The following is a 54,882-nucleotide window of genomic DNA, read 5'->3' as shown; positions in this document are numbered from 1 at the left end:
ATCGGCATTCTCGATAGCGTGCGCCTGACCTGGGCCTTTGTTTCGGCCGCCGGCATCAGTCAGGACTTCGGCGTGACCTGCTTCAATTTCAATGAAGTGGAGGTCAAGCAGAAGGTCCTGCGCCAGGCCCAGCAGCGTTTGCTGCTGGCCGATCACAGCAAGTTCGACACCGTACGCACAGCGCATTTCGCGGCGCTGGAAGACTTTCACTACGTGGTCAGTGACAAGAAAATCCCCAAGGCCTACCGCGACGCCATCGCCGCCAGCGGCGCGCAATTGATCATTTGACCAGGGCTTGTTGCTCCGTCGCGCTGAGGTAACCGGTGGTGACGCTGAACGCCGCCGTGTCCCCCGCCGCCAATGAGCGCACATGGCCCTTGGCGGACTCCGCCCGATAGCCTTCCGGCTCACAGGTAGCGGGCAATACGAACGCCGCCACCTGCTGATCGGCGTTGTGCAAGATCCAGCGTGCAGCATGCTGGAACTGGTCGGGTCGATAACCGGTGTAGAACGCCGCGCCATCCGGACGGCTCAGCAGAAAATGCGCATGACCGGATGCGTCGGCGCGCACGCCGTCGAAGAAGAACACGATTTCCGGATCGTAAAGCTCCGGCCGGTCCAGGCACTGAAACTGTTCAGGCTCCCGCGCCAACTGCTCCATGTAAGCGCTCCACGCCGGCGTCGGTTTTACATGCGCCGGAATACTGCTGCGCAAGCGCACATCGTCGAAACCCAGAGGCTCGATGAATCGACCGCCTTCGACGTAGGCGTAATTCATGTGCGCCATGTACATCAGGTCCATCGGTTTGGCCGCCAGGTTGGTCACCTGCATGTCGATATCGAACAACCCCGAATCGCCACGCAGCGTCACGCTCGGGCTCGCCCGATAGCGATCGCCAAAACCTTGCACATATTCGTACTCTCCACCCAGGCGCAGATAAGGTCCGGCGCTGTCCTCACCCACCTCCAGCCAGGCACGGTCCATGGCCTTGCAAGGCATCTCGCCGTGCAGCGGATGATCATCTTCCGGGCCCGGACAGCCATTGCGCAGCAGGCCGCTGTGAAACATGAAACAACCGTAGGTGCCGATCACCGTAGGGCTCGGTCGCGGCTGGCTGAACAGGTTTTTCATGGTCAGGTCGCAACCGTCGAACACGGCAGACCAGATCATCTGTCCCTGATACGGCAGCACCACCAGATGCCCGCGACTGTTGGCCAACTCCACGGCCAGCACACCACTGGGATAAACCCAGGCGCTGACCTTGAAGGCCTCGGATTCCAGCAAGGTTCTGCGCGCTTCGCCAAACAGCGACGGATAGATATTGATTCGCGTGTTCATGAGGCGACCACCGCACCTACCGGCGCCCGCTCGCTCTCGGAGTGTTTAAGGCAGCGCACCGCGTAGGCCACGATCACGATGAAACACAGCAGCGGCACGCTATAGGCCAGTTGCATGTTGCCGCCGCTGTAGTCGGAAAGCAGGCCCTGGAAGATCGGAATCACCCCGCCACCGACGATGCTCATCACCAGCAGCGAACCGCCGACACCGGTATCTTCGCCCAAACCGTCGATGGTCAGGCCGTAGATGGTTGGCCAGCACGGACCGAGGAACACGCTCACGCCCACCGCCGCATACACCGCCGTGATATTCGGCACCAGGATGGTGTAGGCCAGCAACAGGATGCACAGCACGCCGTACACCGCGAGTACCTTGGCCGGGTGCAGTTTGCGCATCAGTACGTTGGCGATCAGTTTGCCGACGAAGTACGCGGCGAATGTAGTCAGCAGGAACCACGAAGCGCTGCGCTCGTTCATACCACCCAATTGCATGGCCAGGCGAATGGTGAAACTCCACACACCGACCTGGGCACCGACATACAGAAACTGCGCCAGCACACCGAAAGTGAAACGCGGATTGCGCCGCAACCGCGACAGGCTTTCACCCAGGCTGGTGGTTTTCTTGCTGACGGGCTGGTTGCCCTTGCAGGCGGGGAAACGGGTGATGGCGATCAAAATGAACATCAGCACCAGCACCGCGATCATCCATTTGTAAGGCAGCAACGTGGACTGGATCATTTGCAGTTGCTGGATCGCTGCGTCCGAAGCGCTCATCTGAGTGAGTTGTTCGCGGGTCGCGTCGGTGTCCTTGAACATCACGAAGCTGCCGACATACACCCCGGCCATCGCACCAAACGGGTGGAACGTCTGGGAAATATTCAGGCGGCGGGTACCGGTTTCCCGTGGCCCCATCAATGTCGAATAGGTGTTGCAGGCGGTTTCCAGAAACGACAGCCCGGCCGCGATCACGAACAGCGCCAGCAGGAACATGCCGTACTTGGCGGTGGACGCCGCCGGGAAGAACAACAGGCAACCGAACATGTACAACATCAGGCCGATCAGGATGGTGGTCTTGTAGCTGAAACGGCGGACCACCAGTGCGGCCGGAATCGCCACGAAGAAATAGCCCAGGTAAAACGCCGACTGCACGAATGCCGTCTGGAAATCGCTGAGCAGGAACGCCTTCTTGAAATGCGCGATGAGCACGTCGTTCATGCTCGCGGCCGCCGCCCACAGCGCGAAAATGCTGCACAGCAGGATGAAGGCGAACCAGGGCGTGCGATTGAGGTAGAAACCGTCGGGCGTCTGTTGGAGCGGAGGCTTTGTCATTGTTGTTCTCCGTGGTGAGCTTGGGAAAAGTGCAGCCGTTGAATCACTCCGGCGTCGGGACGCCGAAGCTGCGCTGGAATTGCGCGAATGCGGGTGCGTCCGGGTAGGACGTCTGGGTGCCGAGGCCTGTGACCGAGCAGGCTGAATACGCCACGGCCTGGGTCATCGCGGCGCGGATATCGCGGTCGCGGCTCCAGTGATGGACGAAGCAACCGATGAAAGCATCTCCTGCGCCGGTGGTGTCACGCGCGTCAACCCGCAGACCGGGAATCTGGAACTCGCCTTCCTCGCCGACATACAGCGCACCTTGCTGGCCGAGGGTCACGATGACATGGCGAATGCCGCTGCTGACCAAGGTCTGCGCGGCCTTGCGCGCTGACTCCGGCGAATCCACGACCTGGCCGGTGATCAGGGCCAGCTCGGATTCGTTGGGCACCAGGAAATCCAGCTGCGCCAGACGTTCACGGCTCAGGCCCGACAAGGCCGGTGCCGGATTGAGCAGCACCGGAATCTGGTGTTCGCGGCCGAATTCGATGGCGTAGTAAACCGTTTCGACATTGATCTCCAGTTGCAGGACGATCAGCGAGCATTCCCGCAACGCCTGTGCGGCGGCGTCGATGTCTGCCGGGGCGAGATGCGCGTTGGCGCCTTTGACGATGAGGATGCTGTTGTGGGAGTCGGCCTGGACGAAAATCGGCGCCACGCCACTGGACACACCGGGCACGCGCTGCACATGGCGGGTGTCGATGCCAAAGCGCTGGAAATTGGCCAGGGTGTTGTCGGCAAACATGTCGTCGCCGACCTTGGTCAGCATCAGCACATCCGCCCCGAGCTTGGCCGCCGCCACTGCCTGATTGGCGCCCTTGCCGCCACAACCGAGGGCAAAACCCGGCGCTTCGAGTGTCTCGCCCTGGGCCGGCATGCGGTCAATGTAGGTAATCAGGTCGACCATGTTGCTGCCGATGACTGCGATCTTGCTCATTGCATTCCCACCTTGATCCGGCTGGCCAGGCTTGGACCTGGCGTTTTTGTTTTGTTATTTAAATAACATTTTGTGTGAATATTCAATCTTTTTTATCGAGAGCCTGATACTCGCTGGACGAGCAGCCTCCCACAAGTCGAAATTATTCCCGCCCGCGCCACACATCTGCTAAAACGCGAACTTCATGTCTGTGCCCATGGATCACCCGATGCCCTCTGCCCTTCTCACTCGTCTGCGTCGACGCTGGCTGTCGCTGCTGTGCATGGCCGCGCTGGTCGTCGGCCTGCCTGTGAGTTGCGGCGCGCTCAAGTACAAGGAACGCGAGTTGCTGTTCCGCATCGAACCGGGCACGGCCGGCTGGTATCGCGGCTTGCCGCAGGATGTTCAGGAGTTCGACATCAAGCCTGCCGATTTCAAGGCCGGACAGAACCTGCATGCCTGGTGGTGGCCGGCGGCGCGTAAAGACGCGCCGTCGATTCTCTATCTGCACGGTGTGCGCTGGAACCTCACCGGCCAGGCCTTCCGCATCGAGCAGTTACGCGCCATGGGCTATTCGGTGTTGGCGATTGACTATCGCGGCTTCGGCCAGAGCAAAGGCGATCTGCCGTCGGAAGCCAGCGTCTACGAAGACGCCCGGGCGGCGTGGGAGCGTTTCACCGTGATGCAGCCGGACGCCGGCAAACGCTTGATCTACGGACACTCACTGGGTGGCGCGGTGGCCATCGATCTGGCGGCAGACCTGGCCGCGCAAGCGAAAAAGGAGCACGTCCCGGTGCCCGTACGCGGTCTGGTGATCGAGTCCACCTTCACCTCGCTGGGCGATGCCGTGGCGGAAGTGGCTGGCAACAACCTGCCAGTGAACTGGCTACCGGTGCGCTGGTTGCTTTCACAGAAATTCGATTCCATCGACAAGATCGTCGACATCGACATGCCGTTGCTGGTGGTCCATGGCCTGGCTGATCCGTTCATGCCATCGCGGTTCAGCCAGCAATTGTTCAATGCCGCCAACCAACCGAAACGCCTGTTGCTGATCCCCGGCGGGACGCACAACAACAGCATGAGCCTGGGCGGTAGCCAGTATCGACAGGCACTGGAGGGTTTGATGCGGGCAAAACCGCAGATCGCCGGTCCGGCGATCTCACAGGGTTCCCAGGAATCCTGAGGCCTAGCGATAACCCCGCGCCTGCAAGTCGAACAACTGCGCATAACGCCCACCGGCCGCGACCAGCGTGTCATGATCGCCGCGCTCAAGGATCGCGCCCTGATCCAGCACAATGATGTGATCGGCATTGCGCACGCTGGAAAAACGATGGGAGATCAGCAGGGTCATGCGGTCCCGCGTGTGCTGGCTGAAATGCTCGAACACGGCCGCTTCCGCCGCCGGGTCGAGCGCCGAGGTCGGTTCGTCGAGAATCAGGATATCGGCGTTGCGGCGCATATAGGCACGGGACAGTGCGATCTTCTGCCACTGCCCGCCGGACAGTTCCTGCCCGCCGGCAAACCAGCGCCCCAGCTGCGTGGCATATCCGCGATCCAGACGCTCGATGAAAGGCGCGGCCATGCCTTCGGCGGCCGCTTGCTGCCAGCGCTGCTCATCGTTGAACGCCAGCGTGTCGCCGACACCGATGTTTTCGCCAACGGAAAACTGGTAGCGAATGTAGTCCTGGAAAATCACGCCGATCCGCCGACGTAACGCGTCTTCGTCCCACGCCTGCAAATCGCTGCCGTCGAGCAGAATACGCCCCTGATCGGGACGGTATAACCGGGTCAGCAGCTTGATCAGCGTGGTCTTGCCCGAACCGTTTTCCCCCACCAGCGCCACACTGTGCCCCGGCACGAGGTGCAGATCGATACCTTCCAGCGCGGCGCGGCTGGCGCCCGGATAGCGGAAGCCGACATTCTCGAAACGCAGGCCATCGCCCGGAACCGCACCGACGGTGAGATGGCCAGTGTCGGCCACCACGGGTTCGGCCAGGTATTCATAGAGGCTGGACAGGTAGAGACCATCTTCATAAAGACCACTGATGGCGCTGAGGCTGCTGCTCACCGCCGTCTGACCCTGCTTGAACAGCACCAGGTACATGGTCATCTGGCCCAGGGTGATGTTGCCGTGCACCGTATCGACCACCACCCACGCATACGCCAGATAAAACGCCGCGGTGCCCAACAGACCCAGAACAAAACCCCAGCCATCGCGGCGCAAGGTCAGCCGCCGGTCCTCGGCATACAGTCGGGCAAACGTGTCGCGATAGCGCTGCAACAGCAGCGGCGCGAACCCGAACAGCTTGACCTCCTTGATGTAACCCTCATGGGAGAGCAGCGTCTCGATGTAAGTCTGCTGCCGGCTTTCCGGGGCGCGACGGGTGAACAGGCGAAAGGCATCCCCGGAAAAGTGCGCCTCGGCAAAAAACACCGGCAATGCGCCGACCACCAGCAACACCAACGCCCACGGCGAAAAATGCACCAGCAATACACCGAAGCTGATCAGCACGATCAGGTTCTGGATCAAGCCCAGCGACTTCATCACCAGCGCCAACGGCCGGGTCGAGGCTTCACGCCGTACCCGCACCAGCTTGTCGTAGAACTCGGAATTCTCGAACTGCACCAGCGATAGCGTCTGGGCCTTTTCCAGAATCATCGTGTTGACCTTCTGCCCCAGCTGCACCCGCAACAGTGACTGCTGGACCGACAGCGCACGCTGGGTGGCGGACAGCAACGCCAACACCCCCGCTTCAAACAACACGTAACGCACCACCGGCCACAACGGCGCACTGCCCTGCTGTGCATGCAACTGCATGGCGAAGACCACCGCGTCGACAATCCGCTGACCCAACCACGCTGCCAGCGCCGGCAGCACCCCGGCGATCAGGGTTGCCAGCACCAGGCCGAGGAACAACCCACGGGACGTGCCCCAGACCAGCAGCAAGGCTCGTCTTGCCTGATCGAGTAGCGTGGTGAAACGCTCAAAAACCAGGCTCACGCCTCAGACTCCGCCAAAGGCTCGACTCGCGCCCCCTGAAAACGCGCCCGATACCGCCCCGGACTTTCCCCCGTCCACTTCTTGAACGCGCGATGAAACGCACTCGGCTCCTGAAAGCCCAATTGCTCGGCGATGTCGCTGATGCTCGCGCGGCTTTCTCGTAATTGCTCGAAAGCCACCGCGCGGCGTACTTCGTCCTTGATCTCCTGGTAGGAACAACCTTCACGTTCCAGTTTGCGGCGGAAGGTGCTGGGGCTAAGGTGCTGTTCGAGGGCGAAGGCCTGCAAGGTCGGCCAATGGCTGTAATGGCTGTTGCGCAAGCGTTGATGCACCTGCGACGCCAGACCATGCTGGTTGCGGAAGCGGATCACCAGCCATTGCGGTGCGGTGCGCAGGAAGACTTTGAGCGAGGCCAAATCCTGGACCACCGGCAGTCGCAGGTAGTGACTGGCAAATTCGATTTCGGTGCGCTCGGCGCCGAAGGTCAGGTTCGGTCCCCACAACAAGCGGTCGTCGCTGAGGGACAGCCGTTCGTGGCGAAAGTCCGCGCGGTCGATGGGAATGCGCCGGCCACCGAGCCAGCACAACAGGCTGATCATCAACACCAGGAAGGTTTCTTCGCCGAAACGGCTGGCGTCATCGTTCGCCGCCTGACTGTCCAGGCTGATGACCGCTCGTTTACCACGCACGGTCAGCGTGCCGCGAAAGTCGCGCAGGAACAGGGCGAAGTTGACCAGGCACTGGCGCATCGCTTTGTGCAGATCGGGTTCCTGGATCAGCGCGCGGCAAATCAGCGCGAATGCGCCTGGCGGCATGCCATGGGAGTCGAGCCCGAAGAATTCGTCGTTCAGTTCACGGATCTGGATCAGCCACAACGCCGCAAAGGCATTGGCCGGCACCCGCGCCGTGGGCTGTTGCACCAGCGCCGGATCGATGCCGGCCTGCTCCAGCACAGCCCGCACGCGCTGCGGATCGTCGCCCATCCCGTGGATCATTGCCTGCACGAAGTAGGCGGCCACCGAGTCCTTTTCCCGCATGTGAACGCTACTCTCCCCGTCATTTGAAATGGCAAAAAACGCCAGTGCCGTTGAACAGTTTCGGCATAGGACAACCGCCCCGCCGGCTCTAGACTCGCGGCAATAGTACGCCTTCGGCCGCCAACTCGGCCAAGGTATCGCAGGGTTTGAGCGGAAGGACGGCAACATGAATCTGCAAAACATTGGCGTGATCGGCGCCGGCACCATGGGTAACGGAATTGCGCAGGTCTGCGCCCTGGCCGGTTTCAACGTGACCTTGCTCGACATCTCCGAGAGCGCGTTGCAAAAAGCCGTCGCCACCGTCGGCAAAAACCTCGATCGGCAGATCGCCAAGGACACCCTGACGCCCGAGCAGAAAAACGCCGCCCTCGACAAGATCCAGACCAGCACCGATTACAGCAGTTTGCACAACGCGCAACTGGTGATCGAAGCGGCCACCGAAAACCTCGAACTGAAGTTGCGGGTGCTGCAACAGATCGCCGCGCAGGTCAGCGCCGATTGCGTGATCGCTTCCAACACCTCGTCGCTATCGATCACCCAACTCGCCGCCAGCGTCAGCCAGCCCGAGCGTTTCATTGGCCTGCACTTTTTCAACCCGGTGCCGGTGATGGGTCTGATCGAAGTCATTCGCGGTCTGCAAACCAGCGATGCCACCCACGCGTTGGCGCTGGACATGGCGACCACACTGGGCAAGACCGCGATAACCGCCGGCAACCGTCCGGGGTTTGTGGTCAACCGGATTCTGGTGCCGATGATCAACGAAGCGATCCTGGTGTTTCAGGAAGGCCTGGCCAGCGCCGAAGACATCGACGCCGGCATGCGCCTGGGCTGCAACCAGCCGATCGGCCCGTTGGCATTGGCAGACCTGATCGGCCTCGACACCCTCCTGGCGATCATGCAAGCCTTTTACGACGGCTTCAACGACAGCAAATATCGCCCGGCGCCACTGCTCAAGGAAATGGTTGCCGCCGGTTACCTGGGTCGCAAATCGGGGCGCGGTTTCCATGCCTATGCCTGAGCGTTGTTCACGTTTCGCCGAGTACCGGGACAAGGTGCTGGAGTTGTTTGCCAGCAAGGGTTTCGGTCAGGTCGGCATGCGTGAACTCGCCACGTGCCTGGGGCTTTCCCCGGGCTCGCTGTATCACCACTACCCCAGCAAACAGCACTTGCTGCTCGACCTGATCGAAGAGTTCTACGAAGAGCTGTTGGCCACTTTGGGGCGTATCGAGAAAAAGGCCCCGGCCAAACGCGACCGGCTTAACAACCTGATCCGCGCACACCTGAACCTGCACCGCGACATGCCGTGGCATTTTCGCCTGGTGGAACGCGACAGCGGCTGCCTGAATGAAGAGCAGCAGGCTCGGGTCCGGCAATTGCGCGAGCAGTACGAACGCCGATTGCTGGTGATCCTCGGCGCACGCTCGCGCTTCAGTGATTCGGGGCAACTGGCGGCCGGCCATGCGATTGCGGCCCTGCTCAACAACGCACCCAGCTGGCTGACACCCCATGCTTTGGACGAACAAGAGCATGATGAACTGCTGGAAAATCTGGTGAGCGGTGCCATCGAACGCGTGCTGGCGCCGCGGCGCCCGAACGAAGCAATAAGCCTCGCCCGGTCTATCGAAAAAACATCTAAAAAAACCCAGGCTCCCATCGCGATTTAGCGCTTTGCTTGCCCAGTCAATGTCATCGGAATTCGCCCGTGAACGCGGCGTCCAATCCGGTGTGCCCTTTCAATGACCGGGAGCAAACCATGAAAATCAGTCCGTATCTCATCTTCAACGGCGACTGCCGCGCCGCCTTCACGTTTTATCAACAATGCCTGCAAGGCAATCTGGAAGCGATGATGACGTTCGGCGAAACACCCGCCGCCGAGCATGTGCCGAAGGAACATCACGACCTGATCATTCACACCTGCCTGAAAGTTGGCGATCAGATGCTGATGGCTTCGGACACCACGCCCGACCGCCCGACCCCGGACATGAGCGGCTGCTCGATTTCGCTGAATGTCGACAGCATCGCTGAAGCCGATCGAGTGTTTAACGCGCTGTCGGACGGAGGCAAAGTCGAGATGCCGCTGGAAGCCACTTTCTGGGCGGCACGCTTCGGCATGCTGGTCGACCGCTTCGGCGTCTCGTGGATGGTCAACTGTGAGAAGGATCTGTAAGAAGCCTTCCTGATCACCGATGTTAACCGCATGAAACAGCCAAACCTGCAAGGGTTGGGCTTTCTGGCAACTCCCGGGCTGTCTGCTACCGTCAACATGCCACCCGCCGCATAGCAGCGGATTGTCCGGAGGAATCCCAACATGCCAGTGTCCTGGTCTGCCCGTTTCAAATCATCGCTATTGGCTGGCGGGCTCACCGCCACCCTGCTCGCACTCAGTGGTTGCACGAGTATCGATGCTCAGACCACCGCCTACGTCGGCGTCGAACATCCGGCACCAACCCTGCCCAGTGAAGTCGTCGTGCTGCGCTCCGACCCCCTGCGCCCGCATGTTCGATTGGGTGAAGTGCTGATCGACGCCAGTGTCGACCCCGCCCCGCCCATCACTGAGGTGGAAGCGAAACTGCGGGATGAAGCGGCCAAGCTCGGCGGCGATGCCGTAGTGGTGGTCTATGACCATATCGGACCGGTGGGCGCCTACCTCAACGGACCGCTGTGGGCCCGGGACGTGCAGACCATCAACGGTCGCAAGCTCAAGGGGATTGTCATCAAGTACCGCTAGCTTTCTCGTAACCCGCAGTCATCCTCTACGGGGTTGAGTTTCACTGTCCTGGCGATTGCCCTCATCATTTTTCCTGTGATTGGGCCTGATCGCGACCACGCCAGCCCTGCCTCCACGCCAAATGCGCGCTCAATACGATAGGGCCTCAGCCCAGATCGAAATCAAGACATTTACAGTTTCGGAAGATACCCACCTATTTCCGAGAATCGCCCTACATACACTCCCTTTTCGACTAAAGCAAAGTGTCTTTTCTGAACTTTTCAGTTTTTCCGACACCGAATTTTGTCTAGCCATCTGACATTCATCGATTTGGCGTCATGAGTGGTTCTTGAATTAGACAGAAATAGGAAGCATATGAACCGTGTAATCTACAATACATTTATGGAGCCATGGCATATAGCCTTCACCAGCCTCTGGCTAATCCCGGCTTTTTCGTTTATCTGGTTGATTTCCCCAGAAAATCCGACCGTGCAACAGGCTGAACTCTGGTCAACTGTCGGCATGATCGGCACGTTGGCTTACTTGTTCATAACCAGCATTGCCGTTTATCGAACTATCGTACATACGTACGTTTTTTTCATCGCCTGCATATCGCTCTTCATTGGCGGCCGCTTCATCGCCTACGCCATGGGATTTGATCTCTCGATACTGGAAATGGAGAGTAATTTCTTTTCTGTCCAAAGACCAGACTTCGTAACCATTGAATTAACCGCAAATGAAGCACTTCGCCTAACTCTTTACATCGTTACCTGCCTTCTCGCCATACACGCGGGGTACATGTTTTCAATATGGAAAAATACAAACAAGACAGAGCACCCAATCGATCCAAAGTGGACCAAGACCCTGCAGATCCCCGCAATCATACTTGCCACAGTGTCCACCGCAGTCTTTCTACTTAGTTTCCCTGAAGCTCATCGAATAGTTCAAAGCAGTGGTTACACCTCGCTGTACACCTCAGCTTCGACCGATTTCACTATGCGTGGAAGCACAGCAGCGCAATACGGACTTTTACTCGCTCTCGGCCTGGCGTTCGCCTCAAGAACCAAATGGCTGGGATGGTGTGTCCTCGGCCTGCTGGCAATCTATTACGCCGCCAATCTGAAACTTGGAATTCGCGGCGGAATAATGGGATTTTCTTTACTCTGCGTGTGGTTATTTCATATAAAAATAAAGCACATTGACCGAATTGCACTGGTAGGCATTCCGATTGTACTTGCCAGCATACTCATGTTGGCCGCACTCGGACCGCGCAATCCTTACTTTGGTGAAAATACAGCGGTATTTTTGCCTTGGTTCATCGACAATCAAGGGTTAACAGCACTCTATATTCATGCCGCGACACAAGTTGAAAGCTATCCCACCCTTGCTTATCTCCATAGCGCTTTTCCGGCAACACCAACGATCGCTACATTTTTCGGCATGAACGTCCCGTTGGACCAACTGTATTTTGGGCAATTTCTTTCAAAGACATTACTTTCGGGTGATGCGTACCAAAAAGGATTTGGTATGGGTTGGTCGTTGTTTTCAGACTTCTATGCATACACCCTATGGATTCCAGGCATGTATTTGATTGCTGCGGCAGGGTTCGGGGTAGTTTTATCTAGACTGGTAAACTCCAGGAATCCACTCGTTTTCGGTGCGCATGTAATGATTTTCGTAAAAATCATGCTGCTTCCCAGGACCGGGTTATATAGCGTCGTACCATTCCTGATTGCTTACGCCGCTATCGTGGCAGCCTGCTATCTCCTCAACCGCGTTTCTCAGCGCAAGATGTTGACGGTCAAGAAGCGAAATTCAGAAACTAGAAGCTGATATTTACAAAACATTCAAACCCCGCATTCCGCTCGTGCGCGCTAGGGCTTCAAGACTGTCGAAATTCCGGGGATACCACTTGAGGTAATCCCCGGACTGCTATCCAGCTTTTCAAAGATCCGATTTTTGACGACTACCGCACAAATCACCATATAAAGCATAAAGACTGGCTGACGAAGCATGAAATGTGCACCGGAAAAAATCATCAGAACAATCAATGTTGTTAGCGAAAATGGATCTCGCGCCTTTATAGCTCCAGCTATCAACCAAAGATACAACACACCAAAAATTATCAATCCTGCAATACCCGCCTGAGTGAGCAGATCCAATAACAAATTGTGAGCCTCGTGCCTTGCTTGCGGATTATCCAGATAGGAGAACGCTCCAGGTCCATGACCAAACACCGGGGATAGCGTCCAAACCTCCAATGCATGAACCCATAATGTTTTGCGCACACCTGCTTTGTTTGGATCCATCCCGACTCCGAAGGTAGAGTCAGATTTCCCTAGCGCAAGTGGAACTTTAATTTCTTTAGTTATAGCATTATGTTCGAAAGACAGTGCAAAACCAGAAATTGCTTTCGTATTTTCTTTTTTTAGATCCCGTTCAGCTATGACGTCACTTTCACGTTCAGCGACAACCGCCCGAACCGATTCGAAAACTCGTTGACCAGGCCCATCAAAAATAAACTTAAACGAAATAAAAGCCAGAATAAATGCCGCAATCAACGCTCCAAAAAACCGCCAATTAATATTGGGTAACCAGCGCCATACTATCAATGTCAACATTGGGATCCCAATACACCATGCCAAAAGCAGCGCATCGCTTCTTACACACAGTCCCAAAAAGAAGAAAAGCCACAAAAAAGCAAACTTCTTAACGAACCGCCAACCTTGCCAATGACTGTTCTGAGAAATAGCAGCCAGCCAGATTGGAATAGGCAGTAAAAACAATGCGAGCTGGTTAGGGTTCATCGACCAGGCAGCTACACGGGATGGGTAATAGGTGGTATTGATTTCCAATAAGTCCGAAAACCAGATGCTGCCAAGTAAAAAAACCAACAACGGTAAGAAAAGCAAGACAACCGGAATTGTCGCCATAGCCCTAATAAATCTTTGAAACTCAAACTGATCCAAGCCGCCCACATAGGACAATGCTATTAGCGTAAAGCCTGCGGTGTATAAATAGGCAATCACCGTATGTATTGCCCCCTCCCCACGGATGGAACCAACAAAAAAGCCAATCATTGTCGTTGCAATGAAGGCAAACCAAAACAACATGAGGGGATGCTTAACATTTTGCATGAAGACATTTCGGCGAATAATTGCAAAAGAAGCAAAGAGCACAGTGATTTCCGCCATGCCTATAGGCAGGCCCGGAAAGCGAAGCATGGTTGAAACTGACAGGAAAGCCACCAACGCCGCTAACACGGGAATTACACTTTTCTTATTCATTTAAAAATACCGTGGACATTGCTCTGTTTACCAGCAAGGAACTGCTCCAGTATCCCAAGTGCAGACAGTCACATAAGAGCCGCACACCTCATTTCCAGCAAGTGTTTAGGGCCACAGAAAATCTGAAAGTTCACTAGCTTGGAAACGCTGCACGCCAGCGAGGCGACGGTAAACTCTTAGACAAAGAGTCTGTTTGATTAAAAATTCGGCGCTCCCTTCATTTCACTTGCGTCCAGCATAGCTTCAAACTCAAACTTTACCCTCGCGCTGGGTAACCTTTCGTCGCAAACAACGCGGTTAGGGAAAGCATATCCCAGCGTCTGGCGTAGCCTTTGCAGCTGGCCGTCTTAGCCGCCCCAGAACGACATAATTCTGACACGGCAGCACTTCAAACTAACGCTTAAGGACTCCAGCAGTACGCTTGGTCAGTCACCGGAGATGTAACGTGTCAACCCTCAATGAAATCGCAGCGAACCACGCGAGAATGGCCAAGGCAAAAGAAGTCGAGGCAACCGGGCTGGATGAGCGACAGCCTCAGATCGTGGGTGGGTTTGAAATCCCGTCCCTGGAGCCGCAACACCACGTTCCGCTGCACCTGATTGCAGGCGCGCAGGAAGGTAATCTTGGGCAGGCTGTTGGCTTTATGATTTGAGGCCGTGACGGGGATCTGCCGGTTTCCCTCATTGCGCCTTAGTGGATTTATGCCTGACCGTTACAGGTGGCTGCTCTTTGATAAAAAAAGAGGAGATCGCTAGCTGCAAGGCAACAATAAAAATGAAAACCGGCTCGATCGGCCACCGGAAATACGGAGCCGCTCCCCAGCAAACCATCAGAACCGCGGCAGCGATACGTCGCTGCCGTTTCGAAACTTTTGCAGCCGATGCGATTGTCGCTGTATACCATCTCATTCCGTTCAGTCCAGAGTGCGCTTCATTGCGGCGGGTATCAAAACCTGGGTGGACATTTTTAATACAGACATGAAAAAGCCCAACCTTTTCAGATTGGGCCAAGTCATTGAAAAATATGGTCGGGACGGAGTGATTCGAACACTCGACCCCTAGCACCCCATGCTAGTGCGCTACCGGACTGCGCTACGCCCCGACTAGGCGTGAAACCCGTTCCTCTTTTCGAAGAACGCTCAAGAATATATCGCAAGCTTTTGAAAACTGGAAGTATTTAAAAGCAGGAATTTATTTCTTGAGGACCACCAGAACATCTTCGAGCTCAGCGATCATCTGGCGAATCATTTGCTTGTATTGCGTGGTGTCGTCTTTGGCTTCATCGCCGGACAAACGCAAACGCGCGCCGCCGATGGTGAAACCCTGATCGTAAAGAAGCGCGCGGATCTGCCGGATCATCAGCACGTCCTGGCGCTGATAATACCGGCGGTTTCCGCGGCGTTTGACGGGGTTGAGTTGAGGAAACTCCTGCTCCCAATAGCGCAGTACGTGCGGTTTTACCGCACACAGCTCGCTAACTTCACCAATGGTGAAGTAGCGTTTGCCTGGGATGACGGGTAGCTCGTCGTTATGACTTGGTTCCAGCATAAGCCTCAACTCGGGCCTTCAACTTCTGCCCTGGACGAAAGGTGACCACACGGCGAGCCGTGATCGGGATTTCTTCTCCCGTTTTCGGATTGCGGCCAGGCCGCTGGCGTTTGTCCCGAAGGTCGAAATTGCCGAAACCGGACAATTTCACCTGTTCGTTGTCTTCAAGAGCGTGCCTGATTTCCTCGAAAAACAGTTCGACCAATTCCTTGGCTTCCCGCTTGTTCAGGCCCAGCTCTTCATACAGACGTTCCGCCATCTCAGCTTTCGTCAAAGCCCCCATACGTCACTTCCTTAACGTGGCGTTCAACCTTTGTTCGAGCGAGGTGAGGATATTTTGCGTCGTGTTATTCACCTCATCGTCATTAAGAGTGCGCGATGGATGCTGCCAGGTCAAGCCGACTGCAAGGCTTTTTCTATCAGGATCAATGCCTTTACCCTGATATACGTCAAATAGCCTGAGGTCTGTCAGCCATTCGCCTGCATTTTCACGGATTACGTCCAGTACAGCCGAGGCTGCAACGTCTTTGTGCGCAATCAGTGCCAGGTCACGACGCACTTCAGGAAAGCGCGACAACTCGTGGAATTTAGGCATTTTGCCCGAAGCCACTTCCGCCAAAACCATCTCAAAAACGAAGACCGGACGATCCAGGCCCAATGTTTTCGACAATTCAGGGTGGATAGCGCCAACGAAGCCAACCAGACGACCTTCACGTTCAATGCGCGCGGTTTGACCCGGGTGCAGCGCCGGGTGTTTGCCCGGGACGAAAGTGAACGCATCCAGAGCACCGGCGAAGCCCAGTACCGCTTCCACGTCAGCCTTGACGTCGAAGAAGTCGACGGTGTCGCGACCTTGCGCCCAGCCTTCCGGCAAGCGGCTACCGCAAACCACACCGGCCAGCATCGGCTCTTGCTTCAGGCCTTCGAGCTGACCAACGAAACGCAGACCGCTTTCGAACAGACGTACGCGATCTTGTTGACGGTTCAGGTTGTGCTGAAGCGCCTTGACCAGACCAGGCCACAAAGACGAACGCATGGCCGCCATGTCGTTGGAAATCGGGTTGGCCAACAGCAACGGCTCAACACCCGGATTAAACAACTCGAACTGTTTCGGATCGATGAAGCTGTAGGTGATCGCTTCCTGATAACCACGGGCGACCAGCAGGCGGCGCAGTTCAGGCAAGTCGCTACGGGCTTCAGCCTTGGCTTGCGGCGCCAGACGCGCTTGCGGGTAACGAACCGGCAGGCGGTTGTAGCCGTAGAGGCGAGCCAGTTCTTCGATCAGGTCGACTTCCAGACTGATATCGAAGCGATGGCTTGGCACTTCTACGCGCCACTGACTTGCCCCGTCGGCAGTAATGGTCAAGCCCAAAGCACTGAGCAGACGCTCTACTTCAGTCGAATCCATTTCCATGCCCAGCATCTGGGTGATGCGTTGAGCGCGCAGAGTGACCGGCGCGATCGACGGCAAGTGCTGTTCGCTGACGGTTTCGATGATCGGGCCGGCTTCGCCTCCGGTGATTTCCAGCAGCAGGCCAGTGGCGCGCTCCATGGCTTCACGGGCCAGTTGCCAATCCACGCCACGCTCGTAGCGATGCGAGGCGTCGGTGTGCAGGCCATAGGAACGAGCCTTGCCAGCAACGGCGATCTGATCGAAGAACGCGCTTTCCAGGAAAATATCGCGAGTGGTCGCGGTATTGACGCCGCTGTGCTCGCCACCCATGACGCCGGCAATGGCCAGTGCGCGGGTGTGGTCGGCAATAACCAGCGTATCACTACGCAGGCAGACTTCCTGACCGTCGAGCAGAACCAGCTTCTCGCCTTCTTCGGCCATGCGCACGCGGATACCGCCATTGATTTCGGCAAGATCGAAGGCGTGCAGCGGCTGACCCAGTTCGAGCATCACGTAGTTGGTGATGTCGACGGCAGCATCGATGCTGCGCACGTCGGCACGACGCAGACGCTCGACCATCCACAGCGGTGTTGGCTTGGACAGGTCAACGTTACGGATTACGCGACCCAGGTAACGCGGGCACGCAGCCGGCGCCAGTACTTCTACTGAACGCACTTCGTCGTGCACCGGCGAAACGCTGGCAACTACTGGACGAGTAACCTGAGCGGCATACAGCGCGCCGACTTCACGGGCCAGACCGGCCAGGGACAGGCAGTCGCCGCGGTTCGGGGTCAGGTCGACCTCGATGCTGGCGTCGTCCAGGTTCAGGTACTCACGAATGTCCTGACCCACTGGCGCATCGGCCGGCAGTTCCATCAGGCCATCGTTGCCTTCACCCACTTGCAGTTCGGCTTGCGAGCACAGCATGCCGTTGGACTCGACGCCCCGCAGCTTGGCTTTCTTGATCTTGAAGTCGCCCGGCAGTTCGGCACCGATGGTGGCGAACGGGATCTTCAGGCCCGGGCGCACGTTTGGCGCACCGCACACGACCTGGAAAGTCTCCGAGCCATTGCTAACCTGGCAAACGCGCAGTTTGTCGGCGTCCGGGTGCTGTTCGGTGCTGAGCACCTCGCCCACGATCACGCCACTGAAAACACCGGCGGCCGGCGTAACGCTATCGACCTCAAGACCGGCCATCGACAGACGAGCAACCAGCTCGTCGCGACTTACCTGCGGGCTAACCCAGCCACGCAGCCATTGTTCACTGAATTTCATCCTGCTCTCCTAAGAATTCGTTACGACTAGCGAAATTGCGCGAGGAACCGCAAGTCGTTGTCGAAGAACAGACGCAAGTCGTTCACGCCGTAACGCAGCATGGCCAGACGCTCAACGCCCATGCCGAAGGCAAAGCCCGAAAACTCTTCCGGATCGATGCCGGACATGCGCAGCACGTTCGGGTGAACCATGCCGCAGCCCATGACTTCCAGCCAGCCAGTCTGCTTGCAGACTCGGCAGCCTTTACCGCTGCACATCACGCATTCCATGTCGACTTCAGCGGATGGCTCAGTGAACGGGAAATACGAAGGGCGGAAACGCACGGCCAGTTCTTTTTCGAAGAACACGCGCAGGAATTCTTCGATGGTGCCTTTGAGATCGGCGAAATTGATGTCGCGATCGACCAGCAGGCCTTCGACCTGGTGGAACATCGGCGAGTGGGTGATATCCGAGTCGCTACGGTATACGCGGCCTGGGCAGACGATGCGGATCGGCGGCTGCTTCGACTCCATGGTGCGGACCTGTACCGGCGAGGTATGGGTGCGCAGCAACATGTTGGCATTGAAATAGAAGGTGTCATGCATCGACCGGGCCGGGTGATGGCCTGGGATGTTGAGCGCTTCGAAGTTGTGATAATCGTCTTCGACCTCAGGGCCTTCGGCAATGCCGTAGCCGATGTGGGTGAAGAATTGTTCGATGCGTTCCAGAGTGCGGGTAACCGGATGCAGACCACCGGAGGTCTGACCGCGGCCCGGCAGGGTCACGTCAATGGACTCGGCGGACAGTTTGGCGGCCAGGTCGGCCTCTTCAAACAACGCCTTGCGCGCATTGAGAACGTCTGTGACACGTTCCTTGGCAACGTTGATCAGCGCACCGACTTGCGGACGCTCTTCTGCCGGCAAATTCCCCAGGGTCTTCATCACCTGAGTCAATTCACCTTTCTTGCCAAGGTAGTGAACCCGGATTTGCTCCAGGGCATTGATATCTTCAGCGCTTTGCACAGCCTCTAGTGCTTGAGAGACGAGCGCATCCAGGTTTTCCATGTACAGACTCCAGATACAAAATAGGGGAAGAGCTTGAAGGCTCTTCCCCTATTTATGACGTTTAACACCTGGCCCCACGGAGGTGAGGCCGGGTGACTGTCGGGGGTACTTAAGCCAAGGTGGCTTTAGCTTTCTCGACAATCGCAGCAAACGCCGCTTTTTCGTTCACTGCCAGATCAGCCAGAACCTTACGGTCGATCTCGATGGACGCTTTTTTCAGGCCGGCGATGAAACGGCTGTAGGACAGACCGTTGATACGAGCACCAGCGTTGATACGAGCGATCCACAGAGCGCGGAACTGACGTTTTTTCTGACGACGGTCACGGTAGGCGTATTGGCCTGCCTTGATTACCGCTTGCTTGGCAACACGGAATACGCGGGAGCGTGCGCCGTAGTAGCCTTTAGCAAGTTTCAGAATTTTTTTGTGACGCTTACGGGCAATGACGCCACGCTTTACACGAGCCATGAGTTACTTCCTCTATTCTTGACTAAAATTAACGAAGGCGCAGCATGCGCTCGACTTTTGCCACGTCAGACGGATGCAGCAAGCTGCTACCGCGCAGTTGACGCTTACGCTTGGTCGACATTTTGGTCAGGATGTGGCTCTTGAAAGCGTGCTTGTGCTTGATACCGTTAGCAGTTTTCAGAAACCGCTTAGCAGCACCACTTTTGGTCTTCATTTTTGGCATGTTCGGATACTCCGCATTCAGTTGATAAACATAATCAGAAGGCCTGCCGTGCCCTGTTGATTACTTCTTCTTTTTCGGGGCGATGACCATAATCAGCTGGCGTCCTTCCATCTTAGGATGCTGTTCGACCGAACCGTACTCGAGCAAGTCACCTTCAACTCGCTTGAGGAGTTCCATCCCCAGCTCCTGGTGGGCCATCTCACGGCCGCGGAATCGCAAGGATACCTTGGCCCTGTCCCCGTCACTCAGGAAACGTACCAGGTTGCGCAGTTTTACCTGGTAATCCCCTTCCTCCGTCCCTGGACGAAACTTGATTTCTTTTACCTGAATCTGCTTCTGGTTTTTCTTGGCCGCGGCAACCTGCTTCTTCTTCTCGAAGATAGATTTGCCGTAGTCCATCAGTTTGCAAACAGGGGGTACTGCATCGGCGGAAATCTCCACCAAATCCAGTTTGGCCTCTTCAGCCTTAAGAAGCGCGTCTTCAATTGACACAATCCCAAGCTGTTCACCTTCAGCCCCAATTAACCGAACCTCGCGTGCCGAGATATTCTCGTTGATCGGGGCTTTCGGTGCAGCTCGTTTATCTTGTCTCATTTCACGCTTAATAGTAATTACTCCGAATCTGGGCGACCACGCCGGGAAACCGCTTGCGCGAGAAACTCAGCGAACTGGGCGACGGGCATCGAGCCCAGGTCAGCACCTTCACGAGTACGCACAGCGACAGTCTGCATCTCGACTTCCCGATCTCCGATAACCAAGAGATAAGGAACCTTGAGCAAAGTATGCTCGCGGATTTTAAAGCCGATCTTTTCATTTCTCAAGTCAGACTTGGCACGAAATCCGCTTTCGTTGAGGGTTTTTTCAACCTCGGCGGCAAAATCGGCCTGTTTATCAGTGATATTCATGATCACTGCCTGGGTCGGAGCCAGCCACGCGGGGAATGCACCCTCGTAGTGCTCGATCAGGATTCCGACGAAACGTTCGAAGGAGCCCAGGATCGCCCGGTGCAACATCACCGGGTGCTTGCGACTGTTGTCTTCGGAGACGTATTCGGCTCCCAGACGGACAGGCAGGTTAAAATCGAGCTGCAGGGTACCACACTGCCAGACGCGACCAAGGCAATCTTTCAGCGAGAACTCGATCTTCGGACCGTAGAACGCACCCTCGCCCGGCTGCAGATCGTACGGCAGGCCAGCGCTATCAAGGGCTGCAGCCAATGCAGCTTCGGCTCGATCCCACAACTCGTCGGAACCGACGCGTTTTTCCGGACGAGTGGACAGCTTCATCTCGACATCTTTGAAGCCGAAGTCGGCGTAAACGTCCATGGTCAGCTTGATGAACGCCGCGGATTCGGCCTGCATCTGCTCTTCGGTGCAGAAGATGTGGGCGTCATCCTGAGTGAATGCACGCACGCGCATGATGCCGTGCAGCGCACCCGATGGCTCGTTACGGTGGCAGGCACCGAATTCGGCCAGACGCATCGGCAACTCGCGGTAGCTTTTCAGGCCCTGATTGAACACCTGCACGTGGCAAGGGCAGTTCATTGGCTTGATGGCGTAGTCGCGGTTTTCCGACTGGGTGGTGAACATGTTGTCGGCGTAGTTGGCCCAGTGCCCGGATTTCTCCCACAGGCTGCGGTCAACGACCTGAGGCGTCTTGATCTCAAGGTAGCCGTTGTCGCGCTGAACCTTGCGCATGTACTGCTCGAGCACCTGGTACAGAGTCCAGCCGTTCGGGTGCCAGAACACCATGCCCGGCGACTCTTCCTGGGTGTGGAACAGGCCCAGGCGTTTGCCGATCTTGCGGTGATCGCGCTTCTCGGCTTCTTCGATGCGCTGGATGTAGGCAGCCAGTTGCTTCTTGTCAGCCCAAGCGGTGCCGTAAACTCGCTGCAACTGCTCGTTCTTGGCATCGCCGCGCCAGTAGGCGCCGGACAGCTTGGTCAGCTTGAAGGACTTAAGGAAACGCGTGTTCGGCACGTGCGGACCACGGCACATGTCGACGTATTCTTCGTGATAGTACAGGCCCATGGCCTGTTCGTTCGGCATGTCCTCGACCAGGCGCAACTTGTAGTCTTCGCCACGGGCCTTGAACACTTCGATCACTTCGGCGCGCGGAGTGACTTTCTTGATCACGTCGTAATCTTTCTCGATCAGCTGCTGCATGCGCTGTTCGATGGCCGCCAGGTCGTCCGGAGTGAAAGGACGCTCGAAGGCGATGTCGTAATAGAAGCCTTCGTCGATGACCGGGCCGATAACCATTTTGGCGGTCGGATACAACTGCTTGACCGCATGGCCAACCAGGTGAGCGCAAGAGTGGCGAATGATCTCCAGCCCCTCTTCATCCTTTGGCGTGATGATTTGCAGCGTAGCGTCGCTGTCGATGATGTCGCTGGCGTCAGCCAGCTTGCCATTGACCTTGCCGGCCACGGTGGCCTTGGCCAGACCGGCACCAATGGATGCGGCGACCTCGGCGATGGAAACCGGGTGATCGAATGAACGTTGACTGCCGTCGGGAAGAGTAATAGTTGGCATGGCGCCTCCTCTCCTAGTGGTGACCCCTACCAAAGGTCACGTGGGTTGGGATGAGCCAGTACAAGATCCGATCCAGGCCATTCAATGACGAACGCCTGCCTTACAGCGGCAGGAGCCTTTCGGCCAACCGGAAAATCGAACCAGAGTGACTGGGATTCAAATCAGGATTATTCGGGCATTCGCCGCAGCCGGGACTGAGGGTCGACCGGCGCCTGCAAGCGCCCGAGCGAGGCATGCTAGCACAGATGAACGGTCGTGGCGGTGCACAGGTTTTATGCCAGGGCAAATCCGGCGTTTTTGTGCCAGAGTGATGAACTTGATCCCCGCTTTACCCCTCAGATAAAAAGACACTGACCCCAAAAGGAGCATCCCGGCATGCGTCTGAATCGTTTATTCGCTGTAGTCGCCCCCATCGTCCTGTTGCTGCCCCTGGCCGCCCACGCCGAATGGCCGAAGGGTGAGCGTGAGAAATACATGGCTCAGTGCACCGAAGCGGCCACTCCGCAGATCGGCGCAGCTGGTGCCAAATCCCACTGTGCTTGCGGTGCAGACGCGATCAAATCGTACCCGGCTAAGGACCTTCAGTCCTTGATGGACAACACGGCCAGCGACTCCCTGAAGCAACAGGCCCTGACCCAAATTTCCAAGTGCAAGGCCAACAATCCGGCGAAAAAATAAGCCTGAAACCACCTAAAAAATGCGCTTTCAACCGGTGAAAAACCGCTGAAAAGCACTTTTTTCGACAAATTACGCAGGTTTTACAGCTTTTTTTATCGTCTTTACTTTCGGCTGAAAGCCTTTTAAAACGGGGCTTTCAGCCATATCAGGCAACAAAGAATGTGCGACTGTAGGGCAAACAGCACCTGTGGGGGGCTCCCAAAGCGAACATTTCGACTATGATACCCCGGTGTGCCCAGTTGGCCTGAGCAGCACAGTACTACTGAAAATATATGTTTCTTGGAGATACACCATGTCTAATCGCCAAACCGGCACCGTTAAATGGTTCAACGATGAAAAAGGCTTCGGCTTCATCACTCCTCAAGGTGGCGGTGACGACCTGTTCGTACACTTCAAAGCTATCGAAAGCGACGGTTTCAAAAGCCTGAAAGAAGGCCAAACCGTTTCCTTCGTGGCTGAGAAAGGCCAAAAGGGTATGCAAGCTGCTCAAGTTCGCCCAGAGTAATTTCCAGGCGCACTAAAAAAACCCCGTCCATGTGACGGGGTTTTTTGTGGGCGTCGTAAAAGCCTGAGCGATCAGCCGCAGTTGACGCGGGTGACGACCCGATTGGCATCGGTGTTGAGGTTCAGACGGTCGGAGCGGTACTCCAGCGTCACCATGTCGGTCGGCTGCAGGAATCGCGCGTTCTGCGCACCAGCACGGGTACGCGCCTGCTCCAGCAGCTCGGGAGAAGCCTGTTTGCCGATGGTGAATTCGGCCGCTTTGGCCTCGCAACGGCTGTGACCTGTGTCAGTCGTCGTTACAGGGTCAGTTGCCGACTCGTTGGTGGCAGTGCTGCAACCCGCCAGCAGGGAAACGGCCAACAAAGTACCCAATGACGCGAGCTTCCAAGGCATGAAGCCTCCTATTTTCGAGAGTTAAGCTGAGATCGTGCGACCGCCAATCCGGCGTTTGGTTTCACAGGGAGCCCAAGCACCCTGCCCTTCGCCTCGGACAAACGGCAAGTTTGCCTGAGCATCGCCCTGCCCTTCACCCTTCAATCGTGACTGAATATGAACGGTGCTCAATACACGTCGATGTAATCGAAAGCCGGACGTGGCCAGTTCTGCTTCAGCGCATTGAAGATCTGCATGACCCAGACCTCATCGCTGGCCGCGACCCGCCCAACATAACCGGAGCCCCTGGCCCAGGTTTCCAGACGGAACAGCAAGCCGTCGATATCGGTGCCGCCCACGACCCCCGATGAAATATAGGCGATGCCGCCCTTGGTCACACGCAACTGCGTATGTTCATCGTCGCTGGCCGCCGCCAACAGTTGACGCACCGCTTCAAGGGTCAAGCCGTCGGGAGTGTTCAAATCGATCTGCACAGCACAATCCTTGAAAATCCATCAAAGACCAAGTGTCGCATAGCCCTCCACTCATGCCTAAGTCGGAGTGCCAAACTCGCCGCAAAATGGTTAACTCGAGGCTCAGACTTCCCCGACCGCACGAGCGCCATCATGACCACTGTAAGTATCGACGCCGACATCAAAGCAAAGTGGCAGGACGGCCATAGCTCTTACAGCCCGGGTACGACGGAAGAGCTTGCAATCATCGGCATCGATCTACTGGTCAGAGACCTGGGAACCGAAGCTGCCCAGTCCTTCATCGAACAGGTGTTCGAGAAGCACCTGGCAGACCACAAGAGTGCAACTGACTCGGCGTAAAAGCCTGCGACTGTGAGACTTACTTCAAACGACCCAGTCGCTCGGTCAGCAGATCGAAAAAGCCCTGCGCGTCACCGCCGTTAACCCATAAGGCATTCTTGGGCGCTTTGAGGCGGTCATGCCAGTCGACGATGGTCTGGCCGAAGGTCGGACCTTCGCGACTGTCGATCACCACATTGACCTCGCGCCCGCTGAACAACTGCGGCCTGAGCAGCCAGGCGATGACGGCGGCGTCGTGCACCGGGCCACCCGGGATGTCGTAGTGCTCCATATCGGCCTTGATGTAGTCATTCAGAATATCGACCACCAGCCTGCTGGCACGGTTGTTCAACGCGGCTATCTGCTTCAGGCGCTCGTCGCTGGTGAGGATCTTGTGGGTCGCATCCAGAGACAGATAGGTCAGCTTCAATCCGCTCTTGAGCACCACCTCGGCCGCGTGCGGATCGGCGAACAGGTTGAATTCCGCCACCGGTGTGATGTTGCCACCGTTGAAGTGCGCACCACCCATGATCACCACTTCCTTGATGCCCTGAACGATTCCAGGCTGCTGGATTAGCGCCAGGGCCAGGTTGGTCTGTGGTCCGAGAATGGCAAGGGTGATGCTGTGGGGCGTGGCGGCCATCAGCGTATCGATCAGGTAGTCGATGGCATTGCCCTCGGCCAAGCCTGCCTTCGGTTCGTACACGGCGACACCGGACAGGCCTTCCTTGCCATGGATGTCCTCGGCATAGATCGGCGTGCGCATCATCGGCTTCGGCGCCCCGGCATACACTGGAACCTCCTCGCGCCCCGCCCATTCGCGCGCCAGCCGCGCGTTTCGCGAGGTCTTGTCCAGGCGTACGTTGCCAGCAACAGTGGTCAACGCACGGACGTTCAATTCATTGGGTGATGCCAGCGCAAACAGCAACGCCACCACATCGTCGGCACCAGGGTCGGTGTCGATGATGAGGTCGATTTTCTCCGGACGATTCAAAACGTTACTCCGGCAACCAGCACGATGTTGCAGTACGGCTGGCATTCGCCCGTGCGCACGATCGCCCGGGCCTGTCGGCTGAGAACCTTGAATTGTTCGTGGCTGAGCAACTCACGCTGCCCCAGCGCCCCCTCGGCATTCAGTTCGTCCAGGGTCGACAGTGCCGATGGTTTTTTCTCCAGGATTTCCTGGGCCAGCACATGGCTTTCAACCTGCATTTCGCTGAGCACCACCTTCAGGGTGCTGATGAAATCCGGAATGCCGTGGGTCAGCGCCAAGTCGATCAGTTCGACCCCGGGCGGTACCGGCAGCCCCGCATCACCGATCACCACTTTGTCGCCATGACCCAGGGAGGCGATCAGTCGCGACAGTGCAACGTTGAGCAACGGAGTCTTTTTCATGCTGGCTTGAACGCCTGTACTTCGCAAAGGGAGGGAATCGACGGTTGCGCGCCGGCTCGGGTGACCGACAGCGCCGCAGCCACCTGACCGAAGCGAATCGCCTCGGCTTCGCTCTTGCCGCCCGCCAGCGCGGCAGCAAAACCGCCGACGAAGGTATCGCCAGCCGCCGTGGTGTCGACCGCCTTCACGATCGGCGCGGGGAAGTGTTCAAAGCCCTTGCCATCGGCAAACAGCGAACCCTGGGCGCCGAGGGTGATGATCACTTTGCCCGCGCCCATCTCGATCAGTCGGGTCGCAGCGATTTCCGCGGTTTGCCGAGAGTCCACCGGCAAACCACTCAGTGCCGACGCCTCGCTCTCGTTGGGAATCAGGTAGTCGATATTCGCGTACCAGTCCGCTGGCAATGGACGGCTGGCCGGGGCCGGATTGAGGATCACAGTCTTGCCCAATTCGCGACTGCGCTTGAGCGCGTGACCCACCGTGGCGTCCGGCACTTCCAGCTGACAAATGATCACATCGGCAGCCTGCAGGACCGAATCGAAGCAGCCGATCAACGCAGGCGTCAACGCGCCGTTGGCACCGGCAACGATCACGATCGCATTCTGGCTATTGTCATCAACCACAATCAACGCCACGCCGCTGGAGCCTTCCACGGTGCTGACGGCCTGACAATCGATCTGCTCGGCCAACAACGCCTCACGCAGCTCTTTACCGTAGGCATCGCTGCCCACACAACCAACCATCGACACCTGCGCGCCCAATCGCGCGGCAGCCACTGCCTGATTGGCGCCCTTGCCACCGGATACCGTGGTAAACGACTCGCCGATCAGCGTCTCGCCACCGCGCGGCAGCCGTGGCGCCCGGGTGACCAGGTCCATGTTGAGGCTGCCAATTACCACTACTTTTGCTGACATACATTGCTACTCATTCATTCGGTTTCAGCGACGCTTTTAATTAACGGAATTGCGCAAATACGCCGGCCAATGGCGCGGTCGATTCGCGCATGACGATGCTGGGCGTCACGATCCTTTGTTCGGTGACCAGAGCCGGCGTGGCGATCCGGCGCAGCAATACTTCAGCCGCCATCTCGCCCAACTGCAGGATCGACTGCCCCACGGTGGTCAACGCCGGATAGACGTAGCGACTCATCTGGATATCGTCGAAGCCGATCACCGACAACTCGGTCGGTACACGGACATTGCGCTCGGCAGCGGCTCGCAGCACACCGATGCCGATCATGTCGTTGGCGGCGAAGATCGCGCTGGGTGGATTGCGCTCCAGCAGGATCGCCGCGGCGTTGTAGCCGCCGGTGCTGGTGAAATCGCTTTCCAGCATGCGCTCACTCGGCACTTCGATGCCCGCTTGTTTCAGGGCCCGGCAAAATCCGGCCAGACGCATTTGCGCCACGCTAGTAGTCGCCGGGCCGCTGATGGTGGCGATGTCCCGATGCCCCAGCTCCAGCAGGTGCCGGGTGGCCAGGTAGGCACCGTATTCGTGATCGATGCGCACCAGGTCTGCATCGACGCCGTCCAGTCCGCGGTCGACAATCACCATCGGCGTGCGGACATTCGACAAGCCCTGTGCCAACCCGCTATCGCCGCCCGCTGAGGCGACGATCAGCCCGTCGATGCGTTTTTCAAGCAACACGCGCAGGTAGCTGCGCTGCTTGTCCGGGTTATCGTCGGAGTTGCAGAGGATCACGCAATAGCCATTGCGCTCGCAGTAATCCTCGATGCCCCGGGCCAGTTCGGCGAAGTACGGGTTGAGGCTGTTGGGCACCAGCAAACCGATGGTCGCCGTGGTTTTGGCCTTGAGCGACCGGGCCACCGCGCTGGGGACGTAGTCGAGGGTCTTGATGGCCGCCTCGACCTTGATCCGCACTTCTTCGCTGACCGGCCGGGTCTTGTTCACCACGTGGGAAACCGTGGTGTAGGAAATCCCTGCGAGTGCCGCCACATCTTTGATCGTTGCCATGACTCAGGTCCGCCGGCTTGCGCGCTGACTGCGATAGGTATCGAGCACCACCGCGACGACGATCACCGCGCCGGTGATGATGCGCTTGGTCGGCTCGGATGCGCCGATCTGCGCCAGACCGGCCGCCAATACGGAAATGATCAACACCCCGAAGAACGTACTGATGACCGAACCGCGACCGCCCATGAGGCTGGTGCCACCGATCACCACCGCGGCGATCACTTGCAGTTCGAGACCGGAGCCGGCGTTCGGGTCTGCCGCTTCCAGGCGCGAAATCTGAAACAGCGCGGCGATACCCGCCAGCAACCCCATCAGGCTGAACACCAGGATCTTGTAGGGCTTGGGATTGATCCCCGCCAGCCGTACCGCTTCTTCGTTGGTGCCGATGCCGATCAGGTAGCGACCGAACACGGTACGGGTCAATACAGCCTGGGCGATGAAGATGATCAGCAAGGCGATGATAAACGATGGCGAAATCCCGAAGGCGATCGGGTTGGACAACCAGGCGAAGGCATCACCAATGTACGCCGTGCGCGAACCTGTCATCTGATACGCCACGCCGCGAGCCATTTCCAGCACGCCTAGGGACACGATGAACGATGGAATGCGCCAAGCCACGGTGATCGATCCGGTGATGGTCCCCGCGAGTGCGGCCGCCGCCATGCCGAGCAATGCGGCGGGCAGGACGCTCCAGCCCCAGCCGAGAATCGCCACGCTGACCGTCGAGGCGGCGAGCGCCAGCACCGAGCCCACCGACAGGTCGATGCCGCCGATGATCAACACGAAGGTCATGCCGACCGCCAGGACCATCAGATCCGGAATCTGGTTGGCCAAGGTGCTGAAGGTGTCGTAGGACAGGAAGTGGCTGCTCAGGGCCGAGAACAGCACGACCATCGCCAGTAACGCACCGGCCAGGCCCAGATAAGTGCCGAGGCCATAAAAGTTGCCACTGCGTTTGCCGGGCGAAGATACGGTTTTCATGGAAGATCCCTAGGCGCGGCTTCGTTGAGCAGCGCATCACGTTTTTGGTAGCCGGCAAAAGCGGCGGCAAGCAAGTCATCCTGGGTCCAGCTGTCGCGCTCGAAGGTGTCGATCAGCCGCCCCGCCGACAGCACGCCGATGCGGTCGCAGATCAGCATCAATTCGCGCAGGTCACTGGAGACCACCACCAGCGCTTTGCCCTGGCGGGTCAGTTCACCGAGCAACGCATAAATGTCGAACTTGGCGCCGACGTCGATACCGCGAGTCGGCTCATCGAACAACAGCACCGAGCAGTCGCGCTCCAGCCAACGGCCGATCACCACTTTCTGCTGATTGCCACCGGACAGCTCGGACACCAATTGCGCCGGGCCGGAACTGCGGATGCGCATGGCGTCGATCTGACGCTGGGCCAGGGACGCTTCGTCGCCGGGATTGACGAAGCCGCTGCTGGAAATACGCGGCATGTTGCCCAGCGCGATGTTGGCGCCGATCGATTGCGTCAACAGCAAGCCTTCACCCTTGCGGTCTTCGGTGATCAGGGCAATGCCGTGAGCGACTGCGTCGACCGGGGATCGGATGCTGACGACTTGCGCCGGCGAACCCAGCGCAACGGTGCCGCTATCTGCGATATCGGCGCCGAAGATCAGCCGCAGCAACTCGGTGCGCCCTGCTCCGATCAAACCGGAAATGCCGAAGATCTCGCCGGCGCGCACTTCGAAGGACACGTCACGAACCTTGTCGGCACGAGACAGGCCCGTGACCGTCAACGCCGCAGCGCCGATCTTGCGCGGGCCCATGTCGATGTGTTCGCCCAGCTCACGACCGACCATCAACGTGACCAGTTGCTCGCTGTTGTAATTGGCCATCGGCTCGACGCACACCAGATTGCCGTCGCGCAATACCGCAATGCGCTGGGCAACCCGCGCCAACTCTTCGAGGCGATGGGAAATGTAGATGATCGACACGCCGCGAGCTTGCAAGCGAGTGATCTGTTCAAACAGCATCTCGACTTCACGGGTTGTGAGCATGGCCGTCGGTTCGTCGAGGATCAGCACGTGGCAATCGCCGATCAGGTTGCGGGCGATCTCGACCATTTGCTGGTGACCGATGCCCAGTTCGCCGACCAGGGTGTCCGGATCGATCGCATCGAGACCGACCTGAGCCATGGCTTCGATCGCCGCTTTGCGCAGTTGCTTGCGACTGATCCAGCCTCCGTTGCTGGGCAAGTTGTCGAGAAACAGGTTTTCCGCCACCGACAAGGTCGGCAGCAGATTGAGTTCTTGCATGACCATGCGGATGCCGAGGTCTTCCGCCTGAGTGCGGCTGCCCGGTCGGTAATCCTGCCCCTGGAATTGCATCTGGCCAGTGGTCGGCGTGACCAGCCCACCAATGATCTTCGACAGCGTGCTTTTGCCCGCGCCGTTCTCACCGGTCAGCGCCAGCACTTCACCGCGCATGAGCGTCAGGTCGATGCCGGTCAGGACCGGTTGGGCGTAGGTCTTGCCGATGCCGCTGACCGAGAGGACAGCGTTCGGGTCGCGAACGGACATAAAAACTCTCCATGCGCTCGCCCGGACGGGCGAGCGCCATTGTGTCGCCAGAGGATTACTTGGTAACCAGCTCTACCGGCGTCTCGATCACACCGTTCGCGCTGCTGTCGACTTTTTCGCCCTTGATGATTTTCAGCGCCGTCTCGATGCCGAACACCGCTTGTTTGGCGGCAAACTGGTCAGCCGTGGCCAGCACTCGACCGTCCGCGAGCATGGGCTTGATGGCGTTGATGTTGTCGTAGCCGACGACTTCAACCTTACCGGCCTTTCCCGCAGCACGTACCGCCGACACTACACCGAGCGCCATGCTGTCGTTACCGGCCAGCAGGGCTTTGGTTTGCGGGTATTCGCTGAGGATCGACGCGGCAACCTTGTTGCCCTTGTCGATTTCCCAGTCACCGGACTGCACCGACACAACCTTGATCTGCGCGGCTTCCATCGCGTCCTTGAAACCCGCGGTGCGGGCCTGGGCGTTGGTGGTCGTGGACACACCTTCGATGATGCCGACTTCGTCACCGGCCTTGAGTTTCTTGGCCAGGTACTCACCGACCAGACGCGCGCCTTTGCGGTTGTCCGGACCTACGAACGGAACACTGATGTTTTTGCTTTTGACCACGGCCGGATCAAGCTGATTGTCGATGTTGATCACGGTGATACCGGCATCGATGGCTTTCTTGATCACCGGCACCATGGCTTTGGAGTCAGCCGGCGCGATGACCAGCGCATCGACCTTGGCCAGAATCATTTGCTCGACGATGCGCGTCTGGCCCGCGGTATCCGTTTCGTCCTTGATGCCGTTGGAAATCAGCTCGAACTCGCCGGAGTGATCTTTCTGGTAGGCCTTGGCGCCGTCTTCCATGGTCAGGAAGAATTCGTTGGCCAGGGACTTCATCACCAAGGCGACTTTAGGTTTGGCAGGCGTTTCAGCGAAAGCCGAAGAGACAGGCAGCGCAGCAGAGGCGGCAGCCAGCATAGCGACAGCAAGAAGACGTCCAGCGAATGGCAGCTTCATGGGTTCACTCCGATCTTATGATTATTGTGAGCAACGCTTGCGCTGGCGTAAGCTGCGTGGCGTTCGCTGATGGATTTAGCCCATCAGGACAGCCGCGCAAACGTTTGCGTAGACCGGACTATGCGAATCTTGTCGAGATTTGTCAATGACGAGTAAACGCCATCTGAGGGAACCGTTCACGCTGTGGTACTGACCACATTCCCGGAACCTGTCAGCTCCTTCGCCAGGGCGGCGGCCACTTGCATCAGTGCCGCGGACGTATCGGCAATCTGCGACTGAATCGACATGACTGCGGTCGCCTTGGCTTCCGCCGACTGGAATTTCGCAGCCTGGGTTGCCGCCAATTGCTGCTGTTGCTCGCGCAGTTGCTCCTGCAATTCCTGCATGCGCTTGAGCAACATCTGCACGGCAATGCTTTGCTTACTGCCCGCGCTTTCGGTTTTCTCACTACCCTGCGCGCCGCCGCCGAGGCTGACAGACTTTTTCTCGTCCGCTTCCAGCCCCAGGCGCTGTGTCGACGTATCAGCCGCCGCCTCGCTCAAGGTCTCAACAGTCGAGGGAGACTTCCCGCCAATGTTGATCACGGACGCATTTGGAAAACCGACGGTCAACGACATGTGAACTCCATGAAAAAAGGATTCCTCATGGAGAGATCGGCCAGCGTACCGGTTTCTTTAGCTGCAACCGACGATCCGACTGTCGGAGAGCCGAACGCGAAACCCGCAATCAGTCGGAAATCCGGACAACCCGCAAAGTCATCACGTTGAAACCGCGTTTAAATATTTAAACAAATCAGTAAGTTAAACGATTCTCTCAATACAAAGTGTAATTGGTACAGATTCTGCTCTTCTCCAGCACCCCAAGCGTTCAGATCCGCTCGGGGCGCATCTAGATGAACTTGCATCAGCACCGTCACTACTAGAGAGAAAAATAATGACATCTGCTATCAAACATTTTGTTCCGGGCGCCTTGGCCCTCTTGCTGCTCCTGCCTACTGCCCTTCAGGCAAAAGAAGTCGAAACCCAACAGAAACTGGCGAACGTGGTGATTCTTGCCACCGGCGGCACCATTGCCGGCGCCGGCGCCAGCGCGGCCAACAGCGCGACGTACCAGGCGGCGAAAGTCGGCATCGATAAACTGATCGCCGGCGTTCCAGAACTGAGCCAGGTCGCCAATGTTCGCGGCGAACAAGTGATGCAGATCGCGTCCGAGAGCATCACCAACGAAAACCTGCTGCAACTGGGTCGCCGCGTGGCCGAACTGGCCGACAGCGCTGACGTCGACGGCATCGTGATCACCCACGGCACCGACACCCTGGAAGAAACCGCTTACTTCCTGAACCTGGTTGAAAAGACCGACAAGCCGATCATCGTCGTCGGCTCGATGCGCCCAGGCACCGCGATGTCAGCTGACGGCATGCTGAACCTGTACAACGCCGTGGCCGTGGCCAGCAGCAAAGAGGCTCGCGGCAAAGGCGTGCTGGTGACCATGAACGATGAAATCCAGTCGGGTCGCGACGTCAGCAAAATGATCAACATCAAGACCGAGGCGTTTAAAAGCCCTTGGGGTCCCCTCGGGATGGTGGTTGAAGGCAAATCCTACTGGATCCGTCTGCCAGCCAAGCGCCACACCATGGACTCGGAGTTCGACATCAAGAACATCAAGAGCCTGCCTGACGTAGAAATCGCCTACTCCTACGGCAACGTCAGCGACACCGCTTACAAAGCGCTGGCTCAGTCCGGCGCCAAAGCCATCATCCACGCGGGCACCGGCAACGGCTCGGTGTCTTCGCGGGTCGTTCCAAGCCTGCAAGCCCTGCGCAAGGACGGCGTGCAAATCATCCGCTCTTCCCACGTCAACGCCGGTGGCTTCGTACTGCGTAACGCCGAACAGCCTGACGACAAGTACGACTGGGTCGTGGGTCACGATCTGAACCCGCAGAAAGCCCGCATCCTGGCCATGGTCGCCCTGACCAAGACTAACGACAGCAAAGAGCTGCAACGGATGTTCTGGGAATACTGATTCACCCTCGCCCGACCGATTCCGGTCGGGCACCGCCTCGCCTTTCGAAAAAATATTCCTTCTTCCTACACCAAATGGAACAAACCGCTGTCAGAGGATTTTCTTGAATTTTAAGCAGTTGCGAAAATGCCTACAGTTAAATACTGTATGCACGTACAGCTTAATAAGGATAATCCCTTGGACACCACCTCTGCCTCACCTGACTCCTATGTCCGCATGGGCACGCGAGTTCAGAAAATCATCAATTCCCCCACCGCCCAAAAAGCCAAGGCTGCACTGATCTTCCGTCTGCCGGACGAGCCCGTGGATGAGTGGGAACGCCTGCTCGAAGAAATCGATGAAAACGACAACGTCACCCTCGCCTATCGCGATGACGGCGGTGTGCAGATTTTCTGGGTCGTGCCGAAGGAAGACTGAGTCAATGAGTGTCCGTTGTTTTGCTTTGCTGTTTCTGTTGTTCGCCATGGGCGCCCAGGCCGATGCGCCCCGCACCTTCAACGAAGCCAAGAAAGTCGCCTGGAAGTTGTACGCGCCCCAATCCACCGAGTTTTATTGCGGCTGCAAATACACCGGCAACAAGGTGAACCTCGCAGCGTGTGGCTACGTGCCGCGTAAAAATGCCAAGCGCGCCTCGCGCATCGAGTGGGAACACATCGTTCCGGCCTGGCAGATTGGTCACCAGCGCCAATGCTGGCAGGAAGGCGGACGCAAGAACTGCACGCGCTACGATCCGACCTACCAGAAGGCCGAGGCCGATCTGCATAACCTGGTGCCAAGCATCGGTGAGGTGAACGGCGATCGCAGCAACTTCAGTTTCGGCTGGTTGCCCGAGCAATCGGGTCAATACGGCTCGTGCCTGACCCAGGTCGACTTCAAGGCGAAGAAGGTCATGCCTCGCCCATCCATTCGAGGGATGATCGCCCGGACGTATTTCTACATGAGCAAGCAGTACGGCTTGCGCCTGTCGAAACAGGATCGCCAACTGTACGAAGCCTGGGACAAAACCTATCCGGTTCAGGCCTGGGAACGTCAACGCAACCAAAGCGTGGCGTGCGTCATGGGACGCGGCAACGAGTTTGTCGGCCCGGTGGACATGAAATCCTGCGGCTGAATACGCGTTGAAAACACAAAGGCCTCGGGTTCAATACCCGAGGCCTTTTTAATTTCTCATCGAGAAGCGCGGTACTTATTGGGCTGCCGGACGCTCGAGGACCAGCACTTCAATGTTCTGTTTTTTCGCCTTGACGAGCGCTGCGTTCACTTGCGCCTGCTTGGCGTCGGCTTCAGCCTTCGAACCGTATGGCCCCATCAGAATCCGGGTCTTGCCATTTTCCCTGATGACATTGGACATGAAGCTGTGCTCGATCAGCCAGCCGCTCAGGTCGCTGACTGCCTGAGGTGTTTCGCCTCGCACTTCAAGATCCCATTGCGGCCCCGACACTTGCACCGGCGTTACCGCCGCCGCTGCAGGCTGCGGCTTTTGCGCATCCCCACGCTTGTCCTCACCACATCCCGCCAGCGCCAGTACCGCCATAACCAAAACCATTTTGCGCACAGCGTTTCCCTCTGAATGCTTAAAGCGAGGATTTTAACACTCATGAATACTTCCCGAGTGCCGTAAAATGGGCACAAAACAACGAGAATGATGGTTGCGGCCTCTGTATAGTTACGCCTTGGGAATTAATGCTGCATCTGCGCGTCAGAAAGAGGCACCCAAACTGTGAGACTTCGCACTAATCTATACATACCACCGACCTCTGCACTGTCCGAATCAGGTGCCCCACAAAGCAATCAAGGAGAAGACCATGCTGATACTCACCCGCAAAGTCGGTGAAAGCATAAATATTGGTGATGACATTACGATCACCATCCTGGGCGTAAGCGGCCAGCAAGTCAGAATTGGCATCAACGCCCCGAAAGACGTTGCGGTGCATCGCGAAGAGATTTATCAGCGCATTCAAGCTGGCCTGACCGCCCCGGACAAGCCGCAGACTCCCTGAATCCTGATGCAGTCAGTAGCCAGCCCGTTCGCCCCGGAACGACGGCTGGCTAAAGATTCATCTGCCGCTACGCCCTCTGCCTTCCTCGCTTGCCCCTAGCTATCCAAACGTCACGCCACGCGCCATGCCAGTGGCCGCGACAACCATCAGCAGCACCAGCAACGCTTCGACATGACTGATCCGCGCAAACAACTTCGCGCGCCCGGTATCGATTGCCGCGCCACGCGCCAGTGCCACCCGCCATTTGATCAAGGTCACCATCGGCGCTACTTCAAGCAGCAGGACAAGAACGAAAAGCGTCATCTTGAGGTGAAACAACGGCTGATGCAGGTAGTAATCCGTGCCTTTTTCGTACCCGCCAAAGGCTCGCATCCCACCGGTAACCAACAGAATGAGTGCGGAAATCCCCCAAAGGTTATCCGCGATCAGCACGCTGCGAGCCTCTCCCGCGCCACTCGCCAAACGCCGAAAATTCGTACCGCGAACCAGAACCGCCCAAAACCCCATCGTTAACGCCAAAAGGTGTACCACCGCAAGAAACCAGTGAGCCAGCATCGTGAAACTCCTGTCAGGACGAAGATGAATAAACCTGTCAGTAGTAGCTCATCAATCGATGAATTGCATCTGCCCAACCATTAGCAGATGCCTCTGTTCTGCTCATGGGAGCCAACCCGCAGGCGGCAAAGACATGGCGTTACAGAGACCGACTAGACTCCAACTCGCCAGTGCGACATGTTCTTGCCGCACTGCCCAAAAGCAGTCATTCCCACCGAATTGACCCGAGTACACAAAATCATGTGTGAATCATGTGATTCAAACTCTGCTTCAAAAACCCAAGAGCGTCGCCGCTTTCTTCGCCTTGCCGGATTAGGAGCCGGCGCCCTGCTACTCGCCGGCACCCTGCCCAATCAGATCCTCCACGCGGCCGAAAAAACCTCAACGCCCCCCAAACCCAAAAACGTCATCAGCCCTGATGAGGCCCTTAAAAGACTGATGGCGGGAAACGAACGGTATGTCAGCGGCGAGTCAGAAACCCATGACTTCCAGGACGAGCGTGAAGCGTTGGTTTCCGGTCAGAACCCGTTCGTCGCGGTCCTGAGTTGCTCCGACTCGCGCATCGCCCCCGAGTACGCGTTCGATACTGCACGAGGTGATCTTTTCGCCATCCGCGTGGCCGGTAACTTTGTTACGGACGAAGGTCTGGCGAGTATCGAGTACGGTGTCGCCGTGCTTGGCGCGCCGCTCATTCTGGTATTGGGGCATGAGAGCTGCGGCGCGATCGAGGCCGGCATCAAAGCCGTCAAGGACAAAACGGTGTTCCCCGGGCAGATCCCGAAACTGACTGACGCACTCAAACCCGCTATCGAAACAGTGATCAAACAACCTGGAGACCTGGTGGAAAACGCGACCGTACAAAATGTCAAAGACTCGGTTGCACGCCTCAAGCAGGCCACGCCACTGCTGACCGACGCGCTCGGCAACGGCAAGTTGAAAATAGTGGGGGGCATCTATCGCCTGGCGACCGGGAAGGTCGAACTGATTGCCTGAATCATCAGGGCTTCGGTAAAAAGTGCCAGATGTGAAGAGCCCAGCGCGATGGCTGGGCTCTGGTTATTTTCTGTTTTCCATCATTTTGTCGGCGAGGGCTTTGGCCCTCTCGATCAACAGATTCTGCCTGTCTTCGTGAGTGGCCCCGCCTACTACGGGTGCCGTCAGATTGCTCTCTGCAATCAACGCAGCGCAGAAGTATCGATCCCAAGCAGTTTGGCTGTCGGATGACTGCTTGTTGATTTGGTCGGAGATCATATATGTGACTCCTTTAGATGAGGGAGCACCGCCCATTTTACGCCTGAATCACCGCGTTACAGGATCCATCTCAGAAGCACATGAGTGGCAATCCAGGGGGATGCCTCAACCACAGTCCATTGAAGCAAAAGGCAAATGGACAAGTAAGCCGCAAAGAATCGGATCATCGCTCGCCTCCCCATCATCTCCCCTCCAGCTTCACTGAGCCAATCAAACGCCTGGTCGCCTGTTCTGGTTGGATGCAGTTCGTTGCCCACAGTTCAACATCGGGTAGAAATGATTTTCATTTGGCAGCACGGACATCCTAATCCGACTCCGCAAATGATAATATTTCTCAAGCAGAATTGCTGGCGGGGACAGCCTGGTAATGAGGGAACGTTACGAGATCCATTTTGTGGCTGGCGGATTCAAGAAAGTCATCATCATCGAACGCTCAAGCATGAGCGATCTGGAGGCCTGGAAAGCAGCCCTGCTTCACCATGGAGAGTGTGCAGGGAGCACTTTCAACATTCGCTACATCGCTGATGCCATCGAAAAAGCGTCGGGCCGCGACATCAGGAAGGTGCGATGGAACAAGGCCAGCCACACGATCACCTGGAGTGAGCGCGCGAAGCTGGCTCGGAATACGGTGGGGTTGAAGAATATTGAGTAAGCCGTCGTCAAGACGCTCGGTTACCAGGATATTCAAGCGATCGCTTGCCTGAAATTTGCCCAAAATTTACCTGTATACCCCACGACAAAGAAGGATCAACCTTTCGTTGAACCCCTAGGACAGGTCGATCCACTATCGCTTTCACCTGAAACTGGCGGTAGGATATTTGGTTAGCCAAATAGCTACCCATGACAAATCAAGGCAAGAAAATTGACGGTAACCGAGACTAAAGACCGTATAAACGAAATAGATCTGTTTCGTTTCATCGCGGCAATGGCAGTACTTATTTTTCATTACGCGTTCCGCGGACATGCGTATGACGACCTATCCCTTATGTCCTACCCATGGATTATTCCCGTTGCCAAATATGGATACCTGGGTGTTCAGTTCTTTTTTATGATCAGCGGGTTTGTCATTTTCATGACGGCAACAAATGCGACGCCAGTCTCATTTATAAGATCTAGAATTATTCGCCTGTATCCGGCTTTTTGGGCCTGCTGCACAATAACATTCCTGGTAATTACGATCGCCGATGACCCAAAGTTCACGGCGAGTTTTTCTCAGTACTTGCTCAACATGACCATGACCAGCGGTTTTTTTCAACAACCCTCAATTGATGGTGCTTACTGGTCAATATTTGTAGAAATCAGGTTTTACATTCTAATCGCAATCGTTCTGTTTTTGAGGCAGATGAAGCACGCAGAATACCTCATGCTGGCGTGGCTGGCATATACAGCTTACACAGCCTTTTTCGGTGAAGGACGTCTATCCATTCATCTGATCTCAGACTACGCACCTTTCTTCATAGCCGGCGCCTCACTATTTCTCGTGCGTAGAAATGGTGTTTCCACGCTAAGAACCATCACTATTTTCGGTTCCTTCCTGTTAGCGCTGCACCAAGCACTAAAACAAGCGGAACTGATATCACCAATATTTAGATCCGAAGTCAGCCCGATAATTGTGACGGCGATAATTTCTAGTTTTTTTATTATCATGTCACTCTCAGCGCTGCGAAAAACGGGAACTATCGGAAAGAGAAACTGGAGTACCATCGGCGCCCTCACCTACCCGCTGTATCTACTGCATCAATTTATCGGGTACATCATATTCAATCATTTCTACGCCACTACCAACATCCACATTCTCTTTTTTGGAACGACATTATTGATGATACTTATGGCTTACGCAATCAACAAACTGGTCGAAAAACCCGCTGCAACCAAGCTTTATTACTTAATGAGCAGAACACAACAACTGCGCCCATAACACATCGGCGTCGACCAGAAAGAATCGAATCGCAGAAGGCTCTTCAGCGCCCATAACCTAAATCAATATAGAATCAGCGAACCACAAACATGAATCACAACTCCTTGAAAAAAGCATTAACAGTCGGCGCATCCGCCTTGATATTTTTGCTAGCAAGCTCCCTAAGTCATGCTGAAACACATAGAGAATCCTTACTAAAAAAAATACCATCAAGCAGTAGCTTAAAATATCTTTACGGCGATATTGAATTTTCGAACCCACAGGACACTACAAATTCAGACTGCAAAGCCCTGGATCTTGAATTCATTAAAAAATTTCCAAACTACGAAAAGAAATGCCTCTCAATAGGCTACGAAATAACCGACTATAAATCGTCTGCCGTTTTGATCAAGGGCACTCGGAAAAACGAATCCACCCCTCAAAACCTCCTTATATATAACCATGGACATGGGGGGGTGCCCGCCGAGACTGAAAACTTTGCATATACGTTCATTGCAGGGGCCTTAGAGTCAGGAAACGATGTACTGCTCGTTAGCATGCCCTTCCTCGGAGTTGAAAAACAGTATCAACCTATTATGGTTAAAAGCTGGGATGGCGAGGTTAATTACAACCCTGAGGATCTCGAAAATACCCCTGCGGCCATACACGGCGTCTTTGAACTATTTGACACTGGAAAATCTCATTACATGAGATTCTTCATGGACAGCGCCGTCGTGAATGCTTTCAGCTTGGCCAAGGGATATAACAAGATTAATTTTGTAGGCTTGTCGGGCGGCGCAACGACCGGACTATACGCATGCGACGTGCTTAAGGACCTGCTAAGTAATTGCGTTTTAGCCGCCGGAGTCATGCCTCTCAAATTTAGATTCATCAAAAGAAACTTCGGCGATGCAGAACAAGTCAGTTCAAGCTTCTTCAAAAAAAATAAAACCATAGATTTAGTAAAAGAAATTAGCGACTCAAAAACCAAGCTAGCACTGATATACAACAACCAGGATGCGTGCTGCTACACAGAGGAATCAGCGAACTGGTTTAAAAAAGACATTGAAAATCACAACATCAAGAACGTGAACTTCATTATAAGAAACTCAACAAACCACGACTTTGACCCCTATTTCATACTCAATACCATAAACTCAAACTAAATAGGCACCTGCTTACTTGCACAGCAGGGTGAAAACCCTGCTCTTCGTCAAAGCAGATTGGGGAAAGCGCCCAAGGAGTCATCAGGTGCAGTTCATTATTAATGCCTCAGTTGTGGGCCTACCGGGTTTGGGCTAAAATCTTTCGATTTTTTAGACCAATCTCTTCGTACCAATACTTCGCACACTGAATGCAATTTCAACCAGTGCATCACTAGAGAGCTTTATTCTAAATGTCAGCTTCACATCCCCACCTGACACACCCTAAATATCGTGCGGACATTGATGGTCTCAGAGCGATAGCCGTACTGGCTGTTGTAGGGTTCCACGCATTTCCAAGCTTAATTCGTGGTGGCTTCGTAGGTGTTGATGTTTTTTTTGTCATTTCCGGCTTCCTGATCTCCACTATTATTTTTGAAAGCCTGGATCGGGGAGTATTCAGCTTTGGCGAGTTTTACGCTCGCCGCATCAAGCGCATCTTCCCGGCACTGTTACTTGTACTTGTTGCGAGTTTTATATTCGGCTGGTTTGCATTATTAGCCGATGAATACAAACAGCTAGGGAAGCATATGACCGCAGGAGCGGGGTTTATCTCAAACCTTGCCCTATGGAATGAGGCAGGTTACTTCGACCACTCCGCCGAGGTTAAACCTCTTCTTCACCTGTGGAGCCTCGGCATCGAAGAGCAGTTCTACATAGTTTGGCCATTGTTACTTTGGCTTGCGTGGAAGCGAAAGATCAACTTCCTTACAATCGCAGTACTAGTCGCCGCCGTGTCTTTCTATCTTAACCTTAAAGGTATAAAAAAAGATCTGGTAGCTACATTCTACTCGCCACAAACTCGCTTTTGGGAGTTGCTCTGTGGAAGCTTGTTAGCCTGGATCACTCTATATAAAAAAGAAACTCTCGGAAACCTTAAACTAAAACTCAACACTTTGCTTTGCGCTGTCATTTATCGAGAATCGCCCAAAAACGATGGGCAAACCCTTTCCAATCTATTGTCACTTTTTGGTTTCTTGCTGCTGGCGATCTCTTTCTGGCGCATAAATAATGAAACGGCGTTTCCAGGAAAATGGGCATTAGCGCCGGTTCTAGGGGCTGTTTTTATCATCGGTGCAGGCCCCAAGGCTTTGTTCAACCGGTTATTGTTATCGAACAAAATTCTTGTTTGGTTTGGCTTGATCAGCTTCCCTCTTTACTTATGGCACTGGCCAATATTGTCATTTCTTCGCATCATGGAAACCGAGATGCCACCTCTTGGCATTCGCATTGCAGCCGTTCTACTTTCTATCGCGCTAGCCTGGCTAACTTACAGGTTCGTTGAGCGGCCTATACGCTTGGGCAGAAATGAAAACAAGAAACTTTATGCACTGACTGCACTTATGGTTTTGTGCGGAACTACTGGGTACATCACTTACAAAGCTGACGGTTTTGAATCAAGAAGCAGTCTGAGCAAGACCGCTGGATTCGTGGAATTAACAAAAGAATACCCACACATGCCTTATCGCAATGAAGCTTGCGACAGTTCACACCCTGAACTCAAACAACTCTTCTTTTGCTTAATATCCAAAAAAACACCGCCAGAAGTCTTGATTCTAGGAGACTCGCACAGCAACCAGTACTATAAAAGTCTTTCACGCAAACTTCCCGACATATCCGTGATGAACCTGGGAACGCAGCGCTGCCTTCCTTTTTCTTCCGCCACCTATATGTACACCAATAACTGCGAGCCGAAAATCGAAGCGGCGTTGAAGTTTGCAACAGAGACCCCAAGCATCAAGACTATTTACCTTGCCGGATATTGGAGCTCTCTCGCCTCCGGTGGTTTCGCTGTCGAGAACGAAAACTATCGACAGCCTCGCGCGTTGACAGAAAAGGATGCCAGTACTTTTATTAAGGCTGGTGACAAATTCTTATCTACGCTTGCCAAATCAGGAAAGCAGATCATATTAATTAACGATGCACCCGACCTGGATTTCAACATTAGAACTTGCTTTGATTCGCGCCCACTTGTGCTTGAAAAGAAGAAACCCCGCGAAATCTGCGGCATTGATCGAAATGACTACAATGCGAGATATAAGGTTTATGCAGATTTGCTGGCAAAAATAACGACCAACACACCCACAGTGAAGACTTATAGCCCTCTTGATTTATTGTGTGGCAGCGAAATATGCAAGGCAACCATCAACAGCAAGCCGCTCTACTACAATTCAGACCACTTAACTATTTTTGGCGCTGACTTGGTTGTCGACGATTTACTGACTAAATATCCGATAAAGTAAGTCAAGATTGTAGATATTCCCGCAAACCGGCTGAACTCAATCGGCTCGCATGGCGAGGGCTCACTTTCACTTCTGTGCTGAGGTTGCTTGGCAGAGTGTCAGCGTGCCAGTGCCATCAACCTTGGTTGCCAGTCGATCCCGCATCCAAACCCGACCGGCTTGGCGAGGCTCAGCCACACCCCCAGTTCGGCAACCGGTGTGGCAGAGCCGAATCTTTTCCCGGTTCAGCGTCAGTTTCAGGCGCTCGCTCAGGAAACGCTCAACGCTGGCCATCACCCGTTCACCTGCGCGACGACTGCGCACATAAATGTTCACGTCATCGGCATACCGCACGAAGCGATGGCCCCGCCGCTCCAACTCACGATCAAGTTCGTTGAGCAGGATATTCGACAGCAACGGCGAAAGCGGGCCGCCTTGCGGCGTCCCTTCCTGCCGTCGGCTGGCGAGACCACCTGACATCGTTCCCGCTTCGAGGTAGCGACGGATCAGCGTGAGGACGCGTTTGTCTTCGATTTGACGCGCAACATGGGCCATCAGAACATCATGATTAACCCGATCAAAGAACCTCTCCAGATCGAGTTCCACGCACCAGCGGTGACCCGCCGCCGCGTGGGCACGGGCCGTTTCGATAGCTTGATGAGCGCTTCTGCCCGGACGAAAGCCGTAGCTGTAGTCCGAGAGCAGCGGATCAAAGATAGGTGTGAGCTGTTGCAGCAAAGCCTGTTGGATCAGGCGATCCACGACACAGGGAATGCCCAATTGCCGTGTTCCACCTTTGGGGATGTCGACGGCGCGTACACCTTGCGGTTGGTACTCGCCGGCCAGCAACCGAGTCTTGAGGATCGGCCAATACTGTTTCACGTAGCCTGCCAATTGGTCGACCGTCATACCATCGGCACCCGGTGCGCCCTTGTTGCTGACTACGCGTTGATACGCACGCTTGAGGTTAGCCGGTGCAAGCACCCGCGCCATCAGCGTGTCCGGCTCCGCGTTCGTCCACGTCACAGACGCCGTCGATGCTTGCGCCCTGTCAGCCGTCATCCTCGGATACCGTCCGGGACTTGGGGTAACAGTTTTCTCTGGGAGAATATTCTGCGTTTCAACATTCGACGAGACTCTGACGCCTACTGGCGGCATAGCCTGTTCGGCCCTTGGTGACGGGGTTATTCGCCACTTACTACGGCTTCGGCTGACTTCTGCACGCTCATCCCGTCGCCTCTCGACGCTCGGTAGCACAGTGGCAAACGTACAGATCTCCCAGGGTAATTCGCGCGACCTTCCTGCTTATGCCTGTCGGATCTACGTCACAGCGTCCCGTGCAAGTATTGGGCTTTGAGGAAGTTTGCCCTCTTACCCCGCTGCGCCGCCTCTATCCGCTTCCTGTTCGTCAGGCCAGCATTTTGCCTCGGGCTTCCTTCAGATTCGCAGTCACCCGCGACACCCTTGCCTCTGGCTAACACTTCCCCTTGCCGGGTGTGTAGAGGACTTTCACCTCCAAGTCACCAGCGAGGCCACCACAGCCAAGCTGGTTGCGCTTACGCGCAACGCGCCATGCCTGGCGCACAAGCAAAAAGGGGTCACCGTTTCCGGTGACCCCTCTAGACCGCCCAGCAGAGCGGATTTTGTTTGGTAGGCGCGATTGGACTCGAACCAACGACCCCCACCATGTCAAGGTGACCCCGAAACCGACGCAAGCAATTGATATAAAAGGAAAATGTAGTGCTTTCGAGGGGGGCTCAATTTCGCCACATCACCCTATAAGAATCAATAACTTAGCGTTGTATATTCCTACAGTAGTCTCCCTTCCCAAGGCGTTCTCCCGACCGTTAAATATCCTTTGAATGCGGTGCTACGCTTCCCTGATCCACGGAGGAAAAGCACATGCCGAACTCAGATCTACTCCCTTCCCTGCTCTTCAAAATCAACGAGAACCAGCTCGCCCTCGAAGCCGCGATCATGGAACTTTCCAATTGGGTCGAACAACGCGGCGCGGCCGACGTTGCCGAAAACGTGCGCGGTGCCCTGGAAGCGATCGACCGGAACGAGGAATTCATCAAGATGACGCTCGCCGTCATGATGACGCCGGAGTGAAAACATTTCGTCGCGCGGTCCTCGCCGAAACCTCTCGCCTCGATTACTGTATATACAAACAGTACTAGTAAGGCGCAACGATGGACCCGCACGAAATCGAAGACACCGACGACTGGCTCGGCAGCCCGACGCCGCTCGAAACCTGCCGGCATTCGTTGCGCATCTATGAGAACGAAGTCCAGGAACTGACCCTGCTGCTGCGCCAAGCTCGGGAGAAAATTTACACGCTGGTCGAGATGCATACCAAAGCGATCAGTCAGCGCGATGAAGCAATAGCGAATTTGCGGGAGCGATCCGGGGAATCGGCCAAGCTGCGAAAGCAACTTTATGATTTGGACATATCAGCAAGAGGGCATCAGCGCGAAGCTGAGCGGCTGCGCGGTATCCTCGCCGGCCTTGTGCCTCAAACAAAAACAATCATTTGAAATCGGAACCTACGCCATGCACGTAGGCGTGACACGCCGCCAGCGTAATCATTCCCTGGTCGCAGGGGTCGTTGAAGGCGACATCAGGGAACTCACGATCTGGTTCGAGCAACGCGGCACCGCTGACGTTGCCGACAGCGTACGTGGAGCCCTAGACGCCATCGACAAGAATGAAGAGCTAATCAAGTTGATGCTTGCAGTCCTGTGCTTGCCATACCTGCAAAAAAAACGGCCACACTCGAAGAGGCAGCCGCAATTTTGGTCAATGAGACTACTATCAGATAATGCAGTGATCAATTTTCTCTGAGCGACTCATCAATGAAATATGCATTCTGGCGAACGTAAGTTGGCCTTAGGTGTCCAGAATCCTTATACATCGGTTCTCCCTCAGCATCGACACTAGGGCAATCAACCGAACACAAAAAATCCATTGGTTTAATTATTTTTGCTCCAGCTGCAGCACCAATTCTTGCCAAGTCATCTTGGACCTTACCGTAAGCTTTATCTAAATCACTCCGTAAAATGCTGTCGGTTGAAACAGACAAAATGTTTGGAAAGGACATCAGATCTCGATGAATCATACTCTTCGGGCTAAGCTTACGATCCGTTGGTATATTCAGCACCAAATAAACTCGTTTATTCATCGCCCGAAGGGCTTTAATATATCCGCCCAATTTATCCAGAGCATTAACGTACTCTGCATTCCCAACACTGAATCGATTCACCATGAAGTAACTTTCTTTTAAATATGCATTCCACAGAGAACCTATGACCACCGTGTTAACTTCAGGCATATCCTTAGCAAGCTTCAGGGCGTCACGCATCAATGTCGAGCAATGTTTGTGTTCAAGATCATACAACATTTCCGGAATGGCGAGACATCCGCCACCCGTCTTGAAAATAACGCCATTCGTATCCTTTGAATTATTTAAAATCAAAGCTTCGGCGCGCGGATAATATTGCTCAATATTTGAATCACCTACAAACAATGTTAGAGACTTCTTACTCGAATATTGAGAATAATATTGGATACCACCGAAATCCTGATTAAGGAGTCTGCCTGGATAGTCCCATTCGCCGGCCGCTTTTGAAATCCTTGCGATCTGCTCATCCCTGGGTGGCAGACCTACCTTCTTGAATGTGCTGTATCCGACGATGCCAACAATCACCATCGAAACACTCAGAGCAAAAGTTTTTACCCAGTTATTCCGACCAAGCCGAATCGGCCTTTCAACTAAACGATAAGTGAGCCAAGCTAAAACTATGCTGAGCAATACCGCGCCAACCCGAATTTCTCGTGATGGAATTTCGGACTCGATAATTCGAGCAAACGAGAGAATTGGCCAGTGCCAGAGATACAGCGGATAGCTGATTACTCCAACAAAGACCATAAATCTGTTCGCTAGAACTACTCGATTCACCCATGCATCAGGGCCGGCGAGGATAAGTAAAAACGCACCGAAAGCCGGTAGCATCGCCCACCAGCCAGGAAACAAATTGTTTTTATCGATAAGGAAAAATGCTGCTATTAGTAGAGACAGCCCAAATGTCGAATATAAATTATCGAGTATCACGCTTCGCTGGTCTGGCTGCGGCGGGTGACGAAACAGAACCGGGTGAAACACCACGCCTTGCACAAACTGAGTTAACTGTAGCTTTTTGAAGATCTGCAAGTACGCCAGCACCGCCCCTGCCAACAACTCCCAAAATCTGGTCTGAGGCATGAAAAACGTTGCTACCGGGTCGTCGCCAATTCCATTGACATTCATTCCAAATGACAGAGCCCCAAGCAAAATAACAATTGTCAAAATATTCAGGCCAGCACGCCAAACAAAAAAAGCCAGCACTGGATAGATCAAATAAAACTGCTCTTCAATAGCGAGAGACCATAGATGCAGGAGTGGTTTCAACTCAGCTTCTACGTTGAAATACCCAACTTCCTTTAATAGAACAAAGTTCTGAACAAATCCTGCCCCGGCCGCTATGTGCTTACCCAACTGCTGAAACTCATCCGGCAACAGGGAAAACCATCCGAATATGTAGCAAGCTACCAATACAACCAAAAGAGCTGGATAGATACGTTTAATGCGATGAGCATAAAATTCGGTGAAGCTGAAATCACCGCGATGAAGCCCCCTGAATATAATGCTTGATATCAGAAAACCAGAGATGACAAAAAAAATGTCGACTCCAACAAACCCTCCCTGCAATCTCGCCGGGAATGCATGGAAAACAACAACCGAAAGAATTGCCACTGCACGAAGGCCATCAATATCCGGGCGATAGGCTAATTTCACGGGATGCGTAACAGTTTTCGGCTTGCTCAGGCTGTCCATGCGACACTTCTATAGGAAAAAGTCGGGTAGTCTACCTTCCTTTATCAATCCTTTCTAGAATGCGTAAGCCTGAGCTTTTACTTTGCGCCCCCGGTTCAAGTGACAAAAAAATTCAAGCACCGATCTTCAGCGATCTCACTTTAATCCCGACACTTCTTTTATATAAGACTGGCACGCCTTCAGCGCGATCAATCCTTGGTCCCCGGCATTGGTGATGGCGATAATTCGTTGAGCATACGCTGGGTCAAGTCTGGCGCGCGCTCCTCCATGAACCACGCCGCCGGCGCCGGTGGTGGCAGGCACTGAACAGCCACCGACTGAATCCGTGGCGTCGAGCAGGACTGACAGCCGCAGATCAGCAGTAGCAAGACGATCACGCAAGCGAGCCTGGTCTTTTTGGGCATTGGTCAAAGTCTCGTGGTGGGATTGGTCGCTGGCGGCAAGGCGTTGTTCCAGTGCCAGGCGCTGGTCTTGCTCTGCCTTCTGCGCTGCGGCGCCGACCATAGCCAACTGGTTAAGGGTGTCGGTGTGCAGCCTGGCCTGTTCTGCGAGTTGTGCGCCGTAGCGCCAGTCCTGGAACTGCCAGGCACTGGCGGCGCCCAGCAGTACCAGCACCAGCGCGCCGACCACCTTCCACGGAACGGCCATCACGCCAACACCGTCCGAGCTCGCGCCCAGATTTCCAAGCGATCCTGCAAGCCGTTCAGCCCACCGTTGATACGCCGAGTGATGGAGTTGAACTGATCTTGGTCGGCCAAATCGTTCAGCCCCTTTTTCTTCCAGAACCAGGCAGCCGACATTGCCGCATGTTGCGGCAGTTCCAGTAGTTCTGGTTGGTTGATCAGGTCCACTCCCAACGCTTCGCCACAGGCAGCGTAATTCGCCCGGCCGGTGATCTGAATCAGGCCGCGCCCGCGGTACTTGGAGCCGTCGCCCTTCACCGTGTTGCCGAGGTCTTCCCGCCCCTCATACCTGCGCTGGGCGGGGGTTGGTCCCCAGATCTCGCGCACGTACAGCAACTGGCCGGACTCATGGCCAATCTGGGCGAGAAACGCAGCAACGCGCTTCGTGCCCACAATCTGATACCGCTGCATAGCCGTGTTGAGGACAGGAACGAAAACGCCCGCTTGGGTGCGGGCGTTCGGGAGGATCTGCAGCAACTGCTGCGCGGTGATTGGCATTACGGATCTCCAGAAACAGAATACGCCGCAATTGGCGGGGTCTAGAGTGGTTCGGTTTGGCCCGGCGGCGTGGGATCGTGGGCTTCGTAAACCGCCATGATCCCTTCAACCACCCAATCCGGCGTGTCTTCAAAGAACTCAAACCCGACTGGGTAATCATCACGCCCCGGCCTGAAACAGGAGTAGTGCGCGGTAGCCAGTTCTAAACCACCGTAGGCAACGGTTTCGTCGAAGAAACGATAGATATCAAGGACAGGCTTTTCGCCGTCGTGAATCAGTGGTGGAGTCGCCATTTTAGATCCTCAGATCTGCCCACATGGACGTAATAGCCAGGCTACCGGTTGACCCAGTTACAGAGCCATACATTGTCGCGAGATGCTGACCTTCGGAAAGGTTTGCACCTGCCGGGGTCAAGCCAGCAGTTGAAGCAAACGTTGAGCCCGCTGCCGATGTCTGCGTAAATGTTCCAGAAGTGTTTCCGTACGGTGCAGCGTCTACATATGCGGAAGCAGTGACTGATTGGCCTGCACCTACTGAGTATTGCCCTGTCGCGTGGAGCTTTACCGCCTCATCGCCAAATGTAACAAAGGATACGCGCAAGGCCGTCGAGACCTCCGCCGACGTACCAGTGTTCGAAAAGGAGCGCGCTGTACTGTCAAAAACCGCTGCAACGACACTGCGCCGATTGAAGTAGCTAGCAACGTGCCGGGTCAGTGGACTGTCGGCAAATTGGCTTACTGCGTTGGCATAGAGCAAGCCAACAAATGTCCGCGTCGCGTCACCTGTTTTGATCTCTATTCCGGTCGTCGCGTCCTGGCTGTGCCCAGTTGTCGACGCCTCCAGCGCGATAGCGGAGCCGGTCCAATACGCGTAGACGAAATAATTCGTGTTGGCGCTGAGCCCACTATTGGACAGCGTGATACCCGCCGTGGGAATTTGGCGAGGCACCCCGCCAATGATGATATTGCGCCCACCGAACGGGTCCAAGCGCAAGCTCGTAGCGCTTACAAACTTAAGGCGGCACTGTCCGTGCCCAGCCTGGGCACTAATGATTTTTCTGATAGCGTCGAGCAAATCAGCAGCCCGGCCTTTTGTTGGAGTGATTGGACCGGCCTCGACAACGGCCATCACGTTTTCCTGAATATCGGTTAGCCAATCATCGGTGACTAGGGTTGCCTGGATACCGCCCACCGGATCGCCATCGGTGAACTTGTTATCAACTGTGGCGCCAGGCCCATCAATTCTGTGCATGCGTCAATCTCCATAGGCGAAGAGCGCGACCGTGTGCGCTGGCTTCAATTGATTTATTTTGCATTCGAGGGTGTCGTTGCCCCACGTGCGCAGGCGCTCGCCCGCGGCGGATCGACCTGCACGAAACTCCGTGACACTCACTTCCGGCGCTCTGATTAACCAGGTGAATGCCCAAGGGCCATTGGTCAGCGGATCCCCCGCGACGGAAACCCCAGCCCGGAACGGCCGGAATACTTCGATCGTCACCGTGTACCCGAGGGATGCTGCGAGCTCGATGAAGTACGCGGGCGACTGACCACCGGTACTCGTGAGTTTTGTGAGAAGTGCGTTTTTACGCCCCTGAAGAGTTTCTTCCAGCACGCCAGAGCATTTGTCAGGCAGGCCTGCCACTCGCTCCCAGTCTGCAAGCATCTCGTTTGTGCTCGCTGGGTTGGCCTCGATCGGCAGTGATTCGCCCCGACCATCGACGCGAGCCAGTTCGATTGACATGCCATCCAGCAAGTTGTTAAGCGTGGTACCAGCATCCCTTGGGAATGCTTGGCCGGGGGGCAGCAGCGTTTTCAGCTGCTCCAGGTAGTCGGCAGCTGTCGGCATTACGCCTCCTAAAAGCTGGAGAAGGTTATGGTTCCAGGGACTGCCATGTGGCCGGTGGCATACGTAACGTCTGCTGTCGGGGACGTGATGGCGTTATCCGATTCGCCAGCGGCGATGGATACAGCCTCGCGCTGCCGACTGATCAGGATCGTTCCACCAGGCTTCGCGTCACGCACAATCAGGTCTGCGACCTCGGCCCGAACCGCTGCCTGGACAGCCGAAGTATTCGGCGAAAGCTTGACCGCCATGTTCAGCGGATCAGCAATAGGCGCGGCGACGAACACTTCGGCAGTAACCGGGCAGCGCGCATCGATGTAGGCTTGCACCTCCGCGACCTTGGCCGGCGTCGGAATGATGTCGGCCTCGCCGTCGCACACAAACAGGACAGTGACCGTGCCGGCTCCCATCTGAAGCGGATACACCCAGACCCGCGTTACACCTGGAACCTCTAGCGCCCACAACTCATAGTCGGCCGCCGCGCCGCCATGCGGTGGTTGCCGGATGCGTTTCAATAGACGGCTGAGCAGTTGAGGGTCTGTTTCGACATCAAGCCCACCGTCGATGTCGGTAGCCGCTGAACCGGTTGATTGCACGCCGGCCACCGGGGACAGAAGAAAAAGCGGAGTGCCCGCGGGCGAATCACCGGCAGCACCTGCCTCAACCGCTACAACCGTTGGCTGCAGCGTAGTGCCGGAGAATGTACCGTCTGCCAGCACGCGGTACTGCACACCATCCTGTCGTTGAAGAATCGTTCCGGCCGGTACCGTTGAGCCGACCGTGCCGGTGAGCAACGCCGGCCCCGTCGCGTAGTCGGCGGCCTTGCGGAAAATTTTCCAGATGGCCGCCCAGCGCTCAAGGTATTCCTTCTCGGCGGTATCGATGATTGCCTGTTTGGCTGCCCACTCAAGGAAGCCATACAGCATGTGCACTGCGCCAGCCTCTGACCGGGCGAGGATCCCCAGCAGAGAGCGGCGAAGCACGGCACTTTGAACGCCGGTCACGCGTCCGCTGATATCGGTTGTAACCCGGTCGATAAGCTCCGGTAATGTGGGTCGAGCAAATGGCATCAGGCAGCCCTCTTGCCGGCCTGAGCCGACCATTCATAGTTGTATCGGTAGCGGACCGCCGGCCCAGTTGGCCGGTCGATATCAATTTCCAACAGCATCACGCCAATGGAGTAATACGTCGCGGTGACGCCGATCTTCGTGGAGACCACGTCGTCAATCATCCAGGCCAGCGCCTCGCGGCAGTACTGCTCCGCCCGGCTGAGTGTCTGCGGCAATTGTTTTTCACGCGCCAGCAGCCAGAGCAGTGAACCTGTCTGGTCGGTAGCTGAAGCGTTGTTGATGTCTCCCCAGTAGCCTCGCAAATCATCCTGCGGGTACTCGGGTGGGATCTGTTCGGCACTGGCGCGTCGGTCGGTGAAAAGGCTGATAATGACGGCAGTTTCCAGGCCGTCATCACGCTCAAGATCGAATCCGAACAGCACTAGGTCGCCGCCGAACTCGGTCATTACCATCGCTGCATCGGCCATCAAATGGGCACTCCTGAGTTCGCACTGCCGATTGTCACGTTGCCATGACGGTGTGTGCTGCCAATGTCTTTGCCGTTGTTGGTGACGGTACCGGTGGTGGTGATGTTGCCGACCACTTCAAGGTCGCCGATAAGCTTGATCGTCGGCGCCAGCACCTCTACATGCTGAATAGCCGTGACCTTCACCATGTCGCGCAGCAACTCGATCTTGTTGCCCAGGTCGTCGTAGATGGCCACCTCGCCAGCCTGCAACGGGATCCGGTACCGGCGATCATCAACAACCAGAACAATTCCCTGCTCCCGGTTGCCACCGATGAAAGCCACAGCGACATCGCCGCCCTTTGGGTGACTGGTGAAGCCGTAGTTCTGCATGTGTTCAACACCATCGCGCAGCTCGTCCTTCAACAGCTCAACCTGCAACTGTTGACGGCCATTCGAGTCATTGACGCCCCGCAGCACGCCCCGGCCAAACATCATCATCACGCGGTTACCGAGATCGCGAATTGGGTTACCCATCCTTTCTGTCCTCTTCCCCGATGGCTTCCGCCCAAATGTTTCGACCGCCCTTTTTCCCTGCCTTCCCCTTCACCCCTTTATTCGAGTCGGGCGGTTCAGGCGAAAACGCCTGCGGGCTTACGATGTCGAGTTTTGTGGTGGTGCCGCCTTCGCCGCGTTCATAGGTGGCCTGGCGGATGATCATTTGCCCATCCATGCGCAACCACGGCGACTTGACCTGAACCAACATGCCAGGCTCCCACAGCGGGCCCCCTGGGGTCTGACGCCAGCCCTGCACGGTGATGGATGCTGAAGCGGACTTGCCAAGTCGGCTGTTGGCCTCCCATGTGGCGCGCTCTTGGGCGCTGCCGGACGAACTGCCGGACTCAGCAACGACCAATAGGGGCCGATAGCGCCTGATGCCGCTGTCACTGGCACCGCCTTCTATGTGCGCCTCCGTCTCGCCTTCGCTGGTCGGGTCGTATGCTGCCTGCCCCTTCACCAGGTAGTTACGGAATCGCTGACTGTGGTCAATGCTGCCCGAGGCGCTGAGGATGTTTTCGCCCTGGACCAGCCCCACCGACGCACGCTTATTGCCGGCCCGGGTGATCAGCAGGCCGCCCGCGCCGTCCGGCATCAGCGACAGCCGGCGCTGCCGTGCATATCGCTCGATCGCTTCGAATGCCGTTTCGCCCTGCTGCAGCTTGCACACCGAAAAGACTTCGCCCACCGGGACATCAGCCGATACACCGACCCCGAAAGGCTTTGCCAGAATCTGGGCAAAACGGAAAAGGTCGATGTTCTTCCACTCGTCCGGCGTGTGCACGGCGCTGCAATCGATCAGGTCCGCCGTGCGGTCACGACCCTGAATGTTGATGGTGTGGTCGTTGGCGCTGAACGAAGGCTTGAAGATATCGATGTAGCCGATCACCATCGGGATTCCGCCAAGGCGCACCTCGCAGCGGTCGCCGGGAAGGATCGGCCAAGGTTCCTCTTGTGCGGCCATTCCATCCTGACCTTCCCAGCGCTCTGTCAGCGTCACAGTAAAAGCGCCCGAGGACGCGTCGACCGCGCGGGTAACGCCGAGCGAAGTCCAGCCAAAATAGTTTGTCCCGTTGACCAGCAGTTCAAGGTCATCCATTTGCAAGAACCTCAAGCTGCTGGCCGCCAGTCAGAAAGCCTGGTCGTCGCGGATCGTTACGCGTCACGATGTCCTCGGCACGACTGGCATCGCCGTAAAGCTGATAGGCAACGACCAATGAAGGAAGCGTTTGTCGCGGCGAGAATGTCGCCAGACGTGGCAGATCCTGCTCCGGATCGGGCACGGCCTGGACCACAGCGGTCCTGAGATCAGTGACTGCGATGTAGACCGGATCGCTATTGGTCGTTTCGCTTTCCTCGTCCAGGCGGTCAGCGAGCTCAGTGCGCACGGCAATAGCCGCTTCGTAGCTGTCGTACTTCGTCGGTGAAGACGTAGTTTTCGTGCCACCGTTCGAGACATCCTCGGTCGTCTGCGTGACCACCGCCGCCACCGCTGCCTGAGAGATAGCGGCCTGGCGAACCAGCCCGGCCACGGCGTTGGTGTTCGTCACTACCTGCTGACGACTTGGCGTCTTGTTGCTGGAACCACTGTCGCTGCTGGAAAAGTATTGGTTGTACAGGCTCATCAGCATTCCGAAGGAACTGCCACCGAAGGCAGACCGAATGCTGCTGATCGCATCGACGACCTGGTCGGCAAACTCGAACGGTTTCTGGATCAAGTCGAACGCGTCCGAGCCTATGCTTTTGACCTTGTCGTAATAATCAGACACCGCCTGTATGTCGCTGGAGACGATGAACTCGGGCGAACTGAGGAAATCGCTCAGCCCCTGAATTTGCGTCGTCGCGGCCTCAGCCACGAACGACGGGTAACCCTTGGTAAGGAAGTCTGAAACGAAATTCTCTTTGCCTGCCTCGGTGACTTCACCCGCCTTTGCGCTGATAGCGTTGACGCTGTCGACCTTCGCCGATGGGTACGACGCCTCGCCCGCCTCCAGGAATATCATCGTGAGGGTGCACATACCCCCCTCTTCCGAGCTCTCACTGACGGTGAGTCCACGGCACACAACCGTCAGCTCGCCGCGATACGGGTGAACCAGCACACCCGGCCCGGGCTGTTCGCATGCCTTGATCAGCTCTTCACGGGCGACGTCGTACTCTTTGCCCAGCAGATAACCGGTGATCCCAAACTCCCGCGACTTGCGGCCGAGGTCTTCGGTATATGGAATATCGCGCTGTGCTGTTTCGTGAACGGCCTGGCGCCGGCCGTGACTGCTGTCTGCCGTGGCCACAAAAAATCTATGGTCACCCCCATTTTTGCAATACTGATTAACGGGTGGTGTGGTTGG

At 56.0% G+C, this 54,882-nt stretch carries 61 protein-coding genes, 1 tRNA gene and 1 pseudogene (1 of these 63 only partly in view); 23 read left to right on the top strand and 40 right to left on the bottom strand.

The window, feature by feature from the left end:
- Positions 1–288, top strand: partial view of a DNA-binding transcriptional repressor DeoR gene (gene deoR / locus ACW9JC_RS05490; RefSeq protein WP_448107129.1) — the 3' portion only. 483 nt of this gene lie to the left of the window's left edge; the window shows 288 of its 771 coding nt (coding positions 484–771); its start codon lies off the left edge, out of view; the stop codon is at positions 286–288.
- On the opposite strand, the gene ACW9JC_RS05485 is transcribed toward deoR, so the two are convergent.
- Genes ACW9JC_RS05485 through rbsK (ACW9JC_RS05475) form a run of 3 tightly spaced genes read right to left on the bottom strand, consistent with a single transcriptional unit; the run spans position 281 to position 3,649 of the window.
- Positions 281–1,339: an aldose 1-epimerase family protein gene (locus ACW9JC_RS05485; protein WP_457454038.1), complete on the bottom strand. Its 1,059-nt coding sequence runs from the start codon at positions 1,337–1,339 to the stop codon at positions 281–283. The genes deoR and ACW9JC_RS05485 overlap by 8 nt on opposite strands.
- A complete protein-coding gene (fucP, locus tag ACW9JC_RS05480; RefSeq protein WP_338585957.1) occupies positions 1,336–2,667 on the bottom strand; it encodes an L-fucose:H+ symporter permease in 1,332 nt (443 codons plus the stop codon). The genes ACW9JC_RS05485 and fucP overlap by 4 nt, the downstream gene beginning before the upstream one ends.
- Before the next feature lie 43 nt (positions 2,668–2,710).
- Positions 2,711–3,649 carry a ribokinase gene (gene rbsK, locus ACW9JC_RS05475; RefSeq protein ID WP_457454037.1) on the bottom strand — a complete coding sequence of 313 codons (939 nt, stop codon included), beginning with the start codon at positions 3,647–3,649 and terminating at the stop codon, positions 2,711–2,713.
- 208 nt (positions 3,650–3,857) lie between these two features.
- Between rbsK (ACW9JC_RS05475) and ACW9JC_RS05470 the strand changes: the two genes are divergently transcribed.
- Positions 3,858–4,811, top strand: a complete 954-nt coding sequence (locus ACW9JC_RS05470; protein ID WP_457454035.1) for an alpha/beta hydrolase — start codon at positions 3,858–3,860, stop codon at positions 4,809–4,811.
- Between the two features lie 3 nt (positions 4,812–4,814).
- Here the strand turns inward: ACW9JC_RS05470 and ACW9JC_RS05465 are convergent, their stop codons facing one another.
- Both ACW9JC_RS05465 and ACW9JC_RS05460 read right to left on the bottom strand, forming a co-directional pair.
- Positions 4,815–6,629 (bottom strand): ABC transporter ATP-binding protein, encoded by a 1,815-nt coding sequence (locus ACW9JC_RS05465; protein ID WP_457454034.1) that lies wholly within the window; start codon positions 6,627–6,629, stop codon positions 4,815–4,817.
- Complete coding sequence (locus ACW9JC_RS05460; RefSeq protein WP_457454032.1) at positions 6,626–7,666, bottom strand: AraC family transcriptional regulator; 1,041 nt, start codon at positions 7,664–7,666, stop codon at positions 6,626–6,628. Before ACW9JC_RS05460 ends, ACW9JC_RS05465 begins: the two co-directional genes overlap by 4 nt.
- A 166-nt stretch (positions 7,667–7,832) precedes the next feature.
- Between ACW9JC_RS05460 and ACW9JC_RS05455 the strand changes: the two genes are divergently transcribed.
- From ACW9JC_RS05455 to wzy, 5 genes are all read left to right on the top strand, one after another.
- Positions 7,833–8,684 carry a 3-hydroxybutyryl-CoA dehydrogenase gene (locus ACW9JC_RS05455; RefSeq protein WP_457454030.1) on the top strand — a complete coding sequence of 284 codons (852 nt, stop codon included), beginning with the start codon at positions 7,833–7,835 and terminating at the stop codon, positions 8,682–8,684.
- A complete protein-coding gene (locus ACW9JC_RS05450) occupies positions 8,671–9,330 on the top strand; it encodes a TetR/AcrR family transcriptional regulator (protein ID WP_457454028.1) in 660 nt (219 codons plus the stop codon). The genes ACW9JC_RS05455 and ACW9JC_RS05450 overlap by 14 nt, the downstream gene beginning before the upstream one ends.
- Before the next feature lie 89 nt (positions 9,331–9,419).
- Positions 9,420–9,833 (top strand): VOC family protein, encoded by a 414-nt coding sequence (locus ACW9JC_RS05445; protein WP_457454026.1) that lies wholly within the window; start codon positions 9,420–9,422, stop codon positions 9,831–9,833.
- 141 nt (positions 9,834–9,974) lie between these two features.
- Positions 9,975–10,394 (top strand): hypothetical protein, encoded by a 420-nt coding sequence (locus ACW9JC_RS05440; RefSeq protein ID WP_457454024.1) that lies wholly within the window; start codon positions 9,975–9,977, stop codon positions 10,392–10,394.
- A gap of 354 nt (positions 10,395–10,748) precedes the next feature.
- Positions 10,749–12,206, top strand: coding sequence for an O-antigen polysaccharide polymerase Wzy (gene wzy / locus ACW9JC_RS05435; RefSeq protein ID WP_457454022.1), 1,458 nt, complete (start codon positions 10,749–10,751; stop codon positions 12,204–12,206).
- Positions 12,207–12,247: 41 nt separating this feature from the next.
- On the opposite strand, the gene ACW9JC_RS05430 is transcribed toward wzy, so the two are convergent.
- Entirely contained in the window at positions 12,248–13,660 is a 1,413-nt protein-coding gene (locus ACW9JC_RS05430; protein WP_457454020.1) for an O-antigen ligase family protein, read from the bottom strand.
- Positions 13,661–14,105: 445 nt separating this feature from the next.
- Between ACW9JC_RS05430 and ACW9JC_RS05425 the strand changes: the two genes are divergently transcribed.
- Positions 14,106–14,312 carry a hypothetical protein gene (locus tag ACW9JC_RS05425; protein ID WP_457454019.1) on the top strand — a complete coding sequence of 69 codons (207 nt, stop codon included), beginning with the start codon at positions 14,106–14,108 and terminating at the stop codon, positions 14,310–14,312.
- Between the two features lie 372 nt (positions 14,313–14,684).
- Here ACW9JC_RS05425 and ACW9JC_RS05420 read toward each other — a convergent pair.
- From ACW9JC_RS05420 to thrS, 9 genes are all read right to left on the bottom strand, one after another.
- Positions 14,685–14,761: transfer RNA gene (locus ACW9JC_RS05420), tRNA-Pro, on the bottom strand.
- An 89-nt stretch (positions 14,762–14,850) separates the two neighbouring features.
- The gene (locus ACW9JC_RS05415; protein ID WP_003179985.1) at positions 14,851–15,207 is read right to left on the bottom strand and encodes a MerR family transcriptional regulator; all 357 of its coding nucleotides are present in this window, start codon (positions 15,205–15,207) and stop codon (positions 14,851–14,853) included.
- Positions 15,188–15,490, bottom strand: a complete 303-nt coding sequence (ihfA, locus tag ACW9JC_RS05410; RefSeq protein ID WP_002553164.1) for an integration host factor subunit alpha — start codon at positions 15,488–15,490, stop codon at positions 15,188–15,190. Before ihfA ends, ACW9JC_RS05415 begins: the two co-directional genes overlap by 20 nt.
- 3 nt (positions 15,491–15,493) lie before the next feature.
- Positions 15,494–17,875: a phenylalanine--tRNA ligase subunit beta gene (gene pheT / locus ACW9JC_RS05405; protein ID WP_457454017.1), complete on the bottom strand. Its 2,382-nt coding sequence runs from the start codon at positions 17,873–17,875 to the stop codon at positions 15,494–15,496.
- Positions 17,876–17,901: 26 nt separating this feature from the next.
- Positions 17,902–18,918, bottom strand: a complete 1,017-nt coding sequence (gene pheS, locus ACW9JC_RS05400) for a phenylalanine--tRNA ligase subunit alpha (protein ID WP_056853666.1) — start codon at positions 18,916–18,918, stop codon at positions 17,902–17,904.
- 109 nt (positions 18,919–19,027) lie between these two features.
- Positions 19,028–19,384 carry a 50S ribosomal protein L20 gene (gene rplT, locus ACW9JC_RS05395; RefSeq protein ID WP_007905879.1) on the bottom strand — a complete coding sequence of 119 codons (357 nt, stop codon included), beginning with the start codon at positions 19,382–19,384 and terminating at the stop codon, positions 19,028–19,030.
- A gap of 28 nt (positions 19,385–19,412) precedes the next feature.
- Positions 19,413–19,607 (bottom strand): 50S ribosomal protein L35, encoded by a 195-nt coding sequence (gene rpmI, locus ACW9JC_RS05390; protein WP_002553160.1) that lies wholly within the window; start codon positions 19,605–19,607, stop codon positions 19,413–19,415.
- 60 nt (positions 19,608–19,667) lie between these two features.
- Positions 19,668–20,219, bottom strand: coding sequence for a translation initiation factor IF-3 (gene infC / locus ACW9JC_RS05385; protein WP_176469887.1), 552 nt, complete (start codon positions 20,217–20,219; stop codon positions 19,668–19,670).
- Positions 20,219–22,141, bottom strand: a complete 1,923-nt coding sequence (gene thrS / locus ACW9JC_RS05380) for a threonine--tRNA ligase (protein WP_338585913.1) — start codon at positions 22,139–22,141, stop codon at positions 20,219–20,221. The genes infC and thrS overlap by 1 nt, the downstream gene beginning before the upstream one ends.
- A gap of 375 nt (positions 22,142–22,516) precedes the next feature.
- On the opposite strand from thrS, the gene ACW9JC_RS05375 reads away from it, so the two are divergent.
- Both ACW9JC_RS05375 and ACW9JC_RS05370 read left to right on the top strand, forming a co-directional pair.
- Positions 22,517–22,819, top strand: coding sequence for a hypothetical protein (locus tag ACW9JC_RS05375; RefSeq protein ID WP_338585912.1), 303 nt, complete (start codon positions 22,517–22,519; stop codon positions 22,817–22,819).
- 292 nt (positions 22,820–23,111) lie between these two features.
- Complete coding sequence (locus ACW9JC_RS05370; protein ID WP_003179963.1) at positions 23,112–23,324, top strand: cold-shock protein; 213 nt, start codon at positions 23,112–23,114, stop codon at positions 23,322–23,324.
- Between the two features lie 71 nt (positions 23,325–23,395).
- On the opposite strand, the gene ACW9JC_RS05365 is transcribed toward ACW9JC_RS05370, so the two are convergent.
- On the bottom strand, positions 23,396–23,716 hold the full coding sequence (locus tag ACW9JC_RS05365; RefSeq protein ID WP_457454015.1) for an I78 family peptidase inhibitor: 321 nt from the start codon (positions 23,714–23,716) through the stop codon (positions 23,396–23,398).
- A gap of 167 nt (positions 23,717–23,883) precedes the next feature.
- Complete coding sequence (locus ACW9JC_RS05360) at positions 23,884–24,189, bottom strand: hypothetical protein (protein ID WP_457454013.1); 306 nt, start codon at positions 24,187–24,189, stop codon at positions 23,884–23,886.
- 132 nt (positions 24,190–24,321) lie between these two features.
- On the opposite strand from ACW9JC_RS05360, the gene ACW9JC_RS05355 reads away from it, so the two are divergent.
- A complete protein-coding gene (locus ACW9JC_RS05355) occupies positions 24,322–24,528 on the top strand; it encodes a hypothetical protein (protein ID WP_338585909.1) in 207 nt (68 codons plus the stop codon).
- Positions 24,529–24,547: 19 nt separating this feature from the next.
- On the opposite strand, the gene ACW9JC_RS05350 is transcribed toward ACW9JC_RS05355, so the two are convergent.
- The 8 genes from ACW9JC_RS05350 to ACW9JC_RS05315 form a co-directional block, all read right to left on the bottom strand.
- Entirely contained in the window at positions 24,548–25,546 is a 999-nt protein-coding gene (locus tag ACW9JC_RS05350) for a nucleoside hydrolase (RefSeq protein WP_457454011.1), read from the bottom strand.
- Entirely contained in the window at positions 25,498–25,902 is a 405-nt protein-coding gene (gene rbsD / locus ACW9JC_RS05345) for a D-ribose pyranase (protein WP_338585908.1), read from the bottom strand. Before rbsD ends, ACW9JC_RS05350 begins: the two co-directional genes overlap by 49 nt.
- The gene (rbsK, locus tag ACW9JC_RS05340; protein WP_457454009.1) at positions 25,899–26,816 is read right to left on the bottom strand and encodes a ribokinase; all 918 of its coding nucleotides are present in this window, start codon (positions 26,814–26,816) and stop codon (positions 25,899–25,901) included. Before rbsK (ACW9JC_RS05340) ends, rbsD begins: the two co-directional genes overlap by 4 nt.
- Positions 26,817–26,856: 40 nt before the next feature.
- Complete coding sequence (locus ACW9JC_RS05335) at positions 26,857–27,876, bottom strand: LacI family DNA-binding transcriptional regulator (protein ID WP_457454007.1); 1,020 nt, start codon at positions 27,874–27,876, stop codon at positions 26,857–26,859.
- A 3-nt stretch (positions 27,877–27,879) separates the two neighbouring features.
- Complete coding sequence (locus tag ACW9JC_RS05330; RefSeq protein WP_338585905.1) at positions 27,880–28,857, bottom strand: ABC transporter permease; 978 nt, start codon at positions 28,855–28,857, stop codon at positions 27,880–27,882.
- Positions 28,854–30,407, bottom strand: a complete 1,554-nt coding sequence (locus tag ACW9JC_RS05325; RefSeq protein ID WP_457454005.1) for a sugar ABC transporter ATP-binding protein — start codon at positions 30,405–30,407, stop codon at positions 28,854–28,856. The genes ACW9JC_RS05330 and ACW9JC_RS05325 overlap by 4 nt, the downstream gene beginning before the upstream one ends.
- A 55-nt stretch (positions 30,408–30,462) precedes the next feature.
- A complete protein-coding gene (locus ACW9JC_RS05320) occupies positions 30,463–31,419 on the bottom strand; it encodes a substrate-binding domain-containing protein (protein ID WP_457454004.1) in 957 nt (318 codons plus the stop codon).
- Positions 31,420–31,595: 176 nt separating this feature from the next.
- The gene (locus tag ACW9JC_RS05315; RefSeq protein ID WP_457454003.1) at positions 31,596–32,036 is read right to left on the bottom strand and encodes a hypothetical protein; all 441 of its coding nucleotides are present in this window, start codon (positions 32,034–32,036) and stop codon (positions 31,596–31,598) included.
- 316 nt (positions 32,037–32,352) lie between these two features.
- Between ACW9JC_RS05315 and ACW9JC_RS05310 the strand changes: the two genes are divergently transcribed.
- From ACW9JC_RS05310 to ACW9JC_RS05300, 3 genes are all read left to right on the top strand, one after another.
- Positions 32,353–33,441 (top strand): asparaginase, encoded by a 1,089-nt coding sequence (locus ACW9JC_RS05310; protein ID WP_457454001.1) that lies wholly within the window; start codon positions 32,353–32,355, stop codon positions 33,439–33,441.
- 126 nt (positions 33,442–33,567) lie between these two features.
- Complete coding sequence (locus tag ACW9JC_RS05305) at positions 33,568–33,858, top strand: DUF1654 domain-containing protein (protein ID WP_457453999.1); 291 nt, start codon at positions 33,568–33,570, stop codon at positions 33,856–33,858.
- A 4-nt stretch (positions 33,859–33,862) separates the two neighbouring features.
- Positions 33,863–34,552, top strand: coding sequence for an endonuclease I family protein (locus ACW9JC_RS05300; protein WP_338585898.1), 690 nt, complete (start codon positions 33,863–33,865; stop codon positions 34,550–34,552).
- A 75-nt stretch (positions 34,553–34,627) separates the two neighbouring features.
- Here ACW9JC_RS05300 and ACW9JC_RS05295 read toward each other — a convergent pair whose 3' ends face one another.
- The gene (locus ACW9JC_RS05295; protein WP_457453997.1) at positions 34,628–34,996 is read right to left on the bottom strand and encodes an SPOR domain-containing protein; all 369 of its coding nucleotides are present in this window, start codon (positions 34,994–34,996) and stop codon (positions 34,628–34,630) included.
- A 250-nt stretch (positions 34,997–35,246) separates the two neighbouring features.
- Here ACW9JC_RS05295 and csrA point away from each other — a divergent pair, with 250 nt between their 5' ends.
- Positions 35,247–35,441: a carbon storage regulator CsrA gene (csrA, locus tag ACW9JC_RS05290; protein ID WP_007938114.1), complete on the top strand. Its 195-nt coding sequence runs from the start codon at positions 35,247–35,249 to the stop codon at positions 35,439–35,441.
- A gap of 99 nt (positions 35,442–35,540) precedes the next feature.
- On the opposite strand, the gene ACW9JC_RS05285 is transcribed toward csrA, so the two are convergent.
- Positions 35,541–35,996: a DUF2214 family protein gene (locus ACW9JC_RS05285; RefSeq protein WP_457453995.1), complete on the bottom strand. Its 456-nt coding sequence runs from the start codon at positions 35,994–35,996 to the stop codon at positions 35,541–35,543.
- A gap of 240 nt (positions 35,997–36,236) precedes the next feature.
- Here ACW9JC_RS05285 and ACW9JC_RS05280 point away from each other — a divergent pair, with 240 nt between their 5' ends.
- Entirely contained in the window at positions 36,237–36,989 is a 753-nt protein-coding gene (locus ACW9JC_RS05280) for a carbonic anhydrase (protein WP_457454047.1), read from the top strand.
- A 63-nt stretch (positions 36,990–37,052) separates the two neighbouring features.
- Here ACW9JC_RS05280 and ACW9JC_RS05275 read toward each other — a convergent pair whose 3' ends face one another.
- Complete coding sequence (locus ACW9JC_RS05275; protein WP_338585894.1) at positions 37,053–37,247, bottom strand: hypothetical protein; 195 nt, start codon at positions 37,245–37,247, stop codon at positions 37,053–37,055.
- A gap of 367 nt (positions 37,248–37,614) precedes the next feature.
- Between ACW9JC_RS05275 and ACW9JC_RS05270 the strand changes: the two genes are divergently transcribed.
- From ACW9JC_RS05270 to ACW9JC_RS05255, 4 genes are all read left to right on the top strand, one after another.
- On the top strand, positions 37,615–37,899 hold the full coding sequence (locus ACW9JC_RS05270; RefSeq protein ID WP_457453993.1) for a hypothetical protein: 285 nt from the start codon (positions 37,615–37,617) through the stop codon (positions 37,897–37,899).
- A gap of 210 nt (positions 37,900–38,109) precedes the next feature.
- The gene (locus tag ACW9JC_RS05265) at positions 38,110–39,165 is read left to right on the top strand and encodes an acyltransferase family protein (protein ID WP_457453991.1); all 1,056 of its coding nucleotides are present in this window, start codon (positions 38,110–38,112) and stop codon (positions 39,163–39,165) included.
- Between the two features lie 89 nt (positions 39,166–39,254).
- Complete coding sequence (locus tag ACW9JC_RS05260) at positions 39,255–40,310, top strand: hypothetical protein (RefSeq protein WP_457453990.1); 1,056 nt, start codon at positions 39,255–39,257, stop codon at positions 40,308–40,310.
- 230 nt (positions 40,311–40,540) lie between these two features.
- On the top strand, positions 40,541–42,589 hold the full coding sequence (locus ACW9JC_RS05255; protein WP_457453988.1) for an acyltransferase family protein: 2,049 nt from the start codon (positions 40,541–40,543) through the stop codon (positions 42,587–42,589).
- Positions 42,590–42,784: 195 nt separating this feature from the next.
- Here ACW9JC_RS05255 and ltrA read toward each other — a convergent pair.
- Positions 42,785–43,726, bottom strand: a pseudogene (ltrA, locus tag ACW9JC_RS05250) (group II intron reverse transcriptase/maturase); the annotation flags it as partial.
- A gap of 744 nt (positions 43,727–44,470) precedes the next feature.
- Between ltrA and ACW9JC_RS05245 the strand changes: the two are divergent.
- The 3 genes from ACW9JC_RS05245 (at position 44,471) to ACW9JC_RS05235 (ending at position 45,412) form a co-directional block, all read left to right on the top strand.
- Positions 44,471–44,680: a hypothetical protein gene (locus tag ACW9JC_RS05245; protein ID WP_338585890.1), complete on the top strand. Its 210-nt coding sequence runs from the start codon at positions 44,471–44,473 to the stop codon at positions 44,678–44,680.
- Between the two features lie 80 nt (positions 44,681–44,760).
- Complete coding sequence (locus ACW9JC_RS05240) at positions 44,761–45,105, top strand: hypothetical protein (RefSeq protein WP_457453986.1); 345 nt, start codon at positions 44,761–44,763, stop codon at positions 45,103–45,105.
- A 16-nt stretch (positions 45,106–45,121) separates the two neighbouring features.
- Positions 45,122–45,412 (top strand): hypothetical protein, encoded by a 291-nt coding sequence (locus ACW9JC_RS05235; protein ID WP_457454049.1) that lies wholly within the window; start codon positions 45,122–45,124, stop codon positions 45,410–45,412.
- Here the strand turns inward: ACW9JC_RS05235 and ACW9JC_RS05230 are convergent.
- From ACW9JC_RS05230 to ACW9JC_RS05180, 11 genes are all read right to left on the bottom strand, one after another.
- Complete coding sequence (locus tag ACW9JC_RS05230; RefSeq protein WP_457453985.1) at positions 45,399–47,441, bottom strand: acyltransferase family protein; 2,043 nt, start codon at positions 47,439–47,441, stop codon at positions 45,399–45,401. The genes ACW9JC_RS05235 and ACW9JC_RS05230 overlap by 14 nt on opposite strands.
- 135 nt (positions 47,442–47,576) lie before the next feature.
- Positions 47,577–48,089, bottom strand: a complete 513-nt coding sequence (locus tag ACW9JC_RS05225; protein WP_457453984.1) for a lysis system i-spanin subunit Rz — start codon at positions 48,087–48,089, stop codon at positions 47,577–47,579.
- On the bottom strand, positions 48,089–48,622 hold the full coding sequence (locus ACW9JC_RS05220) for a glycoside hydrolase family 19 protein (protein WP_457453983.1): 534 nt from the start codon (positions 48,620–48,622) through the stop codon (positions 48,089–48,091). The genes ACW9JC_RS05225 and ACW9JC_RS05220 overlap by 1 nt, the downstream gene beginning before the upstream one ends.
- A 41-nt stretch (positions 48,623–48,663) precedes the next feature.
- Complete coding sequence (locus ACW9JC_RS05215) at positions 48,664–48,915, bottom strand: hypothetical protein (protein WP_457453982.1); 252 nt, start codon at positions 48,913–48,915, stop codon at positions 48,664–48,666.
- Position 48,916: 1 nt separating this feature from the next.
- Complete coding sequence (locus ACW9JC_RS05210; RefSeq protein ID WP_457453981.1) at positions 48,917–49,873, bottom strand: hypothetical protein; 957 nt, start codon at positions 49,871–49,873, stop codon at positions 48,917–48,919.
- A 3-nt stretch (positions 49,874–49,876) separates the two neighbouring features.
- Positions 49,877–50,467, bottom strand: coding sequence for a YmfQ family protein (locus tag ACW9JC_RS05205; RefSeq protein WP_457453979.1), 591 nt, complete (start codon positions 50,465–50,467; stop codon positions 49,877–49,879).
- A gap of 8 nt (positions 50,468–50,475) precedes the next feature.
- Positions 50,476–51,534, bottom strand: coding sequence for a baseplate J/gp47 family protein (locus ACW9JC_RS05200; RefSeq protein WP_457453977.1), 1,059 nt, complete (start codon positions 51,532–51,534; stop codon positions 50,476–50,478).
- On the bottom strand, positions 51,534–52,001 hold the full coding sequence (locus tag ACW9JC_RS05195; RefSeq protein ID WP_457453975.1) for a phage GP46 family protein: 468 nt from the start codon (positions 51,999–52,001) through the stop codon (positions 51,534–51,536). Before ACW9JC_RS05195 ends, ACW9JC_RS05200 begins: the two co-directional genes overlap by 1 nt.
- Positions 52,001–52,516, bottom strand: a complete 516-nt coding sequence (locus tag ACW9JC_RS05190) for a phage baseplate assembly protein V (protein WP_457453973.1) — start codon at positions 52,514–52,516, stop codon at positions 52,001–52,003. Before ACW9JC_RS05190 ends, ACW9JC_RS05195 begins: the two co-directional genes overlap by 1 nt.
- Complete coding sequence (locus ACW9JC_RS05185; RefSeq protein WP_457453972.1) at positions 52,509–53,636, bottom strand: phage baseplate assembly protein; 1,128 nt, start codon at positions 53,634–53,636, stop codon at positions 52,509–52,511. The genes ACW9JC_RS05190 and ACW9JC_RS05185 overlap by 8 nt, the downstream gene beginning before the upstream one ends.
- Positions 53,629–54,882: DNA circularization protein (locus tag ACW9JC_RS05180; protein WP_457453971.1), on the bottom strand; the 1,254-nt coding region annotated here is incomplete at its 5' end. The genes ACW9JC_RS05185 and ACW9JC_RS05180, both read right to left, overlap by 8 nt.

It is taken from the genome of Pseudomonas sp. SDO5591_S426, assembly GCF_054070755.1.
Note: the sequence above shows the minus strand (reverse complement) of the source record. Positions and strands in the feature narration are given on the sequence as shown.

Excerpts from the sequence above, each read along its gene's own strand:
- ACW9JC_RS05485 (WP_457454038.1), bottom strand. The coding sequence starts at position 1,339 with ATGAACACGCGAATCAATATCTATCCGTCGCTGTTTGGCGAAGCGCGC.
- fucP (WP_338585957.1), bottom strand. The coding sequence starts at position 2,667 with ATGACAAAGCCTCCGCTCCAACAGACGCCCGACGGTTTCTACCTCAAT.
- rbsK (WP_457454037.1), bottom strand. The coding sequence starts at position 3,649 with ATGAGCAAGATCGCAGTCATCGGCAGCAACATGGTCGACCTGATTACC.
- ACW9JC_RS05470 (WP_457454035.1), top strand. The coding sequence starts at position 3,858 with ATGCCCTCTGCCCTTCTCACTCGTCTGCGTCGACGCTGGCTGTCGCTG.
- ACW9JC_RS05460 (WP_457454032.1), bottom strand. The coding sequence starts at position 7,666 with ATGCGGGAAAAGGACTCGGTGGCCGCCTACTTCGTGCAGGCAATGATC.
- ACW9JC_RS05455 (WP_457454030.1), top strand. The coding sequence starts at position 7,833 with ATGAATCTGCAAAACATTGGCGTGATCGGCGCCGGCACCATGGGTAAC.
- ACW9JC_RS05450 (WP_457454028.1), top strand. The coding sequence starts at position 8,671 with ATGCCTATGCCTGAGCGTTGTTCACGTTTCGCCGAGTACCGGGACAAG.
- ACW9JC_RS05445 (WP_457454026.1), top strand. The coding sequence starts at position 9,420 with ATGAAAATCAGTCCGTATCTCATCTTCAACGGCGACTGCCGCGCCGCC.
- ACW9JC_RS05440 (WP_457454024.1), top strand. The coding sequence starts at position 9,975 with ATGCCAGTGTCCTGGTCTGCCCGTTTCAAATCATCGCTATTGGCTGGC.
- wzy (WP_457454022.1), top strand. The coding sequence starts at position 10,749 with ATGAACCGTGTAATCTACAATACATTTATGGAGCCATGGCATATAGCC.
- ACW9JC_RS05430 (WP_457454020.1), bottom strand. The coding sequence starts at position 13,660 with ATGAATAAGAAAAGTGTAATTCCCGTGTTAGCGGCGTTGGTGGCTTTC.
- ACW9JC_RS05415 (WP_003179985.1), bottom strand. The coding sequence starts at position 15,207 with ATGCTGGAACCAAGTCATAACGACGAGCTACCCGTCATCCCAGGCAAA.
- ihfA (WP_002553164.1), bottom strand. The coding sequence starts at position 15,490 with ATGGGGGCTTTGACGAAAGCTGAGATGGCGGAACGTCTGTATGAAGAG.
- pheT (WP_457454017.1), bottom strand. The coding sequence starts at position 17,875 with ATGAAATTCAGTGAACAATGGCTGCGTGGCTGGGTTAGCCCGCAGGTA.
- pheS (WP_056853666.1), bottom strand. The coding sequence starts at position 18,918 with ATGGAAAACCTGGATGCGCTCGTCTCTCAAGCACTAGAGGCTGTGCAA.
- rplT (WP_007905879.1), bottom strand. The coding sequence starts at position 19,384 with ATGGCTCGTGTAAAGCGTGGCGTCATTGCCCGTAAGCGTCACAAAAAA.
- rpmI (WP_002553160.1), bottom strand. The coding sequence starts at position 19,607 with ATGCCAAAAATGAAGACCAAAAGTGGTGCTGCTAAGCGGTTTCTGAAA.
- thrS (WP_338585913.1), bottom strand. The coding sequence starts at position 22,141 with ATGCCAACTATTACTCTTCCCGACGGCAGTCAACGTTCATTCGATCAC.
- ACW9JC_RS05375 (WP_338585912.1), top strand. The coding sequence starts at position 22,517 with ATGCGTCTGAATCGTTTATTCGCTGTAGTCGCCCCCATCGTCCTGTTG.
- ACW9JC_RS05370 (WP_003179963.1), top strand. The coding sequence starts at position 23,112 with ATGTCTAATCGCCAAACCGGCACCGTTAAATGGTTCAACGATGAAAAA.
- ACW9JC_RS05365 (WP_457454015.1), bottom strand. The coding sequence starts at position 23,716 with ATGCCTTGGAAGCTCGCGTCATTGGGTACTTTGTTGGCCGTTTCCCTG.
- ACW9JC_RS05355 (WP_338585909.1), top strand. The coding sequence starts at position 24,322 with ATGACCACTGTAAGTATCGACGCCGACATCAAAGCAAAGTGGCAGGAC.
- ACW9JC_RS05350 (WP_457454011.1), bottom strand. The coding sequence starts at position 25,546 with ATGCCAGCCGTACTGCAACATCGTGCTGGTTGCCGGAGTAACGTTTTG.
- rbsD (WP_338585908.1), bottom strand. The coding sequence starts at position 25,902 with ATGAAAAAGACTCCGTTGCTCAACGTTGCACTGTCGCGACTGATCGCC.
- rbsK (WP_457454009.1), bottom strand. The coding sequence starts at position 26,816 with ATGTCAGCAAAAGTAGTGGTAATTGGCAGCCTCAACATGGACCTGGTC.
- ACW9JC_RS05335 (WP_457454007.1), bottom strand. The coding sequence starts at position 27,876 with ATGGCAACGATCAAAGATGTGGCGGCACTCGCAGGGATTTCCTACACC.
- ACW9JC_RS05330 (WP_338585905.1), bottom strand. The coding sequence starts at position 28,857 with ATGAAAACCGTATCTTCGCCCGGCAAACGCAGTGGCAACTTTTATGGC.
- ACW9JC_RS05325 (WP_457454005.1), bottom strand. The coding sequence starts at position 30,407 with ATGTCCGTTCGCGACCCGAACGCTGTCCTCTCGGTCAGCGGCATCGGC.
- ACW9JC_RS05320 (WP_457454004.1), bottom strand. The coding sequence starts at position 31,419 with ATGAAGCTGCCATTCGCTGGACGTCTTCTTGCTGTCGCTATGCTGGCT.
- ACW9JC_RS05315 (WP_457454003.1), bottom strand. The coding sequence starts at position 32,036 with ATGTCGTTGACCGTCGGTTTTCCAAATGCGTCCGTGATCAACATTGGC.
- ACW9JC_RS05310 (WP_457454001.1), top strand. The coding sequence starts at position 32,353 with ATGACATCTGCTATCAAACATTTTGTTCCGGGCGCCTTGGCCCTCTTG.
- ACW9JC_RS05305 (WP_457453999.1), top strand. The coding sequence starts at position 33,568 with ATGCCTACAGTTAAATACTGTATGCACGTACAGCTTAATAAGGATAAT.
- ACW9JC_RS05300 (WP_338585898.1), top strand. The coding sequence starts at position 33,863 with ATGAGTGTCCGTTGTTTTGCTTTGCTGTTTCTGTTGTTCGCCATGGGC.
- csrA (WP_007938114.1), top strand. The coding sequence starts at position 35,247 with ATGCTGATACTCACCCGCAAAGTCGGTGAAAGCATAAATATTGGTGAT.
- ACW9JC_RS05285 (WP_457453995.1), bottom strand. The coding sequence starts at position 35,996 with ATGCTGGCTCACTGGTTTCTTGCGGTGGTACACCTTTTGGCGTTAACG.
- ACW9JC_RS05280 (WP_457454047.1), top strand. The coding sequence starts at position 36,237 with ATGTGTGAATCATGTGATTCAAACTCTGCTTCAAAAACCCAAGAGCGT.
- ACW9JC_RS05275 (WP_338585894.1), bottom strand. The coding sequence starts at position 37,247 with ATGATCTCCGACCAAATCAACAAGCAGTCATCCGACAGCCAAACTGCT.
- ACW9JC_RS05270 (WP_457453993.1), top strand. The coding sequence starts at position 37,615 with ATGAGGGAACGTTACGAGATCCATTTTGTGGCTGGCGGATTCAAGAAA.
- ACW9JC_RS05260 (WP_457453990.1), top strand. The coding sequence starts at position 39,255 with ATGAATCACAACTCCTTGAAAAAAGCATTAACAGTCGGCGCATCCGCC.
- ACW9JC_RS05255 (WP_457453988.1), top strand. The coding sequence starts at position 40,541 with ATGTCAGCTTCACATCCCCACCTGACACACCCTAAATATCGTGCGGAC.
- ACW9JC_RS05245 (WP_338585890.1), top strand. The coding sequence starts at position 44,471 with ATGCCGAACTCAGATCTACTCCCTTCCCTGCTCTTCAAAATCAACGAG.
- ACW9JC_RS05240 (WP_457453986.1), top strand. The coding sequence starts at position 44,761 with ATGGACCCGCACGAAATCGAAGACACCGACGACTGGCTCGGCAGCCCG.
- ACW9JC_RS05235 (WP_457454049.1), top strand. The coding sequence starts at position 45,122 with ATGCACGTAGGCGTGACACGCCGCCAGCGTAATCATTCCCTGGTCGCA.
- ACW9JC_RS05230 (WP_457453985.1), bottom strand. The coding sequence starts at position 47,441 with ATGGACAGCCTGAGCAAGCCGAAAACTGTTACGCATCCCGTGAAATTA.
- ACW9JC_RS05225 (WP_457453984.1), bottom strand. The coding sequence starts at position 48,089 with ATGGCCGTTCCGTGGAAGGTGGTCGGCGCGCTGGTGCTGGTACTGCTG.
- ACW9JC_RS05220 (WP_457453983.1), bottom strand. The coding sequence starts at position 48,622 with ATGCCAATCACCGCGCAGCAGTTGCTGCAGATCCTCCCGAACGCCCGC.
- ACW9JC_RS05215 (WP_457453982.1), bottom strand. The coding sequence starts at position 48,915 with ATGGCGACTCCACCACTGATTCACGACGGCGAAAAGCCTGTCCTTGAT.
- ACW9JC_RS05210 (WP_457453981.1), bottom strand. The coding sequence starts at position 49,873 with ATGCACAGAATTGATGGGCCTGGCGCCACAGTTGATAACAAGTTCACC.
- ACW9JC_RS05205 (WP_457453979.1), bottom strand. The coding sequence starts at position 50,467 with ATGCCGACAGCTGCCGACTACCTGGAGCAGCTGAAAACGCTGCTGCCC.
- ACW9JC_RS05200 (WP_457453977.1), bottom strand. The coding sequence starts at position 51,534 with ATGCCATTTGCTCGACCCACATTACCGGAGCTTATCGACCGGGTTACA.
- ACW9JC_RS05195 (WP_457453975.1), bottom strand. The coding sequence starts at position 52,001 with ATGGCCGATGCAGCGATGGTAATGACCGAGTTCGGCGGCGACCTAGTG.
- ACW9JC_RS05190 (WP_457453973.1), bottom strand. The coding sequence starts at position 52,516 with ATGGGTAACCCAATTCGCGATCTCGGTAACCGCGTGATGATGATGTTT.
- ACW9JC_RS05185 (WP_457453972.1), bottom strand. The coding sequence starts at position 53,636 with ATGGATGACCTTGAACTGCTGGTCAACGGGACAAACTATTTTGGCTGG.